The sequence below is a fragment of the Enterobacter sp. ENT02 genome (genome assembly GCF_019219165.1).
In the GTDB taxonomy this organism is placed as follows: Bacteria; Pseudomonadota; Gammaproteobacteria; order Enterobacterales; family Enterobacteriaceae; genus Enterobacter; species Enterobacter mori.
This window is the reverse complement of sequence record NZ_JAHUWD010000010.1, coordinates 1-56832: the sequence shown is the minus strand read 5'-3', so window position 1 is coordinate 56832 and position 56832 is coordinate 1. Positions and strand designations below refer to the sequence as shown.

Sequence of the window (56832 nt, the reverse complement as noted above, 5' to 3'; positions counted from 1 at the left end):
TTTGGGGTTATCGCTCTCAAAAGCATGGCGCACTTTGGCGACAACCGCTTCAGGACCTAACGTAAAGCGTGCGGCAATGCCGGGGTTTTCGACCGGTTTGTCCGACTGGGTCTGGTTGACGTTTTCGGTGAAGCGGGTGCGGATCGGGCCGGGTTCAATCAGGCTGACCTTGATGCCGCTGTGGCGCAGCTCCATGCGCAGGGCATCGGACCAGGCCTCCAGCGCATATTTGCTGGCAGCGTAGGCACCGCGGCCCGGGGTGGAAATCAGCCCCATAACCGAGGAGGTCATGACAATGCGTCCTTCACCGTGCGGGAGCATGGCGGGAAGCAGGCGCATGGTGAGCTGATGTACGCCGAAAAAGTTCGCGGAAAACTGTTGTTCAAGCTGTTCGCGCGTGATGGTCTCCAGCGGGCCGTACACGCCGAATCCAGCATTATTGAACAGGCCGAACAGACGGTTATCGGTCAGGGCGATGACCTCATCCGCTGCGCGTTCAACGCTTTCCGGTGAATCCAGATCCAGCAACACGCCGGTGAAGCCCATGCCGTTCATGCGTTCAACATCTTCAGGTTTGCGGCAGGCCGCCAGCACCCGAAATCCCTGACGCTTCAACTCGAGCGCGCTTTCAAAGCCAATTCCGCTGGAACATCCTGTTATTAAGACCGATTTTTGCATAACTTTACCTGTCAGGAACTCCGCTGAATTACGAGTCATGTTTAACTAAAGGAGCCAGCCGGGTTGCCATCCAGTCGGCAATAAACGGCTGTGCATCGCGATTGGGATGAATACCGTCATCTTGCATCCATTGGGGTTTCAGATAGACCTCTTCCATGAAAAATGGCAGCAGGGGAATATCAAACTCTTTGGCAAGCTTAGGGTAGATCGCGCTAAAGGCTTCATTATACCGACGGCCGTAGTTAGCCGGCAGGCGAATTTGCATCAGCAGCGGCTGGGCGTTCGCCGTTTTGATCTCCTGCAAAATGGTACGCAGGGTTTGCTCGGTTTGCTGAGGCTGGAAGCCGCGCAGGCCATCATTACCCCCCAGTTCGACCAGCACCCAGCGCGGCTGATGCTGTTTGAGCAGTGCGGGAAGGCGCGAAAGCCCCTGCTGCGAGGTATCGCCGCTGATGCTGCCGTTGACGACGGACGTTTGGGTCTGCCATTTGTCATTGAGTAATGCAGGCCAGGCCGCGCTGGCCGCCATGCGATAGCCTGCGCTCAGGCTGTCGCCCAGAATCAGTAACGTGTCCGCAGCCGCCGCGCGGAAGGTCATCAGAATCAAAAAAAGGAAGGGCAAATGCCAGCGGAAAACAGTGTTGAAGTTCATCGTCTTAAGAAGTCCGTCGGTCAGGGAGAACACGAGCTGTCCATCCTCACCGGAGTTGAACTCGTTGTCAAACGCGCCGAAACCATCGCGCTGATCGGTGAATCCGGCTCCGGGAAATCCACGCTGCTGGCGATTCTGGCCGGGCTGGACGACGGCAGCAGTGGGGAGGTCCACCTGGTCGGGCAGCCGCTGCACCAGCTGGATGAAGAGGCGCGTGCCGCGCTGCGCGCTCGCCATATCGGCTTTGTCTTCCAGTCCTTCATGCTGATCCCGACGCTGAACGCGCTGGAAAACGTGGAACTGCCGGGGCTGCTGCGCGGTGAAAATACCCGTGAAAGTCGCGAACACGCCAAAGCCCTGCTGGAACAGCTGGGGCTGGGCAAACGCCTTGACCACCTTCCGGCGCAGCTTTCGGGCGGCGAGCAGCAGCGCGTGGCGCTGGCGCGCGCGTTTAACGGTCGCCCGGAAGTGCTGTTTGCCGATGAACCAACCGGTAACCTTGACCGTAAAACCGGAGACAAGATTGCCGATCTGCTGTTTTCGCTCAACCGCGAGCACGGCACCACGCTGATTCTGGTGACGCACGATCCGCAGTTGGCCGCCCGCTGCGACCGCCGCCTGCGCCTGGTGAACGGTATTCTTCAGGAGGAAGCATGATTGCCCGCTGGTTCTGGCGCGAGTGGCGCTCGCCCTCGCTGCTGATTGTCTGGCTGGCGTTAAGCCTGGCGGTGGCCTGCGTGCTGGCGCTCGGCAGCGTCAGTGACCGGATGGAAAAAGGGCTCAGCCAGCAAAGTCGGGAATTTATGGCGGGGGACAGAGCGCTGCAAAGTTCGCGCGCCGTTCCGCCTGGCTGGATTGAGGAAGCACGCAAGACCGGGCTGAAGGTGGGCGAGCAGATAAGCTTCCAGACCATGACCTTCGCAGGCGACACGCCGCAGCTGGCCAGCGTTAAAGCCGTCGATGATATCTACCCGATGTACGGTGAACTGGAGACCCGTCCGGCGGGATTAAAACCCGCGCCTGGCACGGTCCTGCTGGCACCGCGTCTGATGGCGCTGCTGAACCTGAAAACGGGTGACAGCATCGACGTCGGCGACGCGACGTTCAGGATTGCGGGAGAAGTGGTGCAGGAGCCGGACTCCGGCTTTAACCCGTTCCAGCTTGCGCCACGTTTGATGATGAATAGCGCTGACGTGGCGAAAACCAACGCCGTGCAGCCGGGCAGCCGCGTCACCTGGCGCTACAAGTTTGGTGGCACGCCTGTGCAGCTTGATGCGTATGAAAAATGGCTCCTGCCGCAGCTCAAGCCGGAGCATCGCTGGTACGGGCTGGAGCAGGACGAAGGGGCGCTCGGCAAATCTCTTGAACGTTCTCAACAGTTCCTGTTGCTCTCGGCGCTGTTAACCCTGCTGCTGGCCATTGCGGCGGTTGCCGTGGCGATGGGGCACTACTGCCGCAGCCGCTACGACCTGGTGGCGATCCTCAAAACCCTCGGCGCAGGTCGGGCGCAGCTGCGCAAGCTGATCGTCGGCCAGTGGCTGATGGTGCTGGCGCTGTCGGCCATTACCGGCGGGGCCATCGGGCTGCTGTTTGAGAAGCTGCTGATGGTGCTGCTAAAGCCGGTACTCCCTGCCGCGCTGCCGCCCGCCAGCCTCTGGCCGTGGCTATGGGCAATCGGCGCGATGACGGTGATTTCGCTGCTGGTAGGGCTACGCCCGTACCGGCTGCTGCTCGCGACGCAGCCGCTGCGGGTGCTGCGTCAGGACGTGGTTGCCAGCGTCTGGCCGCTGAAGTTTTATCTGCCGATCATTTTTGCCGTGGCGGTTGGGCTGCTGGCCTGGCTGATGGGGGGCAGCACGCTGTTGTGGGCCGTACTGGCGGGGGCCGTGGTGCTGGCGCTGCTGTGCGGCGTGCTCGGCTGGCTGTTGCTCAACGTGCTGAGAAAGCTGACGGTGAAATCGCTGCCCGTGCGGCTGGCGGTCAACCGTCTGCTGCATCAGCCGTGGTCCACGCTCAGCCAGCTGTCGGCGTTTTCGCTGTCGTTTATGCTGCTTGCGCTGCTTTTAGTGCTGCGTGGCGATCTGCTTGATCGCTGGCAGCAGCAGCTTCCGCCAGAAAGCCCGAACTATTTCCTGATCAACATTGCCCCGGAACAGGTGACGCCACTGAAGGGCTTCCTGTCGGAGCACCACATTATTCCTGAGTCGTTCTATCCCATCGTTCGCGCGCGCCTGACGCAGATCAACGGCCAGCCGACGGAAGGAAATAAAGATGAGTCCCTTAACCGCGAGCTGAACCTGACCTGGCAGGATAAACGCCCTGACCATAACCCGATTACCGCCGGAACCTGGCCGCCAAAAGCGGGGGAGGTGTCGATGGAAGAGGGGCTGGCGACGCGCCTGAACGTGAAGCTCGGGGACCGCGTGACGTTTACCGGCGATACGCAGGACTTCAGCGCCAAAGTCACCAGCCTGCGCAAGGTGGACTGGGAGAGCCTGCGACCGAACTTCTTCTTCATCTTCCCGGCAGAGGCGCTGGACGGCCAGCCGCAGAGCTGGCTCACCAGCTTCCGCTGGGAGAACGGCAACGGCATGCTGACCCAGCTTAACCGGGAGTTCCCGACGGTCAGCCTGCTGGACATCGGCGCGATCCTGAAGCAGGTGGGGCAGGTGCTGGAGCAGGTGAGCCGCGCGCTGGAAGTCATGGTGGTGCTGGTGACGATCTGCGGCGTGCTGCTGTTGCTGGCGCAGGTGCAGGTGGGCATGCGTCAGCGTCATCAGGAGCTGGTGGTTTACCGCACGCTGGGGGCAAGCAAGCGGCTGCTGCGCGCCACGCTCTGGAGTGAATTTGCTCTGCTGGGGCTGGTGGCCGGTCTGGTGGCGGCGATAGGCGCGGAGACCGCGCTGGCGGTGCTCCAGACAAAGGTGTTCGACTTCCCGTGGGAGCCTGACTGGCGGCTGTGGTTGACGCTGCCCCTCTGCGGCGCAGTGCTGCTTTCACTCTGTGGCGGCTGGCTTGGCACGCGGTTATTAAAAGGCAAGGCGCTGTTCCGCCAGTTTGCCAGTTAGTTCACTTCCGTGATGATTGCGCACCGGTGTATATGCTGGTGCGTAATCACTTAATAGCACAAAGCGATAATAACCACCTGTTTAGTAGCACAAAACATTAAAAACCCGCCGACACAGCCCGTTTATTTCCAGTTAATATTCACCCGCTAAATATTTAGCAGCGTGTCTATTAAGGAAAAATAATGACTATAAAAAAATCAGCGCTGGCGGCAACGATCGGCGCGGCAGTGGCATTGACTACCTTCGCTTCTCAGGCGGAAATCACCGTTCTTAAGCAAGACCCACAGGCAGGTAACCCGCTGAGCCGTCTGAACTTCACCGTTGGTGGCAGTATTCGTCCTCAGTTCCAGAACATGACCGGCGACGACGGTAAAAACAGCTACAAGCGTAACGGTTTTGACGGCGGCACCCGTTTCCGTTTCGCAGCAGATTACTATCTGTTTGATGACATCAGCTGGATCAGCTACTACGAGCTGGGGGTGAACATTCCAGCGCAGTTCAACTGGGATAATCACTACGCCGAGGGTGCGCACGACACGTCCCGTCGTATGCTCTATACCGGTCTGAAGAGCGACACCTGGGGTACGCTGACCTTCGGTCAACAGAACAGCGTTTACTATGATGTGGTTGGTGCGAAAACCGATATCTGGGACTACGACATGATCGGCCAGGCACCGGGTAACGGTATCAACGGCGATTACGACGGTTCTTATCGTTCACGCCAGATGCTGAAATATAAGAAAACCGTGGGCGATGCCGACATCTATGCTTCTTACCTGTTTGAAGACAGCGAATACCTGCCGGGTAATGGCCTGCGCTACAAGCGTAAAGGCGGCGGTTCACTGGGTCTGGATTACCACCTGACCACCGATCTGACCTGGGGCGCCGCGTGGAACTACACCCGTGCGGACATGCGTAACCCGGACAACGGCGACAGCAAAACTTATGACCAGAACATCCTCGGTACCGCGCTGAGCTGGACGCCGGACAACTGGACCTTCTCCGCAGGCGGCGGCTGGTACCAGAACTTCCTGACCACCAAAAAAGTGTCGGTTAACGACTACTTCGCCGGTGATGCATGGGGTATTGAATACTTTGCGGGCTACAAGTTCCCAATCGGTCAGTATGCGGTTAAATCCATCCAGCCTTACTTCATGGGCGACCGCATTGAGTACGTGAACGGTCGTAACTACCAGCGCATCGATAACGGCGTGGGTATCAGCTTCCAGCTGGACTACGGTTTCCGCGTGGATTACGAACACGTGTTCACCTCCAGCACCGACAACCTGGGCGACATGAACCTGGTGCGTCTGCGCTACGACTTCTAAGTCGTCTGCTCCCCGGTGGCGCTGCGCTTACCGGGGCTACAAAAGCACACGTAGGCCGGGTAAGGCGTAGCCGCCACCCGGCTTTGTTTTTCAGCGATCAAGCCACTCGGCAACGTTTTCAAACGTCCCGCGATACACAATCTTCTCCGCTTTCTTCTCCAGCTGATAGCCGTACATCGGGTCGTAATAGTCCTTCAGCAGCGGCGCAAGCCAGCTGAAGTGCGCGTTCGTGCTGCCAGAGCGTTGCTGTTCCAACAGCGCGGAATCTAACAGCGCGGTGAATTCTGCATACCGCTGCAGCCCCAGACGGCGGCGAATGGCGAACAGGCCGTGATGCAGATACTCGCTGTACTCCTTCCAGCCCGCTTCTTCACCGTAGGCAGCAGAAAAATCCGCCCACATATGGTCGAAATACTCTTCGCGCAGACGTTCAAGACGAATTTCAAACGGGTCTTCGACGACAACGATAGGGGCTTCAACCATGCGGTCGCGCAGGCACTCCGGCAGGTGGTTGGAGCCAATCATCCGGCCCTCGTCTTCCAGCACCCAGCGAGAGGCGTCTTTTTTCAACAGCTCAACCGCAAGGTGGTTTTCAAAGCTGGCCTGGGAAAGCTGCGGCGTGAGCGTGCGGCCAAACGACGAACCGCGGTGGTGCGCCAGCCCTTCCAGATCGATACCCTGTGCGTGCTGCTTCACCAGCAGGGTTTTACCGTTTCCGGTGCAGCCGCCGATAAGCACCATCGGCTTTTGTGACTGCTCGATGGTCACCTGAATCGCCGTCTGACGCAGGGCCTTATAGCCGCCGCGGATCAGCGGGTAGTCGACTCCCGCCTCTTTCAGCCAGGCCTGTGAGATATGCGAGCGCTGGCCGCCGCGCGCGCAGCAGAGATAGCCCTCAGGATGGGCAAAGCTGGCCTCGCGCCAGGCGTTGATACGCGCGTCACGCGTCTCGCCGTTCACCAGACTATGGCCGAGCGCCAGTGCGGCGTCCGGTCCCTGACGTTTATAGCAGGTGCCGACGGCGGCGCGCTCGTCATCGTTCATTAAAGGCAGGTTAAACGCCGCAGGCATCGCGCCCTGGGCGAATTCGATCGGCGCGCGAACGTCGATTAAAGGGGTATCAGACGCGAGGATCGCGCGATAGTCCGTTCCATCGTTCATGGTTATTCCAGAAGAAAACTCAGCAGCAATGGGCGGGGATTGTACGCCGGGGAAGGGGAAGGTCAACTCCCCGGCGTAGATGTCTTACTTGAGCTTTGACTGTGCCCAGACAATTCCGCTCGCGTATTCCGGCGGCAGGAGAGGGACCATCGCTTCCAGCGTGGCGCTCAGGCGATCGGTATCACTGTCGTTCAGGTTCAGGTGACCGACCTTACGGCCTGCGCGAACCTCTTTGTCATACCAGTGCAGATGCACCAGCGGCAGCTTCAGCCAGTCGTAGTTCAGATCGGTGCCGATCAGGTTGATCATCACCGACGGGCTGTTCACCACCGGCTGCGGCAGTGGCAGGTCGGTGATCGCGCGCAGGTGCAACTCGAACTGGCTGATGGACGCGCCGTTTTGCGTCCAGTGGCCGCTGTTGTGCACGCGCGGTGCCAGCTCGTTAATCAGCAGGCCGGACGGGGTGATAAAGCACTCCATCGCCATCACGCCGACATAGCCCAGTTCGTGCATGATGGCTGAGAGCATCTCTTCCGCCTGCGCCTGCTGGTCAGCATTGGCGTGTGGGAAGGCGACGCTGGTGCGCAGAATGCCGTCCTGATGCAGGTTATGCGTTAGCGGGTAAAAAACGGTGTGCCCGTCATGCCCGCGCGCGCCCACCAGGGACACTTCACCGCTGAAGTTAATGCCCTGCTCGACGATGCACTCGCCGTAGCAGTCGTCCGGCAGCTCGGCGGTGTCATCTTCGCGTAAACGCCACTGGCCGCGGCCGTCGTAACCGCCCACGCGGCGCTTCACGATCGCCAGCTCGCCCAGCATCGCGAAGACGTCATTCCACTCGCTTTTATCGGACAGGAGCTGCCACGGTGCGGTTGCCAGGCCGAGCTTGTCGAACAGCTGCTTTTGCGTCAGACGGTCGGCGATGACAGGGAACACGTCGCGGTTAACGAAGGCGTTATGACGCGCCAGCTCGCGGGTCAACGCGGTTTCCGGCCAGCGTTCGATCTCGGCGGTGATCACGCTCTGGTGGAACGGTACGGCTTCAGGCTCAGCATCCAGCCCGACGGGCCAGACAGCAATACCCAGCGGTTCACCGGCCTGACGCAGCATGCGGCCTAACTGGCCGTTACCGAGAACGCAAACTTGCTTCATGCCGCACCCCGCGGGTCCGGGTTATCCAGCACCTCGTCGGTCTGGGCTTTACGCCATTCGGCCAGACGCTGGTGCAGGTCTTTATCGTGAGTCGCCAGGATTTGGGCTGCAAGCAGGGCTGCGTTTGCCGCACCCGCTTTGCCAATTGCCAGCGTGCCGACCGGAATACCGCGCGGCATTTGAACGATGGAGTAGAGGCTATCCACGCCGCTTAACGCGGCGCTTTGTACCGGGACGCCCAGCACAGGTACCAGGGTTTTGGCGGCAATCATGCCCGGCAGATGTGCTGCGCCGCCCGCACCGGCAATAATCACCTCGTAGCCGTTCTCTTCGGCGCTTTCGGCGAAGCTGAACAGTTTGTCCGGGGTACGGTGCGCGGAGACCACTTCGACGTGGTGCGGAACATTCAGGATGTCAAAGATTTCGGCGGCGAACTGCATGGTAGCCCAGTCGCTTTTGGACCCCATCACGATGGCGACACGCGCCGGATTATTGCGGGAAGACATGCGTCTTGAAACTCCTGTGGTGCGAAACACACTGCTTTCGAGGGCACAGAGAATAGCATGTTATACGGGCAAGGAAAACGGTTGCGTGGTTAAATCTTGAGCCGTTGTTGCCATCAATTCATAACAAAACAGACCGCGTTCTGGCGGTCTGTTTTCGTCAATCGGCAACGATTATTTAGTCAGTTGTGCGGTCATGTAAACGCGGTTGTCGACCTTCGCGCTCGTAATTTTATAAGAGGCACCCTGTTCGGCGGCCTGCGCGGCAATTTTCGCTTCTGCGCGGTCAAGGGTAGAAGCGGTTGCGCTCACGCTCTGCGCGAAAGAACCGAAAGAAACCAGGGAGAGGGCAGCAACTGCAACGAAAGTTTTGATAGATTTCATGGTCGTGTTCCTTAAGTATTTTGTCTGGGATAGGGCGTTTTGCCCTGATGTGATAAATAATAGGCCGACCACGGGCTGATTAAAATCGAAACAATTTGCCAATATTGTTCAAAAAAATAGAATTAATTGTGAGAAGGGATTAAAACGGAAACGCGATCAGCTCTACGCCCTCAGGCGTGACTTTGACCATGGAGCCTTCGGCGTGCCAGGCACCTAATACCACGCGATGGGCAGGTTCGCCGTTGGCGATCAGCGTGTGGACATCAGGGCGATGGGTATGGCCGTGTATAAGCCACTGGACGTGATGCTTCTCCATCACGTTCACGACCGCCTGCGGGTTCACGTCCATGATGGTCATGGATTTGCTGCTGTTGGCGGCCTTGCTGCCCGCGCGCATTCTTGCGGCGATGCGGTTGCGGATAAACAGCGGCAGGGCGAGGAATAGCGTCTGGATCCACGGTGTATGGACCTTAGCGCGAAACGCCAGGTAGCCGGTATCGTCAGTGCAGAGCGTGTCGCCGTGCATGATCAGGACGTTGCGGCCATACAAGTCGAGCACCTGCTCTTCCGGCAGCAGCGTCATGCCGCTTTCGCGGGCGTAGCGCTGGCCTATCAGGAAATCACGGTTGCCGTGAATGAAGTAGCAGGGGACGCCGGAATCCACCAGCGTTTTAATGGCCGAGGCCATTTCACGGTGCAGCGGGTTAGGATCGTCGTCGCCAATCCAGGCTTCAAACAGATCGCCCAGGATGTACAGTGCGTCGGCGCTTTTCGCTTCACCGCGTAAAAAACGCAGAAAACCGGCGGTGATCGCCGGTTCTTCCGTTTGCAGATGCAGATCCGCAATAAAGAGTGTCGCCACGAATTACTCGCTGACGGTCACGCTTGTAATCACAACGTCTTCTTTAGGAACGTCCTGGTGCATACCGCTGCGGCCGGTAGAGACGGCTTTGATCTTGTCAACCACGTCCATACCTTCAACCACTTCTGCGAAGACGCAGTAGCCCCAACCCTGCAGGCTTTCGCCGGAGAAGTTCAGGAAGTCGTTGTCAGCCACGTTGATGAAGAACTGCGCGGTTGCAGAGTGTGGTGCCTGAGTACGGGCCATCGCCAGCGTACCGCGGGTGTTTTTCAGACCGTTGTTCGCTTCGTTTTTGATCGCTTCTTTGGTCTCTTTCTGGTTCATGCCAGGTTCAAAACCGCCGCCCTGGATCATAAAGCCGTTGATCACGCGGTGGAAAATGGTGTTGTTGTAGAAACCTTCGCGGCAGTAGTCCAGGAAGTTTTTAACTGTTTCAGGCGCTTTGTCATCAAAGGTCTTGATTACGATATCGCCATGATTAGTGTGGAAAGTAACCATTTTTGCATCCTGTTCCGTTATTGTGGTACGTCGACCCGCGTTCGGGTCATCTATAGGGGCTTGTTATAGCATAACCACAGGATGCGATCACCTTGCATTGTGTGCTGCTTCGGGTTTGAATTACGGGTAGAATACCCGGTTTTCGTCCACACACGTGTTTACATGGAATCTTCGATGTTAAAAATCTTTAATACAATGACGCGCCAAAAAGAGGAATTTAAACCTATCCATGCCGGGGAAGTCGGCATGTACGTGTGTGGTATTACGGTTTACGATCTCTGTCACATCGGCCATGGCCGTACCTTCGTCTCTTTCGACGTGGTGTCCCGCTACCTGCGCTTCCTGGGCTATACGCTGAAGTACGTGCGTAACATCACCGATATCGACGACAAAATCATCAAGCGCGCTAATGAAAACGGCGAAAGCTTTGTGGCGCTGGTGGACCGTATGATCGTTGAAATGCACAAAGATTTCGACGCCTTAAACATTCTGCGTCCGGACAGCGAGCCGCGTGCGACCCACCATATTCATGAAATTATCGACATCACCGAGAAGCTGATCGCGCGCGGTCACGCCTATGTGGCAGAAAACGGCGACGTGATGTTCTCCGTGCCGACGGACCCAACCTACGGCGCGCTTTCCCGTCAGGATCTGGACCAGCTCCAGGCCGGCGCGCGCGTTGACGTGGTTGACGTGAAGCGTAACCCGATGGACTTCGTACTGTGGAAAATGTCCAAAGAGGGTGAACCAAGCTGGCCATCCCCGTGGGGCGAAGGCCGTCCGGGCTGGCACATTGAATGTTCGGCAATGAACTGCAAACAGCTGGGCAAACATTTCGACATTCACGGCGGCGGTTCAGACCTGATGTTCCCGCACCACGAAAACGAAATCGCGCAGTCCACCTGCGCCCATGGCGGCGAGTACGTTAACTACTGGATGCACTCCGGGATGGTAATGGTTGACCGCGAGAAGATGTCGAAATCGCTGGGCAACTTCTTCACCGTGCGCGACGTGCTGAAGTACTACGACGCGGAAACCGTGCGCTACTTCCTGATGTCCGGCCACTATCGCAGCCAGCTGAACTACAGCGAAGAGAACCTGAAACAGGCGCGCTCGGCGCTGGAGCGTCTGTACACCGCGCTGCGCGGTACCGACAGGTCTGTTCCTGCGGCAGGCGGTGAGGCGTTCGAAGCGCGCTTCGTTGAGGTTATGAACGACGACTTCAACACCCCGGAAGCCTACTCCGTGCTGTTCGACATGGCGCGCGAAGTGAACCGCCTGAAGTCAGAAGATATGGCCGCGGCGAATGCGCTGGCGTCCCATCTGCGTAAGCTCTCTTCCGTGCTCGGCCTGCTGGAGCAGGAGCCGGACGCGTTCCTGCAGAGCGGCGCGCAGGCGGACGACGGTGAAGTGGCGGAGATTGAAGCGTTGATCAAAGCGCGTCTGGAAGCGCGTCAGGCGAAAGACTGGGCGGCGGCGGATGCGGCGCGTAACCGTCTGACCGAGATGGGCATCATTCTGGAAGACGGCCCGCAAGGGACGACCTGGCGTCGTAAGTAATTTCCCCCTCACCCTAACCCTCTCCCTCGGGGAGAGGGAATTGTTAGGTTTTCTCCCTCTCCCCGAGGGAGAGGGCTGGGGTGAGGGCATCAGCGCGCACGCTTTCTCCACCACAGCAACCCCATCAGCACTGCCCCCGGCAGCCACACCCAAAGCAGTTCCGAGATAATGACCTGATGCCCGTACGGCGTGGTGTAGCGCGACAGCGCAAACGGCGCGACCTTGATCACCTGCCACGGCGCAAAGAAACGTTCATCCGACCACGGCCACAGCCAGCCGACGCCTTTCCCACCGGTGGTGATCGAATCCAGCAGGCTGTGCGACAGCAATGACACCGTTAAAAACAGCCAGCAGCGCGTCAGGCTGGCCCGGAACCATCGTCGGCCAATCAGCACGCAAAGTATTGGCACCACAAAGGCGAACAGCAGGGAGTGGGTAAAGCCGCGATGGCCAAAAATATTCCCGTAGGCGACGCCGAATTTAAACGCCAGCACGTCAGCGTCGGGCAGCATGGCGAGCACGATACCGGCAAACAGCAGGCGGGGAGGGATGACTTTAGTTCCCAGACCTAAGCCCAGGCAAAGCGGAACAGCTGCGTGCGTAATAACGGTAGGCATTGCGATTATCCATGGCAAATCATGGAAATATAGCAGCGAATTCGCGTTTGCAAACCTGTGCTACATTCTGATTTTACGCCGATTCGCGCGCGATAAGCTGCCCGGAGAGGGTAATGCGCTGGGTTTGCAAGTCCGGCTCTTTCAGCTTGCGGATTATCAGCCCCGCGGCCTGACGCCCGGTTTCGTCACTGGCCGAGGAGACGTAGGTGAATGACGGTGATGTGAGGTTAACGTGAAGCATATCTTCAAAACCGATCAGCGCCACCTGCTGAGTTAAGAACACATCTTTCCCCACGGTGCGACCCACCTGATGAATGCCGGAGATAGAGCCGATCATGGCATCCGGCGAATGGCAGAGCAGGGCGGTGATGGCGTTATTTTTTTCCAGCAGCTGGCGAGTCGCCATCGCGGCGGCCTGCGTGTCGTCGCTGCAGGCCGGTGAATAGTCATCGCGCCAGACCAGTCCGCTTTGCGTCATCGCGCTGCGAAAACCGAGCAGGCGCTGCTCGCGGATAAGGCAGCCCTCGCGTCCGCCAATATAGGCGATCGTGCGGTGTCCGCGCTCGATAAGATAGCGCGCAGCCAGGTTCGCGGCCTGGCGGTTGTCGCGCATCACCAGATTGCATTTTTCATCGAGCAGGGACTGCGAGACCACTACCAGCGGCAGCGGACACTGGCGGATCTGCTCCGGCAGAGCAGAGGTGCGGGTGTCAGACGCAAGATAAATGACGCCTGCGACACCCTGCTGCTTAAACGACAGCAGGGTCCGTTCCAGATGTTCCCGGTCGTTCAGCGGCTGGCCGAGAAAAACCATGTATCCCTGCTTCTCCAGTTCCTGAACAATGCTTGCCATCACCTTGATGGAAAAGCTGTCGCTGAAGTCGCGCAGGATCAGGCCGATAAGATTGGAGGTGTTGGCGCGAAGGTTGGCAGCGGCGACGTTATGAACATAGCCGAGCGTCGTGATGGCGGCATTGACCTTCCCGATCGTCGCCTCTGAGATTTTCCCTTTCTGGCGTAGCACCAGCGAGACGGTAGAGACCGACACGCCCGCGTGCTTTGCGACATCAATGATGCTGACTTTCTTCAAAACCGCTCCCTGAAATTTACCGATAATCAGCCAGATAAGACACGTCTCCCAGCGTACAGGAGACGTGTCTTCCAGGCATCTTATTATTTGCCGATCATGGTGGACATGGTCTGGGCGATAAACTGTGCTCTGGCACCGAAAATCACCTGTATACCGTTGTCGCCGACGAAGACCACGCCGCGCGCACCGAGACCGTTAAGACCGTCTTTATCTACCACGTCGCTTTTTGCCACTTCCAGACGCAGGCGGGTGATACAGGAGCCAACCGAATCGATATTCTGCGCGCCGCCCAGCAGGCTGATGATTTCGGTGGCAAGTTCGGAATCGGACTTGTCATTCGCACTGGCGGTCACTTCGGTGCGGCCCGGCGTTTTCACGTCGAAACGGCGGATCACAAAGCGGAAGGTAAAGTAGTAAATCAGCCCCATTGGGATACCGATGATAACGGCGCTCAGGAAGTTGGTCTGGTAGCCGTTAAACGACGGCAGGATCCCAAAAGACAGGTAGTCGATAAAGCCTGCCGAGAACGACTTGGCGATGTGCGCATGCAGCAGGTACATGGTCATGTACGCCAGGCCCGCCATGATGGCGTTGAAGACGTACAGGATCGGCGCCACGAAGATAAAAGTGAACTCAACCGGTTCCGTAATACCCGTCAGGAAGCAGGTCAGCGCCGCAGAGAACAGAATACCGGCCGCGATTTTCTTATTCTTCGTGTGCGCTTCGTGGTACATCGCCAGGCACGCCGCGGGCAGCGCAAACAGCATCAGCGGGAACTCGCCCTGCATGAACTTGCCTGCGTTCTGGTAGGTGTCGCTGCTGAAGGATTTCACCCCTTCTTCCAGCATCTTGAACCAGATGGTCTGGTCGCCGTGGATCACCTGGCCCGCCTGGGTGGTGTAATCCCCGAACGAATACCAGAAGGACGGATACCAGATGTGGTGCAGGCCGAGCGGGATCAGCGCGCGCTCTACCAGACCGAAGATAAAGGTCGAGGCCGCCTGGTTGTCGCCGTTCACCACCACGGAGAGGGCGTCGATACCGGCCTGGATATGCTGCCACACGTACGGCAGCAGCAGACCGAGCAGGAACGACAGTAACGCCGTCGCAATCGCCACAAAACGTTTACCGGAGAAGAAGCCGAGGAACTCCGGCAGCTGCATGGTGTGGAAGCGGTTATAGCACCAGGCCGCGAGAATACCGCAGATCAGGCCGCCGAAGACGCCCATCTGCAGCGTCGGGATGCCGACCACCATGGCGTATTTCCCGCCCTGAGAGGCCATTTCCGGCGTGATGCTTAGCACGGTGCTGATGGTGATATTGGTGACAAACACCGACACTGCCGCAGAGAGCGCCGCGATGCCGGACTCCGACGCCAGACCCACGGCAGAGCCGATGGCAAACAGCATCGGCAGGTTATCAAAGATAACCCCGCCCGCGTTCATCATCAGCGGCAGGTGGAACTTATCGCCGAAGGCCAGCAGCAGGCCCGCAGCGGGAAGCAGTGAAATTGGCAGCATTAAGGCGCGACCAATCATCGATAACTTAGACAGCGATTTAACAAACCCTGATATCAGACTCATGCTGATTTCCCCCGAGTAGCGCTTTTTTGGCGCTGTTATTGTAAGTAGAACGTTTTAGTAGAACGTTCTACTTATCGTGGGGAAAGAGTGAAAAACGCGCAACTGAAATCTCACCTTTCAACAGATGAAATAGTGATTATTTGAAGTTGATCGATAAATAACCGTGATAGGTGTGAGGGGATTTTTTATCCCCTCTCCCACAGGGAGAGGGTTAGGGTGAGGGCATCAAACGGCTTACGCCGTTACGGTTACACTCTGTCCTTCAAAGCTCACGGTCTGCCCCGCGACAATCTTGCAGCGCTTGCGGGTTTCCACCGCACCGTCGACTTTCACTCGCCCGTCGGCGATAACGATTTTGGCCTGCGCACCGCTTTCGCTCCAGCCTTCCAGCTTGAGCAGATCGCACAGCTCTACGTGCGGGTGTTTGCCTAATGAAAATGTGGCCATCTTATGCTTCCTCTACGTCGTGGTACTCTTCGCATGCCTGCAAAGTATTCTGAATCAGTGTTGCAACGGTCATCGGGCCCACGCCGCCCGGGACCGGCGTAATGTATGACGCACGCGCCGCGGCATCTTCGTACACCACGTCGCCGACCACTTTGCCGCTTTCCAGACGGTTGATGCCCACGTCCACAACAATTGCGCCCTCTTTAATCCACTCGCCCGGAATAAAGCCCGGCTTGCCGACCGCGACGATCAGCAGATCGGCATTTTCGACGTGGTGACGCAGGTTTTTGGTGAAGCGGTGGGTCACGGTGGTGGTGCAGCCCGCCAGCAGCAGCTCCATGCTCATCGGACGGCCCACGATGTTAGAGGCGCCAATCACCACGGCGTTCAGGCCGTAGGTGTCGATGTTATAGCGCTCCAGCAGCGTCACAATGCCGCGTGGCGTGCACGGGCGCAGACGCGGCGCGCGCTGGCACAGGCGGCCCACGTTGTACGGATGGAAACCGTCCACGTCTTTGTCCGGTGCGATACGTTCCAGCACCTTCACGTTGTCGATGCCCGCAGGCAGCGGCAGCTGTACCAGAATGCCGTCGATCTCGTTATCGGCATTCAGGGTGTCAATAAGTTCCAGCAGTTCCGCTTCGCTGGTGGTTTCAGGCAAATCGTAAGAGCGGGAGACGAACCCCACCTCTTCACACGCTTTGCGTTTGCTGCCGACATAAATCTGCGATGCCGGGTTGCTGCCAACCAGCACAACGGCCAGCCCGGGGGCGCGTTTTCCGGCGGCTTTACGCGCCTTCACTTTTTCAGCGACCTCAGAGCGCACCTGCTGCGCAATCGTTTTACCGTCAATAATCTTTGCTGCCATCAGAGAGAAGATTCCGTCTGTAACGTTTGAAAGGGGGGATTGCCTATATTTTGTCAGAAGCGAGCGCCGCTGTCAGTCACCCTTTGCGAGATTTCATCACGGGGCCGCAAAACCTTGTGGAAGGTATGGTCAATTTCCTAGGCGGGAATAGGATGTGACCTGGTAAAATGGCAGTGTTTTGACATATTTTAAAATAGTTTCCTGGGCTACTTTGTCTCCTCCGAAATAAGCTTTCAATTAATCAATTGAACGTATTTCTTATTCCCGATTATCCGCGGGAAGGGTTATTTACATTTTAAAGGAATAGACATGAAACTCAGCAACATTGCTTCTACTGTTATTGCAACTTTGGCCCTGGTCGCGGGTGCCGCTCATGCAGAAGATACCACAACGCCTGTTTCCGTTAATGGCGGTACCGTGCATTTCAAAGGTGAATTAGTGAATGCTGCGTGTTCAGTAAATACTGATTCTTCCGAGCAGACGGTTAATCTCGGTCAGTACCGTACCGCGAAATTCACCAAAGTGGGTGACACCACCTCCAATATTCCGTTCACCATCGAACTGAACGATTGCGATCCGCTGGTTGCGAAAACCGCTGCGGTGGCATTCACCGGTCAGATCGACGCGACGGATAAAACCCTGCTGGCGGTCACCTCTGGCAACAACGACAACACCGCGAAAGGCGTGGGTATCGAGATCCTCGACAGTAAATCCAGCGTCCTGACCCCAGACGGTGCCACCTTCTCTGCCGCGCAGAACCTGATTGAAGGCACGAACACCCTGAACTTCACCGCGCGCTATAAAGCCACTGCTGCGACCACCGAGCCAGGCCAGGCGAATGCTGACGCAACCTTCGTGATGAAATACGAGTAATGCCTGAGTACAGGGATGTGGTCGACCTCAGGGAGGAGGTCTTTTAATCGCTAATGCCGGGAACGAAGGATGACAAGGACTGGGATACTGTTTTTTGCCCTTGCGATTGCCTCAGCGGTAAACGCACATACCGTGGTAATCGACGGCGGTAAGGTTCACCTGAGAGGGGAACTGGTCAACGGCGGCTGCGCCGTGGCGCCTGATAGCCAGAATATGCGCGTGGATATGGGGCAGTACCGCACCAACTCATTTTCCGGCGTCGGCAGTTTTTCCACGGTAAACGTGCCTTTCACCGTACGGCTGCTCGACTGCAGCGTGGACGTTTCTCGTACCGTGGGGATCCAGTTTCAGGGCGCAACCCCTGCAGAAGATCCGCAGGTTTTCCTGGCGACATCGCGGCCAGGTGAAGCTCCTGTCAGCAGCGGCGTTGGTCTGGCGCTTTTCGACGAACAACAACGTCAGATTATCCCGAACGCCACGGCGGTCAGCTGGTTGCCCATTGATACCCGCGAGCTGGCGTTTCATTTCAGCGCTCGCTACCGGGCGATTTCCGAACACCTCGTGCCAGGCAATATTCAGTCGGATGTCTGGTTTACGTTGATTTATCCCTGACGCCTGCGAACACATTATTAAAGGTACGGTTGTGATGAACACCCTGATTAAACCCGGACTGTTTTTATCTTTTATTTTGATGATGGTTTCTGCCTGTGCAAATGCATCCGGCGGAATTGCGCTGGGCGCGACGCGCGTGATTTATCCGGCAGATGCAAAACAGACATCGCTGGCGATCACCAACAGTAACAAGCAGGAGCGTTATTTAATTAACGCGTGGATTGAAAACGCCAGCGGGCAAAAAGAAAAAACCTTTGCCGTCACGCCGCCGCTGTTTGTGAGCGAGCCGGACAGCGAAAACACACTGCGCATTATTTATGCCGGGCCGAGCCTGCCCGCCGATCGCGAATCGCTTTTTTACATGAACGTGAAGGCAATTCCGTCAGTGAGTAAGGCGAAAACAGAGAACAATAACGTGCTGCAGCTGGCCATTCTGTCACGCATCAAGCTGTTTGTGCGCCCGGCTAACCTGTCGATGCCGCCGGAAGAGGCGCTCTCCCAGCTGCGCTTTGAGCGCGTCGGGAATCACCTGAAGGTGAGCAATGCTTCGCCCTACTACGTCACGCTGGTCAACCTGAAGCTTGGCGGTCAGGCGCTGGAAAACCTGATGGTCGCGCCGAAAAACTCCGCACAGCAGGTGCTGCCAACCGCAGCCAGCGGCACGCTCTCCTGGCAGAGCGTCAATGATTACGGCGCTATTACTCCGGCGCGTAGCGTCAATCTGTGAGCAGAGTCAGGGCGATGAACACTCAATGGCGTTACTGCCCGGTTGCACTGGCATTGATGACAACGCTCTGGCCGCACACCGGCTGGAGCGAAAGCTACTTCAACCCGGCTTTTTTATCCGACGACGCCGCCAGCGTGGCGGATTTGTCGCGTTTTGAACAAGGACACCAGCAGGCGCCGGGCGTCTATCGCGTGGACATCTGGCGCAACGATGAGTTTATCGGCACGCAGGACGTGCGTTTTGAACAAGCCGAAAACACGCCACCCGTCGCGGGCGGGTTAGCGCCGTGCATTACGCGCGCGATGCTCGACCGTTTCGGCGTCAACATCGCGGCGTTCCCGGAACTGGCAAACGTGCAGGGGGAGACCTGTGTTCCGCTGACGACGGCTATTCCCGGCAGCGAAACGGCCTTTAACTTTGCGTCACTGCGCCTGAACGTGAGCCTGCCGCAGGTGGCCATGCAAAACAGCGCCCGGGGCTACATTCCGCCTGAACAGTGGGATGAAGGCATTCCCGCCGCCCTGTTGAATTACAGCTTTACCGGCAACCGCGGCAGCGATGACGACAGCTATTACCTGAACCTGCAGAGCGGGCTGAACTATGGAGCCTGGCGATTACGCAATAACGGCGCGTGGCGTTACACCCAAAGTAACGGTCAGCGTCACAGCAACTGGCAGAATATTGGCACCTGGGCTCAGCGCACCGTCATTCCGCTGAAAAGCGAGCTGGTGCTGGGCGACAGCAATACCGGTAACGATGTTTTCGACAGCGTCGGCTTTCGGGGCGGGCGGCTCTTCTCCTCCGACAGCATGTACCCGGACAGCATGCAGGGCTACGCGCCAACCGTACGCGGTATTGCCCGCACGCCAGCCAAGGTAGCGATCCGCCAGAACGGTTATGTCATTTACCAGAGCTATGTCCAGCCTGGGGCGTTTGCCATTACCGACCTTAACCCAACCTCATCAAGCGGCGATCTTGAGGTAACGGTAGAAGAGAAGGACGGTAGCCAGCAGCGTTACACCGTGCCTTACTCCACCGTGCCGTTGCTGCAGCGTGAAGGACGCTGGAAATATGACCTGGTGGCAGGGGATTACCGCAGCGGCAACAGCGAGCAGGACACGCCGTTCTTCGCTCAGGGGACGCTCATTACCGGCCTGGCCGACGGCTATACGCTGTACGGCGGCACGCAGCTGGCGTCACGCTATACCGCGATTGCCCTGGGGGCCGGGAAAAACCTCGGGGACTGGGGGGCGGTCTCGCTCGATCTCACCCATGCCCGCAGCCAGCTCGCGGATGACAGCCGCCATGAAGGGCAGTCCCTGCGCTTCCTCTACGCAAAATCCCTTAACGGCTTCGGCACCAACTTCCAGCTGCTGGGCTATCGCTACTCGACCAAAGGGTTCTACACACTGGACGATGTGGCGTGGCGCTTAATGGAAGGCTACCAGTATGGCGAAGGTCAGGACGATGACGGCGTGCCGGACGTGCAGAGTTATCACAACCTGACGTGGAACAAAAAGGGGCGCTTCCAGCTCAACATTTCCCAGTCGCTGGGGGACTACGGCTCGGTTTACCTCTCCGGTAGCCAGCAGAGCTATTGGGGCACCAGCGAATCTAACGTCTGGTATCAGCTGGGCTATGCGGGCGGCGTGAAGGGGATCAACTACTCCGTGTCCTGGTCGTGGAACAAGGCCGTTGGGATCGACGGTACGGACCGAATTGCGTCGTTTAACGTCTCCGTGCCGTTCAGCCTGTTTACCCGTCACGGCTATCGCCGCGATAGCGCCATCGACAGAGCCTACGCTACCGCTTCTGCCAGCCGTAACAGCGACGGCGATACCAGCTGGCAGACCGGCGTGAGCGGAACACTGCTCGAAGACCGCAACCTGAACTACAGCGTCACGCAGGGGCACGCCAGCAATAACGGTGCAAGCGGCAGCGCCAGCGCCAACTGGCAGGCGACCTACGGCACGCTGGGCGTGGGCTACAACTACGCCCGCGACCAGCACGATCTCAACTGGCAGCTTTCCGGCGGTGTGGTGGGGCATTCAGACGGGGTGACCTTCAGCCAGCCGCTGGGCGACACCAACGTGCTGATCAAAGCGCCGGGCGCCTCCGGGGTGAGCGTGGAAAACCAGACCGGGGTGAAAACCGACTGGCGAGGCTACGCGGTGATGCCGTATGCCACCGTCTACCGTTACAACCGCGTGGCGTTGGACACCAATACCATGAGCAACAACACCGACATCGAAAATAACGTGAGCAGCGTGGTGCCGACCAAAGGGGCGCTGGTGCGCGCCAGCTTCGATACCCGTATTGGCGTGCGCGCTCTGCTGACCGTCACGCTCGGCGACCAGCCCGTGCCGTTTGGCGCGGTGGTACGTGAAACGCAAAGCGGCGTCACCAGCATGGTGGGGGATGACGGGCAGATTTACCTCAGCGGGCTGCCGCTGGAAGGTGAGCTGCTTATCCAGTGGGGCGACGGAAAACAGTCCCAGTGCCGTGCAAGCTATCACTTACCACCGGAAAGCCTGAACCAGGCCATTACGCTGGCGGGGGCACGCTGTGAACGCTAACAGGAACCCAATCATGACCATTATCCGTAGCATATTTGGCGCGGCAGTGTTGTGCAGCGCACTGCCCACATGGGCCACGGTGTGCCAGAACTCCACCGGCGTGGCGAAGGATATTTCCTACGATCTCTCCAACGTGTTTAACAGCTCTAACAACAGGCCGGGGGAGATTGTCACCCTGGCGCAAAAATCTGGACTGGTGGGGGTGAATGCCATTTGTCCCCGCGGGACAACCGGTAAATCCACCATGCGCAGCTATGTCACCGACTTGCCCATTACCACGGTGATCGACAGCTATAAATATGTGAAGCTGAATGAGTACCTCGACGGCGCCATGCAGATCCACGATGACTTTGCGGGTACGTTCTACCCTCCCGCGAATTATATCCAGATGGGGCAGCACCCCAACGTACCGAATAACAAGGCTTTTCCGGTAACCGATTCCAAGCTGGTTTTCCGTCTGAGGGTAACGCGGCGCTTTATCAATATGGTGGTGATCCCGCAGCAGACCATGTTCAGGGTCTATGTCACGACGACAACCGCCGATCCGCTTAATACGCCGGTCTATACCATCAGCTACAGCGGAACGATTCAGGTACCGCAAAGCTGTGCGATTAACGCAGGCCAGGTCGTGGAGTTTGATTTTGGCGATATTGGTGCGTCGTTGTTTAGCCAGGCCGGTGCCGGAAATCGACCGCAGAAGGTTACGCCTCAAAGCAAAACCATTGCCATTAAATGCACAAACGTTGAAGCCAATGCGTATCTGACGATGCGTATCGAAGCGGAGAAAGTGTCCGGTAATGCGCTGGTTTCTAATAATCCCGATCTGGGGTTTGTGGTCGCTAACGAAAGCGGCACGCCGCTGACGCCTAACACGCTCACCAGCAAAATTCCGTTCCGCCTGGATGACAGCGCTCAGGCACAGGTCGGCATTCGGGTCTGGCCTGTGAGCGTGACGGGCAACAAGCCTGCCGAGGGCCGTTTCACCTCGCGCGGCTATCTTCGCGTGGATTACGATTAAGGAGGAGCAATGGGACACTGGAGCAGGTACATTGCTGCGGGAGTACTGATGATGCTTCACGCTGGCGCTCAGGCGGCCACGGCGCTGGGGGAAATCAATATTGAGATGTCCGGCAACATCGTCGATTTCACCTGCGTGGCCGAAGGCAATGACAGCGATAAGGTCGTCACGCTCGGCACCTGGCCGACCAAACAGCTAAGAACCACGGGGAGCCGCACGCAGCCCATGCCGTTTACGCTGAAGCTGACCGGCTGTCCTCCTGGCGCAGCCTCCATTACGTTTTCGGGGAAAGCAGACGGCAGCGACAGCGGTTTGCTGGCGCTCAATGATGGCAGTACGGCGGGTCAGGTTGCCGTGGAGATCCGCGATGCGGATAAAACACGGCTGGATCTTCAGCAGGCCAGCCAGCCGGTGACGGTTGATGCAGAAGGTAATGCGGTATTGTCGTTTTATGCCAATTATATTGCCACAGCGGATAACCCTCAGCCGGGACGGGCTGATGCAGATGCCACGTTTATGATCAATTATAATTAGCGCTGACCGCACTCCCTGCAACTCACTTAAGTTGCGGGGAGTGAATTCAGTTTATAGCAGTTCGTGTGCTTTCGCGTAATCTATTAATTCCACAATGCTCTGTACGCCGAGCTTGGAATAAATATTGGATTTGTGCGCGCTAATGGTTTTGTTGCTTAATAGCAACTGCTCCGCAATCTCCTTATTGGATAATCCATTCGCCAGATAGCGTAACACCGTGACTTCGCGATTCGATAATGGCATATCTGGCGTGATACCTTTCCCGGAGCCCAGATGATTTATAAAGTTCAGCGTTTCTGACGGGAAAAAAGAATAGCCCATCAGTATCATTTCCACCGCGTTGTAGATCTCACCCAAATCTTTTCGCTTGCTGACAAAGCCATTGGCCCCTGCGCGAATGGCGCGTCCCGCGTAAAACGACTCTGATTTTGACGAGAGGAACAGAACCTTGATGTCTTTGTTTAGGTTTCTGATTCTCTTAAGTAATGAAAACCCATCGGTTCCCGTCAGTTCGATGTCCAGGATAACCAGATCGATGGGGTGGTTGCGAATACAATCAAGCACTTCATGGCTATCGCCAGACTTGAGTTTGACTATGATATTTTTATTTTTCTGTAGCAGGACTTCTATCGACATTCTGACAATAGGGTGTTCGTCCATAATGATAACGGATGCCGGTTTCATTTTTAATGCCTCAGATTGTTAAAAGCGTTATGCGGAGTTTTGTTCAAACTCTCGAAATGCCGGAAGGATATAGATGGTGATCCTTATACGGTAGTAATTCCCTGGAAAGAGCGAAAGCATCCTTGTTAACGTAGCGAGTAAATTAATGCCTCAGCGCGGTTATCTCATTTGGCTGGTGTGGCAAAAAGGTTTTTCTTATTCATATTTGCAACGCATCTTATTATACCGTGTAAGTTTTCTCCGAAAACCCTGTAAATTAATCCTGGTCCATTGCTTTGTATTATCTTCTGGATCTGAATCGCTATTATTTTAAATTTAGCGCAAATGTCCTGCTATTCCATTTACCACATTTTTTCATCTTTATGTAATAACAAAAAATGACATATATCACTTTATGTTAATTGATTGTTAACAAAACGGGGTGGGGAAAGTGGTGCGGTGCTTTCACAGCAAGCGCAAAAAAACGGCGCAACAGGGGGTAAAACCTTCATCTGAAAGCGCGTGGCGACCGGCGGAAAAAAACGAAACTGAACAGCAGGATATGCTGCAGTATGCTGCTCTCGCGCCTGACCGGTACAGATAAACTGATTGTTTTTACATCATTATCATATTTTTAACGGACTCCTGGAGAGCTTAACGGATGGAGGAAAGTGCTGCTATTACCGTTTTCTGTAATATTTCACGTGGTTTAAGTGGATGAATTAGGAATAGTTGTAATCTTGAATGAAATGTTAAATTGAAACGAAAATTTAACACAAATAGTAGGTTGTTTCTTAAAGGTCTTTAGGAATGAACGGGTTAATGCCTAAGTCAAAACGTGCAGTCTGAGAGATTATTAAGAAGGTGCAGTAATTCCTGGCGGTGGTTTAACCCCAGCTTGGTCAAAATGCAGCCGAGACGATAGATAATGCGGCTATAGGGGAGGTTTTGAATCAGGGCAATCTGACGCAGCGTTTTGCCGCGAGAAAGTTCCTGCAGTATGGGCCATTCGCTGCGCGTGAACCATTCTTTCACCGAGCCTTGCGGCGGCTTTGTTTCCAGCAGGTACTGCTGCAGTGCCGCAGCGGGCAACTGACGTTCAAGTACATGAAAGGGCCCCGCCGCTTTGCAGAACAGACGAGTATCGTAATCATCTGCTCTGATAAGGAGGTGGGGGATCAAAAAGGGCGGGTAGAGACAATAGCGTCTCAACCTGTCCAGCTTTTCGATGAGCGGCGTCGCGCGGCTGTCGATATCTACCACCAGACGGGCGGAGGGCCACTGATTGACGGCGGCTAAGGCGTCTTCCAGCAACGTATAGTCGGCGCAGCAGTTCAGCGGAAAACTCCCTTTCATCAATCCGGTGCGCAGGTAATGATCTTCCGTGACCAGAATGATAAACGGGGCGTCAGTTTTATGGGTCAGGCTGGTGGACTGGCTCAAAAATTCGAGTCGGTCAAAGAAGGGGGGAGCAAAAGGCGAGCGTGTAAATCCCAGTGCGTCACTTCCTGTACGACGCCGACGGTAACGGCGCACTGTCATTCCCATGGCCTCCCTCCTGGAGATGGCTGTTTAATCCTCCGGCCATGTCCAGGATGGCCAGTAATACCCCTGGCCGAGTTGTGCCCCTGCCTGGCGTGCGCAGGAACGATCCCGTTCAGTCTCAATACCTTCGATAAGCACCTTCCCGGCAAGCCGAAAACAGCGGGAAACCAGTTCCCCCAGCGCAGGGGTGGCGCGCATACGCCAGAAGGTTTCTTTGTCGATTTTTATGCCGCTGAGTGGCAGTGGCCAGGATAAGAAGGGCTGGACAACGCTGTCATCAACGTCATCCAGCCAGATGCGGTGACCCTTTATGGTCAGCTGCTTCAGGCGCTGGGCCAAGACTTGCCGCTGTGTATCGGAGAGTGTGAAAATGTCGACAGGGTCGACAATCTCAATATTCAGCGGCGGGCTTCGCAGTTGCAGCAGACGCTGAAAAAGTTCTGGCACCATGAGTACGGTTATCGGCAGATTGATGAAAATATTGTTACAGGCGACCGCGTTTTTTAGCACACGAAGCTGCACCTCCAGCAGCATAAGCGACTGTTCTGCCGATTGTTCGCGGAAAAAATCTTCACTTTGCAGCGTGGGTGACAGAACGCTGAGCACCTCAACGCCGATCCTGTGCGAAGAGGCGAGGGCAACGATGGGCTCAAGTTTGATACCGGTGATATCATGAGAAATGTGCTTTAGCCGGGGAGGCGTATAGGTCAGGTTTTGCGCTGTCACTCCATTGTCCTGTTGTCTGTCAGCCTCCAGGCGGCCGGGATACCTTGCACCAGTGTGACGAGGTGGCCTACAGGAAAACAGCAGGCGTTACTTAAAAGCAGCTAAGCCTTTTCGCAGCGGTAAATTCTACGTGGGATGTAGTGAAAATGTTGAAAAAACAGCCGTATTTACAATCAGCTAGCCGTTATCGATACAGATCGGGGAAAAGGCATTGACTCACCTGCCATTGACCGTATAATTCCACGCGTTTCTCCACCGCGAAGTTCACGCTTCTCCGTGCGCCCTTAGCTCAGTTGGATAGAGCAACGGCCTTCTAAGCCGTAGGTCGTAGGTTCGAATCCTACAGGGCGTGCCATTTAGAAACAGGCACTTACGCCAGTTTCAAACCAGCCTGATTTTCTCCTTGTGTCGTATTTGTGTCATGGTTGCCAAAAATGGCATCAATTTTTCGTGCGTGTTCGCTTAAATGGTTTGGTGCAAGGTGAGCGTAGCGACGTGCCATTTCAATAGACTCCCACCCTCCCATTTCCTGAAGAACTGACAGCGGAACTCCAGACTGAATTAACCAGCTTGCCCAGGTATGCCGGAGGTGGTGAAAACGGAAATCCTCGATACCCGCCTTTGCCCGACCAATTCGCAGGCACTGTTATCGTCGACTCGCATTTTACGGACAGCCGGCGTGACGGTTTTATCCGGTCGAGTCGATGGCCTAGTGTGAACGAAAACCCATCTCGAACTTTTCCCAATCTGATCCCTTAACACCCTGCATGCGGTATCATTCAGAGCAACACCGATAGCCTTGCCCGCCTTCGCGTTCTCCGGATTTACCTGCAGGGCAATTAACAATACTTACTCAGCCTAACAGCATGGTCATGACCGCTGGCAGGTTCTATGCCTGGACGGTAGCGCCGAGATGGATATCTGGTGATGCCACAATTCCGATAGCTAACGTAGGCGGTGCTAGCCTGTCACAACCACTAACGAAAGGAACAGAGTTTGGCTGGAGAACATTTGCTGGTATAGCAAAATACGTTGCAGCAGGCGATAACAGGGTCGCCCTCAGAGTCAATGGAGATGGTACAGTCACCACCAATATACAGGTAGATCACTTCCAGATAGTATCATTTGACCCCTAACGGAGGCATTGAACTGGTTTAACTCTGGAGTTTGCCTGAGTAAATAAAAAAGCCCCATGGAAGGGGCGTTTTTACTCAAATATGAGACATCACATACCCAACAATCCCGCCTACTAAACAGCCCACCACAATTTCTGGAATGCTGTGTCCGACGCGCTCCCTTAGTCCTGAGTTGCTTATCTTGTTGATGGCCTTAGCTTGGCGTTCAACCTGCTTTCTTAGGCTTTTAGCATCAAGCAATACGATGTACGCTAATGTCACAGCGACGCCAAATGCCGGGTTATCTATCCCATTCCTGAACCCAATCAGCGAAACCATACTGAGTACGATCGCCGAATGATTGCTTGGCATTCCACCATAACCTATCAGCGAAAAAGCCAATTTCCTTTCCCGGATACTGTTCACCAAAAATTTAGTAACACCAGTAACAAACCATGCAACGAAAGGCGTTGCCAGATACACGAAGCTCATCATTTTCCCTTAAGGCATAAGCACATAAACACAGGTGCCAACCCATGCAATAATTGTAAATATTAACGGGTAATCTGAAAGTAAAGAGTCTGTTGGAGACTCTCCACCATCAAGTGAATCAACGTTATACCAGTAGCGGAAGAGGCCAAAAAGCACCAAAGGTATTGTGATTGTCATATCCGGCTTCTCGGAGATCACATACAGGCTATAGAAAACCAAAGCACCAGTTGCGGACATTTCAGAGTAACGAGATACGAGTTGAACGGAGTATTTCCCAAGGACATTCCTGGACTCCTTGCCACTCTTTAAAAGCTCCTGACGACGCTTAATGGATGCGAGATAAAGAGCAAGACAAAGGGTAGTGATGAACATCCACTGAGATAGGCTGACACCTAAAGCCATTGCCCCGGCCATAGTTCTTAGTACAAATCCAATAGCAATGCAGAATATATCGACTACAGGTATGTGCTTCAGCTTATACGAGTAGGCAATGTTAAGGGCGATATAGCCAATGACAACAACTGCTATATCTCTATATGCGTTAAGTGATAAAGCCAGAAAGATGTAAAGTACAGCAAGGAAGCACCACGCCTGAGTCGTAGATACCGCTCCCGATGCAATCGGCCGCTTCATTCTTTTTTTAGGATGAGCCCTGTCTTTCTCTACATCATTTATGTCGTTTAAAACGTAAACAGCTGAGGATGCAGCACAAAATATCAACATTGCAATGACAGAATGAAGAATCGAATCGACATTCATAAACTGGCCTGAAAAAAGCAACGGGGCCATGACAAACAAGTTTTTTACCCACTGCTTCGGTCTGAGCAGTTTAATCAGCCCGACAGGCAGGGAGTTCCTTTCAGATACTGTATATTCAGTCATGTGTTTTTAAGCAAATGGTAATGAAGTTGGTCGGATGATAGCATGTCTGCAAAATCATGTCTGTATTGGTGGGGTAATGGGAATAATATACATAATAATCAGCGGTCTATGTAGTGCACTTGCGGGGGCTATGTTGAAGCTTGGTGCGCATAGAAAGCCTTATCTAAGTCTGCTTGATTTTTGGCCTCATGCGTCGGCAGTTGGCTTCTATTTTGTCGGTTTTGTGTTCTACTTTCTGGCGCTGTCGCGCATGAGCCTTACCGTCGCTTACCCAATAATGGTTTCAAGCGCCATTTTGTTTGTAATGTTCATGGGATCAATATGGTTCTCGGAGCCAATTACAACAACCAAAATTGTTGGTGCTGCAATAATTATTCTTGGTGTTTTTATTGTTAATGTGGCGTGAGGTGTTTTGTGCAAAAGGAACTTCAAAACAAGTGGGCATTAAGTAGCTTTTATATGCTCCTGTTCTTCATAACTGTAAGCATAGCGTCAATAGCTAAGCAACTATTAATGCACTATTATGGAAGTGGAGGCGGTACCTCTATTTTCATTATATCAATGGTCATTACTGCAGCTATCATCTTCTTCTCTTCCAGGAAGGCAAGTGTATGGATGATAATGCCGATTCTGCTAATTTGCGCCTCATTGCTTCAGGCCTCCATTTATCCAGATCAGAGTTGGGATGGGTTGGCATATCATCAGAAGGCAGCATGGTATCTCATGCATGGTGGTAATCTTCTTTTTGATGGTGACGCTGGAAACTTCTGGATTGCTCTATATCCAAAATCAACATGGTACTTTGCAGGTGAGGCAGGGCTGCAGTTTGGTAGCCTTGCTTACGGAAGTGGCTATCAGCTGATGATCGGATTCGCTGCATATGCATACATAATCTATTTCTTCGGAAAGAACGGGTATTCATTAATTGCTGGACATATATTCGCGGCATTGAGCTTGCTTAGCCCTATATTCATAGCGCAGTCTTTTAGTTACTACGTTGATGCAACGATGGGTTTTTTGGCGCTACTGATGATGATTTCATCACTAGAATATGGAAACACTAGGCGGTTGTTTGATGCTTCCATTCTGGTAATGGCATCTGTCATAATTGTTAACATTAAGTTTTCTGGATTCCTTTATGTTGGCGTTTGCTTCCTGGTTCTTGGATTAAGAAGTCTTCCGAGAGTTAAAGAAACTATAACTATTTGTTTGATTTTCATAGTCTTTCTCATGGCTGGCGTTGGTGTAATCGGTGCTAACCCATACGTTAAAAACATCGTTACAGGTAAGCACATATTTTACCCTCTCTTTGGCGAAGAAAAGAAAGACATCATTACCTTTGCTCAGCCACCGTCATTCCACGAAATGAATCGTTTTGAAAAACTGGCTGTTGCTACGTTCTCGCAAAGCGAAAATATCAACGAAGCTTCCAAAAAGAATCCTCAGCTCAAAGTACCTGGCACCATAAACGCGCAGGAAATAAATCAGTTATCATTTGAGGATTTGCGTATTGCAGGATTCGGACCTCTGTATTCCCTGGCTCTTATTCTGGCGATCGGATTCATCATCTTCCGACGGGGGATTGACAAAAACTGTCTTGTTCTGTTGGGCATGATTGCTCTAAGCACAATCCTCAATCCCGAGGCGTGGTGGGCAAGATACGCGCCTCACTTGTACACAATACTTCTTCTCCCGCTTATGAGCATTAAAAAAGATGGAGTGGGTTCTGGGAAAGTGTTCATAGGGGTAATTGTTGGCATCATCGCTGTAAACGCAATGATGATGGCAAAGTCTAGATATGAAACATCAAGTTCATTCGATGCCGGTCTTAACTGGATTTCAGGAAGCTGTAAAGATAATACACTGCACCTATCACCATTCAACACATTCCTCATAGAGCCAATGGCACAAAGAGGCGGAGAGAGCTATGTTATAGACGACAAGCCATCTGCCGAAGCAAGAGAGTACAGACGGAAGTTTTACTTCTGGTGTGAATGAGTTAACAACCCGCTTCGGCGGGTTTTTATTTTATATCTTGATAGAATACACCGATACAGTAATGCTGTATGCATATGCAGTAATTATGGGAGGTGATTTATGGGATTCCCGAGTCCGACTGCTGATTACGTTGAGAACCGCTTGTCGCTTGATGGGCGCTTCATCCATAAACCGTCTGCCACGCACTACATGAAAGCGTCAGAGACTATCTACCGCTGCGGAATTATGAAAGATGCGCTGCTTGTCATCGACTCGTCACTAAATCCATGTGATGGCTCCCTGCTGGTCTGTGAGATTGGAGGTGAGTTTAAGGTGAAGATTTACCTGACATATCCTCAGCCACACCTTGAGAACGCGCTGAATGGACGAAAGGAAAAGTTACCTGGCAACTTCGATGGGATAGAGAGTCCAGTGTTTGGTGTCATCACATACATCATCAACGATGCGCGGACAGGTGAGTTTGATGATTGTCCGGTGATGTAGGAGGGAAATTACACAGCTATACCATGAGGCATGGCTGTGTACTCTCTGTGTCACAGTTGTGTCATGCATGGATGAATCAGAAGGAAACGAGACTGCAAGTAATGACACGTAATGACACAAACGCGGGGTGAGCGCGGGAAAACTAATGATATTACAGTGCGTTAAATAGTACTCTACGTTCTTCTAAGCCGTAGGTCGTAGGTTCGAATCCTACAGGGCGTGCCATTTAGTATCAGGCGTTTACGCCAGCCAATTCTTTCCCTGACCTATCCACCACTGCCAATCCTTCACTCTGCGCCTGATTTTACCCGTTGAATTTGCATGGTTAATTCGAGGTGTGTATCATTTTGCTCCCGGCCCTATAGCCTGTCGGTGAGAACGTTTGTTCCGCCATCGACCGGTCATTGGTATCGTTCCAGCAAGGGCCACCACACCGCCACTAGCTCATCGGGAAGAGCGACAACCAGGATGTTGTAGTACGGGGTTCGAGGCTCCGGTGGCGGACCAACGCCGACTTAGCTCAGTAGGTAGAGCAACTGACTTGTAATCAGTAGGTCACCAGTTCGATTCCGGTAGTCGGCACCATATTTATGGCTTCCCCGCGGGACGCCTGCGGCACGACATTCCTTTTCACTGTTGTACATGCCTGTCATGAAGGACAAATATGTGGTATCTACTCGCAACATCGCTTGCCGCGCTTTCCCTTAATAAAAGTCTGGCTTACCTGATGCTGGGGTTAACGGCATTTTTCGGCTGGAAAGAGAGCATTCTTGATGCCCCGGCGCTGCTGGTGATTGCATCAATCGTTATTGGTTGGTCTGTTGTTGAATGGCTACGTAATAACAATAATAAATATACTTATCTGCTCGAAGGCCTGTGCATGGTCATCGCCGTTGCCCTGTTTTTGCATGCGATCCCGGGCTTCCATAACCCCAAAGTGCTGGATGCAGTCGTCGTTGGCCCGCAAAGCATACCGTTCACTATGTACTTTAATATGGACAAGGCGGTGGTGCCGTTCATTCTAATGACGTGCATGCCAACGTTATTCGTAGCAAAACCACTCTATAACGCTGGCAAGGCTGGCTGGGGAATAGTCGTTCTTGCGATACCCGTGCTGTTACTTCTTGCTGTTGCATTGGGCGGGCTGAGAATTGAGCCACATGCGCCAGAATGGTTCGCTCAATTTGCCCTTGCGAATATTTTCTTCGTCTCTTTGGCTGAGGAAGCCTTGTTCAGAGGCTACCTGCAGCAACGCTTGTCCAGGATTCTTCATCCTGTTGTCGCGCTGTTGATTGCTTCAGTCATCTTTGGGCTGATGCATTATCGCGGCGGTTTACTCCTGATTATTTTTGCCAGCCTCGCCGGTATTATTTACGGCCTGGCGTGGATGTGGAGCGGTAGGCTCTGGGTTGCAACGTTATTTCATTTTGGGCTGAACTGCGTGCATTTATTGTTCTTCACCTATCCGATGTATGCCCCTCACGCGGCGATGTGATGCTTTTTAAAACGGCCAGTTCTTATTTGGATTTAAGTCAAATTTTTATATTGACTGGGCTGATAGGCTTACCCCTCTTCATTAGAGGGATAAATATATGTTTTTGACAACACACACATTAAATAATGAGATAGCCTTAACCTTACGTCAGCCGGACAGGGATGAAAAAGCTCCGGTTGTCGTGCTTTGCCACGGGTTTTGCGGGATACAGGACATTTTACTGCCGCGCTATGCTGAAGCATTTACTCACGCTGGCTTTGCGACTATCACATTTGATTACCGTGGTTTCGGCGAAAGCGGTGGGGAGCGAGGAAGGCTGGTTCCATCAATGCAAATTGACGATATCTGTACCGTTATTGACTGGGCGGAGAAGCATCCCGGGCTGGAAGGGCAGCGTATCGCGCTATGGGGGACGTCGCTAGGTGCCTGCCATGTGTTTGCCGCTGCCGTCGAGCGCCCGCAGGTGAAATGCATCATAAGCCAGATGGGGTTTGCGGACGGTGAAGTGATTGTCACTGGCAATATGGATGATAACGACAAGCAGGGGTTCGTCGCCACGCTTGAAAAGATGGTCGAAAAACGCGAGCGCCAGGGTAAGGAGATGTTCGTCGCCATCACGAAGGTATTGGGAGACGAAGAGTCGAAAGCCTTCTTTGAGGAAAATAAAGCGCACTATCCTGCGATGGATATCAAAATACCTTTCCTTACCGTTTATGAAACGCTTCGCTACAAACCTTACCAGTACGCTGAGAAGGTCAGCTGCCCGACGCTCGTGGTGGTGGCTGGAGACGATACGGTTAATGATCCTCAGCAGGGTATTGCGCTATACGAATCCGTCAGCGCCCAGGACAAGCGGCTCTATACCGAGCTGGGCGCAAAACATTATGATTTATATGATGGTAAGCATTTCGATAACGTCATTACCCAGCAGCTGGAATGGTTAACAAAGCGCTTATAAGCGCTGACTGTTTCCATTTCCACTTCACCCCCGCACTGGCGGGGTTTTTTATACGCGCGGCACGCGCAGAGAAAAATGTTCACCGGTGCGCCAGAATAAATAGAAGGCTAATTAATTTTATTATTTACGGGCTTAAGGTTTTCTTAATCTTTAATTAATTCTCCTTTTTAAACTGGATTTTTATCACATGTCATTCCCCTATAAAAAAATTTTCCACTTTTACGTCTAAACTGGATTGATACTAATTATCATTAGCGTTGTAGTATGATTTAATCCTGTCCCACAAAGCTATGAGTGATTACTCCCGTTGGTCTATTAAGGATATGTTCATGAATTCTCGCCTGCTGTCATGCTTCTCGCTTGCCTTGTTGTCTTCATCACTTTTCCTTTCTACACAATCAGTTGCTGCTGATAATAATCAGGGTATCGTTGTGTATAACGCACAGCATGAAAACCTGGTGCAGTCATGGGTTGATGGCTTTACGAAAGAAACGGGAATTAAAGTTACTCTGCGAAACGGCGGTGACAGCGAGCTGGGCAACCAACTGGTTCAGGAAGGCAGCGCATCGCCTGCGGACGTATTTCTGACGGAAAACTCGCCGTCCATGGTATTGGTTGATAACGCTAAATTATTTGCGCCTTTAGATGCCGATACGTTAAAGCAGGTACCCACGGAATTTCGTCCAGCGCACGGTCGCTGGATAGGCATCGCCGCGCGTAGCACCGTGTTTGTCTATAACCCGCAAAAATTAAATGAGACACAGCTGCCAGCATCGCTGATGGATCTGGCGAAACCTGAGTGGAAAGGGCGCTGGGCCGCGTCTCCGTCAGGCGCGGATTTCCAGGCGATCGTTAGCGCAATGCTGGCGCTGAAGGGCGAGCAGGCCACGCTGGACTGGCTCAAGGCGATGAAAACCAATTTCGTTGCTTACAAAGGTAACAGCACCGTGATGAAAGCGGTCAACGCGGGCCAGATTGATGGCGGCGTGATCTATCACTACTACCGTTTTGTCGATCAGTCCAAAACGGGTGAAAACAGCAAAAATACCGAGCTCTACTATTTCAAACACCAGGATCCGGGCGCATTTGTCAGCCTCTCTGGCGGTGGCGTGCTGGCATCCAGCAAGCATAAAGCGCAGGCGCAGGCCTTCATCAAATACATCACCGGCAAAGAAGGTCAGGAAAGCCTGCGTACCAACAACGCCTTTGAATATGCCGTCGGCGTGAATGCCGCGTCCAACCCGAAACTGGTTCCGCTGAAGGATCTGGATGCGCCAAAAGTGGAACCTTCCACGCTCAACAGTAAGAAAGTTATCGAGCTGATGACGCAAGCTGGCCTGCTGTGATCCTGAACGCAAAGTGAATGTCTTATGTCTGGTTTGAGTCTCGACATCGGTAAAAACCGCGTGCGGAAGCCTGTTCGCAGGCGTCCCGCGCTGCCGATGGTTGCGTTAGCTGTCTTGTTTTCATTACTGGCGCTTCTGCCTTTGGGCTTTATCATTGCCATCGGCATTGAGACCGGCTGGGAAACGATTAAGACGCTGGTGTTCCGCCCGCGGGTGGCTGAGCTGCTCAGCAACACGCTGTGGCTGATGGCGTTAGCGGTTCCGCTGTGCATTGTGTTGGGCGTGGCGATAGCCTGGCTGACGGAGCGCACAATGCTTGCGGGACGAGGCGTATGGTCGGCGCTGGCGGTGGCCCCGCTGGCGATCCCCGCGTTTGTGCAAAGCTATGCCTGGGTAAGCGTGGTACCGGGCATGCACGGCCTCTCTGCGGGGGTGTTCCTCTCTGTACTGGCCTACTATCCGTTTATCTACATGCCGGTTGCGGCGGTGCTGCGCCGTCTCGATCCCACGCTTGAAGATGTCGCCGCTTCGCTCGGATCGCCTCCCTGGCGGGTCTTTTTCCGCGTGGTGCTGCCTCAGCTTAAACTGGCAATCTGCGGCGGCGCGCTGCTGGTGGCGCTGCACCTGCTGGCGGAGTATGGCCTGTACGTCATGATCCGCTTCGACACCTTCACCACGGCCATTTATGACCAATTCCAGTCTACGTTCAGCGGCCCGGCCGCGAATATGCTGGCGGGCGTGCTGGCCTTATGCTGTCTGGCTATCCTGATGCTTGAAGGCGTCACGCGCGGAAAAACACGCTATGCGCGGATTGGCGCAGGCGCCGCGCGCGAGCAGAAGCGCTGGCCGCTTGAGCCTGCTATGGCGTGGCTGGGACAGCTGCTTTTTCTGACGCTGGTGCTGCTGGCGCTGGGCGTACCCTTAATCGTGTTGTGTCGCTGGATCTGGCTGGGTGGCGTGGAAAACTGGATGAGCGCCGATCTCTGGCACTCGCTGCGCCAGACGCTGATGCTCGGCGTGGGCGGAGCGCTGCTGACGACGGGGTGCGTGATCCCCATCGCGTGGCTCGGGATCCGTTATCCACACCGTATTTTCCGTATGCTGGAAGGGTGCATTTATATCACCAGCTCGCTGCCGGGTATTGTGACCGCGCTGGCACTGGTCACGGTGACTATCCACTATGCCCGTCCGATTTATCAGACGGAAGTGACGCTGTTCCTCGCCTATCTGCTGCTGTTTATGCCCCGCGCGCTCGTTAACCTCCGGGCTGGCATTGCGCAGGCGCCGGTTGAGCTGGAAAACGTGGCGCGCAGCCTTGGCAGCACGCCCGCTGAAGCATTATGGCGCGTCACCCTGCGGCTGGCCGCACCGGGCGCCGCGGCGGGCGCGGCGCTGGTTTTCCTCGGCGTCAGCAATGAACTGACCGCAACGCTGCTGCTGTCGCCATTGGGAACGCGTACGCTCTCCACCGGCTTCTGGGCTCTCACCAGCGAGATCGATTATGTGGCTGCAGCCCCTTACGCCATGCTGATGATCCTTATCTCACTGCCGCTAACCGCCATTCTATATATGCAGTCTAAAAAAATTGCAGGGCTATGACATGCTTGAATTAACGTCCATTTCGAAATCGTTTTCCGATGCGCGGGTGCTTGATAATGTGAATCTGAGCGTTTCACCGGGGAGCCGAACGGCGATTGTCGGGCCGTCAGGGTCGGGAAAAACCACGCTGCTGCGTATTCTTGCCGGATTCGAAACGCCGGACAGCGGGCGCATTGTCATGCAGGGACGCACGCTGTTTGATGAACACAATTTTGTGCCCGCCCATCTGCGTGGGATCGGTTTTGTCCCGCAGGAAGGGGCGCTGTTCCCACACCTTAATGTGGCTGACAACATCGCCTGGGGGCTGGACGGCACGCGGGATGAAAAACGTCAGCGGGTGGACGCGCTGATGGAGAAAGTCTCTCTGGACAGGCAGCTGGCAACGCACTGGCCGCATGAGATTTCCGGTGGACAGCAGCAGCGCGTTGCGCTGGCCCGCGCGCTGGCTCAGCGTCCGTCAGTCATGCTGCTCGACGAACCCTTTTCGGCGCTGGATACCGGGCTGCGCGCCATGACGCGCAAAGCGACCGCCGACCTGCTGGCGGAAGCTGGCGTGGCCTCGATTCTGGTGACGCACGACCAAAACGAAGCCTTGTCCTTTGCCACCCAGGTAGCAGTGATGCGCGGCGGGCGCTTCAGTCAGGTGGGTACGCCTTACGAGGTCTACTCCCGGCCCGTTGATGAAGAGACCGCGCTGTTTCTTGGCGATGCGGTGATCCTGCCTGCTCAGCTCTCCAGCGGGTACGCGATGTGCGCGCTGGGTGAAGTGCCCACGGACAATGCCCGTGCGACAGGAGAGGGCAGAGTGATGATGCGCCCGGAACAGCTGCGCGTAACGGCATGCGCCCCGCATGAAAGCCCGATCTCGATTATTGAGGTCGATTTCACGGGCCATTTGTCCACGCTCACCCTTGCCTTAGCCGGGCGACAGGAGCCTGTTGTTCTGAAAACGGTCAGTCAGGCTGGGTGGAACCCTGGCACGGCGGTGCGCATTGATATCGCGGGCGTCGCACGCGTTTTTGAATATTCTTAATATTCGTTAGTTATTTCATGCAATGGGTTGTTATAGAAGAATTTTCCTGAACGTGTGGAATTTCCTGAGATTCTCTACCATGCTCAATACACCTCATCATCGTGTGTGAGGCTTTTCGTAGTTGCTGATTAATCTCAAGGAAAAAAGGTTATGAAAAAAACGACTGCTATTTTGTTGGGAACCGCGTTTCTGTTTACCACTAATGCCTTTGCTGCAGAACTGCTGACGAAAAATGAATTTGAGAAAGTAGAATCACAGTATGAAAAAATCGGTACTGTTAATACTTCAAATGAAGTATCGATTGATGATGCGAAGAAAGAGCTGATTGAGAAAGCAGACAAACAAGGTGCTGATGTGCTGGTACTGACGTCCGGTAATACCAACAACAAAATTCACGGCACCGCCGATATCTACAAGAAAAAATAATGTTATTGCAGCCACCCCCAATGCGGGGTGGCTGTTCTCGTCCTGCGCCTCGTCATCATCCCTCCATTCTGATTAACCTCTTTTCGCGACCAGAAATGCGCGGTTACACTTGATAACGCATAGATAATGCGTATAGTTCTCATTTGCATTGCATTTACACCATTCTAAGGCCCGACCACGGGTCATTTTTGCGCGCACATTTAAACGAGTTAATTATGAACAACACCACAATGCATAAAACGCTGCTGGCGCTTGCCATTGGCGCAGTGACCCATTCCGCTCTGGCGGCGGATGAGAAAAAAGAGGACACCCTCGTCGTCCAGGCTGCGGCGGAGAGTGATTTCACCCCCGGCGGTGACCAGCTGGTGCCCGCCTTCCTCGACGGGCAGGTGGCAAATGGCGGACGCATGGGGATGCTCGGTCAGCAGAACGCCATGGACGTGCCGTTCAACATCATCAGCTACACCTCGAAGCTGGTGGAAGATCAGCAGGCGAAAACCATTGCCGATGTCGTCGCCAACGACGCGGGCGTGCAGTATGTTCAGGGTTACGGCAACAGCGCTGAAACCTTCCGTATTCGTGGCCTGAAGTTCGACGGCGATGACATGACCTTTGGCGGCCTGTCCGGCGTGCTGCCGCGTCAGGTGGTGGATGCCCAGATGGTCGACCGCATTGAGATCTTCAAAGGGGCCAACTCGCTGATGAACGGTGCGGCAAGCTCCGGCGTGGGCGGGATGATCAACCTTGAGCCGAAACATGCGAGCGAGACGCCGCAGGCAAAAGTGGGCGTCGACTACACCTCGGATTCCCAGATTGGCACTACGCTGGACGCGGGCCGTCGCTTCGGTGATAACGACCAGTTTGGCGCGCGCGTGAACCTCGTCCATCGGGAAGGGGAAACCGGCGTACCGAATGACCGCCGCCGCACCACGCTGCTTTCCACCGGCCTGGACTACAAAGGCGACCGCTTCCGCACCTCGCTTGACATGGGCTATCAGAAGAAAACCTTCCACGGCAGCCCTACCAGCGTCAATATTTCAGCGGTGGATTTCGTCCCTGAGCCGCCGAAAAATGACCGCAATTTCTCGCAGAAGTGGGCCTACAGCAATATCGAAAACGAATTCGGGATGTGGCGCAGCGAGTACGACATCACCGATGGCTGGACCGCCTATACCGGTCTGGGTGCGCAGCACGCGCACGAGGAAGGGATCTACAGCGCGCCGAAGCTGGTGGACAAGAGCGGCAAGGCCACGGTCAGCCGCCTCGACACCAACCGCATCAGCGACTCCGTCAGCGGGATGGCGGGCATTCGCGGTAACTTTGACACTGGTTTTGTCTCGCACAAGGTCAACGTCGGGTATTCAGCGATGACCAAAAACGAAAAAATCGCGTGGAAAATGTCGGCGGCGGCAGATAACCCGACCACCAACATCTATCACAACACCGGCGTTGATATGCCGGACAGCACTAACTTCAACGGCTTAGGCGGGAAATACAGCGATCCGCTGACCAGCGGGCGTACCCGAACCCAGGGCTGGCTGCTGAGCGATACGCTGGGCGTACTGGACGACAAGCTGCTGTTCACTGCCGGGGCGCGCCATCAGAAGGTGGTCATCCGCGGCTACAACAAAATCACCGGTGCGGAAAACGCGGCGGATGGTTTCGACGGCAGCCGCTGGATGCCCACCTACGGCGTGGTCTACAAGCCGTGGGAGGAAATTTCCCTCTACGCCAACCACACCGAAGCCCTCCAGCCGGGCAAAACTGCACCTAACACCGCCACCAACTACGGCCAGAGCACCGGTATCGTGCACTCTAAGCAGAACGAAGTGGGCGTGAAGGCGGACTTCGGCCGCGTGGGCGGATCGCTTGCGCTGTTCGAAATCAAAATGCCATCGGCAATCCTCGACGACAGCGGCCACTACGGCCTGGACGCCGAGCAGCGTAACCGTGGCGTTGAGCTGAATGTCTTCGGCGAGCCGATGCTGGGTATGCGTCTGAACGCCAGCGCCACCTGGCTGCAGGCCGAGTTGACCAAAACCAAAAACGGCGTCAATCAGGGTAACGATGCGATCGGTATTCCGAATTTCTACGCCGTGCTGGGCGCGGAGTACGACATCAAGCCCGTTGATGGTTTGACGGCGACCGCCCGCGTGAACCACTCCGGCACGCAGTACGCTGACCTGGCAAACACCAAAAAGCTGGACAGCTACACCACGCTGGATCTGGGCATGCGCTATCGCTTCGCGGTGAACCACAATGCAAACCAGATGACCGTGCGCGCGGGCATCGACAACGTGACCAACGAGAACTACTGGGCCAGCGTAGACGATTCCGGCACCTACATCACTCAGGGCGAACCGCGGACCTTTAAGGTCTCGGTTGGCTACGAGTTCTAAGCGTTCCACCTCGTTATCCGGGGCATGGATGCCCCATCCTTCCGTTATCGTGTTATAAAATTGTAACAAAAGCTTCTTACACTGGTCGCCACATTCTTACCTCTTGGCCAATGACAGGAAGCCGCTATGGGCAGACCCCTCAAATCCGTTTTCAAAAAAGAACATCGCGACGAGATCGCTAACCGCAGCGCAAACCCGGTTTTCTCCGAGGTTGCCGAGGTATTCCTTTCCCGCCGCCGTTTTTTGCAGATGGGCGCCGTTGCGGGGGCTGCCGTTTCATTCCCCTTTCTGATCAAACCCGAAAGCGCCATTGCCGCGGTATCGAAGCCTTCCACGCTGGCGAAAGCGGTGTCGCTTGGGTTTAGCAGCATCCCCGTTTCCACGGAAGATACGGTAAGGGTGCCGGAAGGCTATATTGCTCGCCCGTTTTATCGCTGGGGTGACCCGACGGGAATTAAAAACAACATGCCAGCCTTTAAGCCGGACGCCAGCAACACCACGGACGAGCAGGCGGTGCAGGCGGGCATGCACCACGACGGGATGGCGTGGTTTAGCCTGCCGCAGGGAGCGCAAAACCCGGAGCATGGGCTGCTGGCGCTGAACCATGAATACATCGACAACGGAATGCTGTTTACGGACGGCGCCGCGAACTGGAGCCTCGACAAAGTCCGCAAGGGCCAGAACGCGATGGGCGTGTCGGTGGTGGAAGTGAAAAAAACGGGCAGTGAGTGGCAGGTGGTTCGCCCGTCCTCTCTCGCCCGCCGTATAACCGTCAATACGCCGATGGAGCTTACCGGCCCGGCGCGGCATCAGCCTTTAGTGAAAACCGCCGCCGACCCGCAGGGGGAGCGCGTGCTGGGCACCATGCAAAACTGCGCTAACGGCCATACGCCGTGGGGCACCTATCTCACCTGCGAGGAGAACTGGTCGGATATTTTTGTCAAAAAAGCCGATCTTAACCCGCTGGAAAAACGCTACGGCATCAGCGACAGCGACGAGTCCTACCGCTGGAACGAAGTGGATGACCGGTTCAGCGTCGATAAAACCCCTAACGAACCTAACCGCTTTGGCTGGGTCGTGGAGATTGATCCCTACGACCCGACCTCCACGCCACGCAAACACACCGCTCTTGGCCGCTTCAAGCATGAGGGGGCGGCCGTCACGCTCGCCGCTGATAAGCGCGTGGTGGTGTATATGGGTGACGATCAGAAGTTTGAGTACATCTACAAATTTGTCTCGGACAACAAATACGATCCTGCGAACCGTGAAGCGAATATGCAGCTGCTGACGTCCGGCACGCTGTACGTCGCCAGGTTCAACGAGGAGGGGAGCGGCGACTGGCTGCCGCTGATTTTCGGGCAAAACGGCCTGGATAAAAGCAACGGATTTGAAAGCCAGGGCGACCTGCTGATTAAAACCCGCCTGGCGGCTGATGTGGTGGGGGCGACGAAAATGGATCGCCCCGAGTGGATAGCCGTCGATCCGCACGCCAGCGGCAGCGTCTACTGTACGCTTACCAACAACAGCGATCGCGGCAAGGAGGGCAAGGCGCCGGTCGATGCCGCCAACCCGCGCGCCAACAACGTATTTGGTCATATTATGCACTGGCACGAAGACGGGGCCGATCCTGCCGCCGCACGCTTTAAATGGGATATTCTGGTCATGGCCGGGCGTACCGACGGCGACGATCCTAAGGCCAAAGGTTCCATGCAGGGCACGGAATTCGGCAGCCCGGATGGCCTGTCGTTCGATCATCAGGGCGTCCTGTGGATCCAAACCGACGTCTCTTCCAGCACCATCAATAAGAAAGCGTACGAGGGGATGGGCAATAACCAGATGGTCGCCACCATTCCGGGCACCAATGAATACCGCCGTTTCCTGACCGGACCGCGCGGGTGTGAAATCACCGGCATTGCGTTTACGCCGGACAACCGAACACTGTTTATCAATATCCAGCATCCGGGTGAGGGCGGGGATGATATTACCGATCCGGCCAATCCGCGCGCCGTCTCCAACTGGCCAGACGCCAGCCCGAACGGGCGTCCGCGATCGTCAACGGTGGTGATCGTCAAAGCGGACGGTGGGATCATCGGGTCGTGACCGTTATCTGCCGGGTGCATACAGTGGCCCGGCGTTAAACTTGCTACCTCCAGCATGAAGTGTTAAAACGTGCCCCTTCTAAAAAAGAGACAGGGGTAGGGCGTGAAAGACGCGTCATCCGCTTCAGGCCATGGTAGCGCTGAAGCTTCGTCGGATCAGAATCCGACGCTGCAACGTGGTTTGCAAAATCGACATATTCAGTTAATTGCCCTTGGTGGCGCGATCGGTACCGGGCTGTTTCTCGGCATCGGCCCCGCCATTCAGATGGCGGGCCCTGCGGTTCTGCTGGGTTACGCTATCGCCGGGATTATCGCCTTCCTGATCATGCGCCAGCTTGGCGAGATGGTCGTTGAAGAGCCGGTTTCAGGCTCCTTCGCGCACTTTGCTTATAAATACTGGGGCCCGTTTGCAGGCTTCCTGTCCGGCTGGAACTACTGGGTCATGTTCGTGCTGGTCGGGATGGCAGAGCTGACCGCCGCGGGCATCTACATGCAGTACTGGCTGCCGGACGTGCCAACGTGGATCTGGGCAGCAGCCTTCTTCATCATTATCAACGCCGTTAACCTCGTCAACGTGCGCCTGTATGGCGAAACCGAGTTCTGGTTTGCGCTGATCAAGGTGCTGGCGATTATCGGCATGATCGGCTTTGGCCTGTGGCTGCTGTTCTCCGGTCACGGCGGCGAGCGGGCCACAATCGACAACCTGTGGCAGCACGGCGGCTTCCTGGCAACCGGCTGGAAAGGGCTGATCCTCTCGCTGGCGGTGATCATGTTCTCCTTCGGCGGGCTGGAGCTGATTGGCATTACCGCGGCTGAAGCGCGCGACCCGCAAAAAAGCATTCCGAAAGCGGTCAACCAGGTGGTGTACCGTATTCTCCTGTTCTATATCGGTTCGCTGGTGGTGTTGCTGGCGCTCTATCCGTGGGTGGAGGTGAAATCCGATAGCAGTCCGTTCGTGATGATTTTCCACGATCTGAACAGCAACGTGGTGGCCTCGGCGCTGAACTTCGTCATTCTCGTGGCGTCGCTGTCGGTCTATAACAGCGGGGTTTACTCCAACAGCCGCATGCTGTTTGGCCTCTCGGTGCAGGGCAACGCGCCGAAGTTCCTCACCCGCGTCAGCCGTCGCGGCGTGCCGGTCAACTCGCTGTTCCTTTCCGGCGCGATTACCTCTCTGGTGGTGCTGATCAACTACCTGTTGCCGAAACAGGCCTTTGGCCTGCTGATGGCGCTGGTGGTCGCGACGCTGCTGCTGAACTGGATCATGATCTGCCTGGCGCACCTGCGCTTCCGCGCGTCGATGCGCCGCAAGGGACGCGAGACGCAGTTTAAAGCGCTGCTCTACCCGGCGGGGAACTACATCTGCATCGCGTTCCTGGGGCTGATTCTGGTGCTGATGTGCACCATGGATGAGATGCGCCTGTCCGCGATGCTGCTGCCGGTGTGGGTGGTGTTCCTGTTTATTGCATTTAAGCTCTCGCGCAAAAAGTAGCGCGGTTTTCTCCCTCTCCCTGTGGGAGAGGGCCGGGGTGAGGGCACCAGACCGCACCAAACCAGACCGCACCTGCCTTCACGCCCGGTCAGGCGAAGCCGCCACCCGGCTTTGAACATGCAATATTAAATCTCAAACGCTATCCGTTTCCCATTCGGTAACGTCACATCAATGCTCATTTCACCGCCGAGCGCACTAACGTAGCGTTTGAGCGTTGAAAGCCGGGGATCGTTTCCCGGCTGTTCGATTTTCGCTACAGTGGGTTGTTTTACCCCCATTGCCTCGGCCAGTTCTGTCTGAGAAACCTTGAGCTCTTCCCGCAGTTGGTTCAGGGCCACAATTCTGCGCATCACGTCAACTTTAGCCGCAATACGCTCCTGACTTTCCGCGCTCTGTTGCGCCATGAGTTCTTTTAGCGTTGCCATATGGCCTCCTTATCCGCCAGATGTCTGCTGTACTCAACGTCAGCCAGCGTAATCATTTCTTTATAAAACCGTTTTTGATTGCAACCGGTTTTGTCCCCAGCACAGAGCACAGTAGCTTCCTCGCTGTTTTAATTTATAGCCTATTGGCTATAATGACAATCAAAACATCTCGTTTTGTCATCCAGCGATCTTTATCGTGACCCCCCTCCCAATTCCGTTTCGATCCACAGGATCTTTATTTTGTAATCGATTACTTTTTATTTGAACTGTTTTGTAATCGATTACTTTTTCTGGGTGAGGCTCATCATGGTGTCAACAACTGAAAGTAGTGGAAAGGCGATAGCGCAGCACCGGCTGCTGGTGCCTCGGCTGTCGCTGATGATGTTTCTGCAGTTTTTTATCTGGGGTAGCTGGTCGGTCACGCTCGGCCTGGTGATGACCCAGCACAACATGTCGCTGCTGATTGGCGATGCCTTCTCCGCCGGGCCAATTGCGTCTATTCTCTCGCCGTTCGTGCTCGGGATGCTGGTGGACCGCTTCTTCGCCTCGCAGAAGGTGATGGCGGTGATGCATCTGGCGGGCGCAGCGATCCTCTGGTTCGTGCCGGGCGCGCTGATTGCCGAGAACGGCGCACTGCTGATCGGCCTGCTATTTGGCTACACGCTCTGCTACATGCCGACGCTGGCGTTGACCAACAACATCGCGTTTCACAGCCTGGCGAACGTGGATAAAACCTTCCCGGTGGTGCGCGTGTTCGGCACCATCGGCTGGATCGTCGCGGGCATTTTCATCGGCGTGACCGGCGTGGCGTCCAGCGTGACCATCTTCCAGGTGGCGGCGGCCAGTTCCGTGCTGCTGGCGCTTTACAGCCTGACGCTGCCGCACACGCCAGCCCCGGCGAAAGGCCTGCCGGTTAAGGTGCGCGATCTCTTCTGTGCGGATGCCTTTGCGCTGCTCAAAACCCGTCACTTCTTCGTCTTCTCCGTCTGCGCGATGCTGATCTCCGTCCCGTTGGGCACCTACTACGCCTATACCGCCTCATACCTGGCGGATGCCGGGATTGCCGACGTCAGCACCGCCATGTCCTTCGGGCAGATGTCGGAAATCTTCTTCATGCTGGTGATCCCGCTGTTGTTCCGCCGCCTGGGCGTGAAAGTCATGCTGCTGATCGGCATGCTGGCGTGGTTCGTGCGTTACGCCATGTTCGCGCTGGGGGTGAGCGAGGAGGGGCGCTTCCTGCTCTATATCGGCATCCTGCTGCACGGCGTGTGCTATGACTTCTTCTTTGTGGTGGGCTTTATCTATACCGACCGCGTGGCGGGCGAGAAGGTAAAAGGCCAGGCGCAGAGCATGATCGTGATGTTCACCTACGGCATCGGCATGCTGCTCGGCTCGCAGATTTCCGGCGCGCTCTATAACCGTCTGGTGGCGGGGCAAACCGTGCCGCAGGCGTGGGTAACATTCTGGTGGATCCCGGCGGTGGCAGCCGCGGCGATCGCGCTGATTTTCCTTCTCACGTTCAAGTATGACGATGACAAGGCGTAACGTTCAGGAGGTGGTATGAGGACGATGAAAGGACCCGGCATTTTTCTGTCGCAGTTTATTGGCGGGGAAGCGCCGTTCAACTCGCTCGACGGGCTGGCCGGGTGGGCAGCCGGGAAGGGCTATAAAGCGGTGCAGATCCCCTGCAATCATCCGCACATTTTTGATGTCGAAAAAGCGGTCGAGAGCCAGATCTACTGCGATGACATTACCGGCAAGCTGGCAGCACACGGGCTGGTCATCAGCGAGCTGTCGACCCATCTGGAGGGGCAGCTTGTGGCGGTAAACCCGGTCTACAGCGACGCGTTTGACCACTTCGCGCCCGCCGCCGTGCGCGGCAACGATGCGGCGCGACGGGCGTGGGCGACGGAGAAGCTGAAGCAGGCGGCGGTTGCCTCGGCCAGGTTAGGCCTGAAAGCGCACGCGACCTTCTCAGGCTCTCTGGCATGGCCGTTTTTCTACCCGTGGCCGCCGCATAACGAGCAGCGTTTTCAGGATGCATTCGGGGAGCTGGCAGCCCGCTGGCGGCCAATTCTGGATGCGTTCGACGAGCAGGGCGTGGACGTTTGCTTTGAGCTGCATCCGGGGGAAGATCTGCACGACGGCGTGACCTTCGAGCGTTTTCTGGCGCGGGTAGATAACCATCCTCGCTGTAACATCCTTTTTGACCCAAGCCACATGCTGCTGCAGCAGATGGATTACCTGACCTTTATCGACATCTACCACTCGCGCATCAAGGCGTTTCACGTGAAGGATGCCGAGTTCCGCCTCAGCGGACGCAGCGGTGTCTACGGCGGCTACCAGCCGTGGATCAACCGCGCCGGACGCTTCCGCTCGCTCGGTGACGGGCAGATCGACTTTAAGGGCATTTTCAGCAAGCTGACCCAGTACGACTATGACGGCTGGGCGGTGCTGGAATGGGAATGCTGCCTGAAGGACGGCGAAACCGGCGCGAGGGAAGGTAGCGAGTTTATCCGCCGCCATATCATCCCGGTCTCCGGGCGCGCGTTTGACGACTTCGCGGCAGGAGGCAAGCATGATTAACGTCGGGATTATCGGCAGCGGGTTTATCGGCCCGGCGCATATCGAGGCGCTTAGACGCCTCGGTTTTGTGCAGGTGGTTGCCCTGTGCGACGGCACGCCTGCGCAGGCGCAGGAAAAGGCGCGAGCCTTGAATGTGCCGCATGCCTACGGTAGCGTTGAGGAACTGCTCGCGCACCCCGATCTGCACGTGGTGCACAACTGCACGCCGAACCACCTGCACGCGGAGATTAACCGCCAGATCCTGCGGGCAGGCAAGCACGTGTTTTCCGAAAAGCCGCTGTGCATGACCCCGGACGAGGCGCGCGAGCTGGTGGCGCTGGCGGAGCAGGCGGGCGTGGTGCACGGCGTGAGCTTTGTCTATCGCCAGTTTGCGATGGTGCGCCAGGCGGCGAGCATGATGCGCGCGGGCGATATCGGACGGCTGTTCGCCTCGCACGGCAGCTATCTGCAGGACTGGATGCTGCTGGAAACCGACTACAACTGGCGGGTGGATGCCGCGCTCGGCGGCGCATCGCGCGCGGTGGCGGACATCGGCTCCCACTGGTGCGATACGGTGCAGTTTGTCACCGGCCGCCGCATCATCGAGGTGATGGCCGATCTCACCATCGTCTGGCCGACGCGCAAAGCCAGTGTGTCGGGCAATCAGACCTTTACCCACGATGCGCACGCGCAGTATGAAGACAAACCGGTCACCACCGAAGACTTCGGCTCGGTGCTGTTCCGCTTCGACGACGGCAGCAAGGGCAGCTTCAGCGTCTCGCAGGTGAGCGCGGGGCGCAAAAATCGCCTGACGTTTGAGATCAACGGCAGCGAGCGGTCGGTGGCGTGGGATCAGGAGATCCCGCAGCGGCTGTGGGTCGGCCATCGCGCGCAGGCTAACCAGACGCTCACCGACGATCCAGGCCTGATGAACCCTGACGTGGCCGACAGCGCCCATTTCCCCGGCGGGCATATCGAAGGCTGGCCGGACGCCTTCAAAAACATGATGGCGCAGTTCTACCGCGCCGTGCAGGCGGGCGCGATGCCGGAAAACCCGCCGTTTGCAACTTTCTACGACGGCGCAAACGTGATGTATATCATTGATGCGATAGTGAAAAGCCATCAGCAGCAGCGCTGGGTGCGCGTGGCGTATTGACGCGTTGCCCGGTTCGCCGGGCAACCGTTTTATGGTAGCCTGCACAAAACGCTAACCGCAGGATGTGTCGTCGCTATGTCAATTCAGAAAATCGCTCAGCTCGCCGGGGTCTCCGTGGCGACGGTCTCCCGCGTGCTCAACAACAGCGACACCGTGAAGGCGAAAAACCGCGAGCGCGTTCTGCAGGCGATCCAGGAGAGCAACTACCAGCCGAACCTGCTGGCGCGCCAGCTGCGCACCGCCCGCAGCTATATGATCCTGGTGATGGTCTCCAACATCGCCAACCCGTTCTGCGCCGAGGTGGTGAAGGGTATTGAAGAAGAGGCGGAGAAAAACGGCTACCGCATTCTGCTGTGCAACTCCGGCTCGGATATCGAACGATCCCGCTCGGGTTTAAGCCTGCTCTCCGGCAAAATTGTCGACGGCATTATCACCATGGACGCCTTCTCGAAGCTACCGGAACTGGCCGCGCTGATTGGTGCCGCGCCGTGGGTGCAGTGCGCAGAATACGCCGATGCGGGCGCGGTCTCCTGCGTGGGGATTAACGACGTCGATGCCTCCCAGCATGCCGTCAGCCAGCTGGCCGAGAGCGGCCGTACGCGTATCGCGATGATCAACCACGACCTAAGCTATAAATATGCCCGCCTGCGCGAGCGCGGCTACAAGAGCGTGATCCACCTGACGGATCTGGACTATCAGGCGGTGGAATACGCCAACGATCTCAGCTCGCGCGCCGGGATGGCGGCGATGGAAAATCTGCTGAAAGAGAACCCGCCGGACGCGGTGTTTGCGGTATCGGACACCCTGGCCGCAGGCGCGCTGCGCGCCATTCAGCAGGCGGGGCTGCGGGTGCCGGAGGATATTGCGGTCGTGGGGTTTGACGGCACGGAGCTGGCGGACATGATTTCGCTCACCACCATCGAGCAGCCGTCGCGGGATATCGGGCGCAAGGCGGTCGATCTGTTACTGAACAAAATCGACAACCCGGATGCGCCCACGGAAAGGGTGATGATGGACTGGCGCTTTATTTCCCGCGCCAGTACCTGATTATTTTGCGATAACGCCCGCCAGGGAGCGAATATCGTTCCCGGTTGGCGACTGGTGAATACGCAGACCAAATTCATCCACCACCGCAAAAATATGGTCGAAGATGTCGGCCTGAATTTCCTCATATTCTGCCCAGATCACCGTGTTGGTGAAGGCGTATATTTCAATCGGCAGGCCGTTGGCATCCGGCGCGAGCTGGCGCACCATTAGCGTCATATCTTTGCGAATGCGCGGGTGGTTGTGCAGATATTCATTCAGGTAGGCGCGGAAGGTGCCGATATTGGTCATCTTGCGCAGGTTTAATATCGATTCCCCTTCACCGTTCTGCTGATTCCAAAGGTTAATCTCCTCATGACGCGCGGCCAGATAAGGCTTCAGCAGCTTTGCCTGAATCAGCTTCTGCTGCTCCTGCTCGTCGAGAAAATGAATGCTGGTGGTATCGATATTCAGGCTGCGCTTAATGCGTCGACCGCCGGACGCCGACATGCCGCTCCAGTTGATAAAGGCGTCGGAGACCAGCGCCCACGTCGGAATGGTGGTGATGGTGTTATCAAAATTGCGCACTTTTACGGTGGTCAGGCCGATGTCCGTCACCGTGCCGTTGGCACCGTATTTCGGCATTTCCAGCCAGTCGCCGAGCTTCAGCATGTCGTTGGCGGAGAGCTGAATGCCCGCCACCAGCCCGAGTATCGGGTCTTTAAACACCAGCATCAGAACGGCGGCCATGGCACCCAGACCGCTGATCAGAATCGCCGGGGACTGGCCGATCAGCAGGGAGATAATCAAAATCCCCACCAGGATGGCGCTCACCAGCTTGATGCCCTGGAAAATCCCTTTCAGCGGCAGCTGCGACGCGGTGGCCATTTTCTGGGACAGATTGAAAATCACGTCCAGCAGCGAGAAGAAGGAGAGCAGGGCATACACCATCACCCACAGCTTCGCGCAGGTGGTGAGCATTTCCGCCGCTTCGCTGCCTTTTTGCAGCCACAGTACCGCCTGAACGTTGACGATTATCCCCTGTAGGGTAAAGGCCAGACGGTGAAATAACTTATTCTGGGTAATGATCTGCAGCCACAAATGGCTGCTGGCCTGCGCGCGTTTTTCGAAAGCGCGGAGCACCAGCTTGTGCAGAATAAAATGAACCACGATGGCGGTAAGAAAAATAATACCAAAGATAATCACTAACGAGGTGGTGTGATTAATTTCAATCCCTAACTCTTCAACCTGAGCAATTAATTCCTGCATAACGTCTCCTGTATTGATGCAGCCCCATAATGGCGGCTGCGGATCTATTATGCAAATTCACAGGCTTATTTGGCGGCCTGACAGACCTTCACCACGGGTAAACAGAGGCGATGACGCATGCGCAGCGTCGCCAGCGCCAGCACCACCATCATCACCGTTTCCACCGTCAGGAAGACGTTAACTGCCTGAGTGTAGTCCCCGTGATGGTTTTGCAGCGCATGCAGCAAGATTGCGCCAAAAATGGCCGGACCCAGCCCCAGCGCGGCCTGCTGCAGCGTACTGAGAATGGCGCTCGCGGCACCTGCGTCATCGGGCTGAATATCGCGCATCCCGATGCGATAGAAGCTGTTCACGATCAGCGCCTGCCCGTAGCCGACCAGCCCGGTCGCAGGTGCCAGCGTCAGGGCGGTGTTATCCATTCCCCACACCCGGAACGTAACAATCAGCGCCAGCAGACCAGTAATCTGGATCGCCAGACCTGTCAGCAGAATGGTGCTGGTGCTGTAGCGGGCGATCAGCCGAGGGGCAAACCACGCCGAGATAAAGTAGGTCACGCCCAGCGCGATAAAACTGTTCCCGGACTGCCACGGCGCCATGCCAAGGCCGGTCTGCATGGTCAGTGCCATGCAGAACATAAACCCGGACCAGACGCTGAAAAAGAGCATCGCGATCAGCACGCCAAAACGGATGCTGCTGAGCTGCATCAGACGCGGCGGGATCAGCGGGTGCGCATCCTCACGCTCTTTTTTACGCGCGTTCAGCACCATTAAATATGCCAGTGGAATAATGGCCAGCAGCGCAGCCTTCAGCGGCCACGACCAGTGCCACTGCGGGCCGAGCGCCATCGGGAACAGGAGGCAGCAGAGGATCATCGCCAGCAGCACGGTGCCGGTCCAGTCAATGCGTGACGGGGTATCGCGACGGGTTTCCGGCACGTAGCGGCGGCTCAGTGCCAGCACCACCAGACAAATCGGCACGTTGATGAAGAAAGCGTTCCGCCAGCCCAGCCCGGCGATATCCGCCGATACCAGCCAGCCGCCGCCCATCTGGCCGACGATAAACGCAATTCCGCCGATGCCGCCGAACAGGCTAATCGCTTTCGCGTGGGCGGTGCCTTTTAGCGTGACGTGCAAGGTGGCAAGAATTTGCGGCATGATCAGCGCCGCGCCCGCGCCCTGAACAATGCGCGCGGCCAGCAGCTGTTCGATGTTTCCCGCCATGCCGCACAGCAGCGAGGCCAGGCCAAAGCTCGCCACGCCCCACATAAACAGGCGGCGGCGGCCAACGTTATCCCCCAGCTTGCTGCCGAGTGCCAGGCAGACGGCGAAGGCCACGCCGTAGAGCGCGACGATCAACTCCAGTTCTGTAGCGGTGGCGTGCAGTGAGTGGGTGATGGAGTCCAGCGCGACGTTGGTGATTGAGGTATCAATCAGCGGCAGCATCTGGCCGGTTAACAGCAATATCAGGCCTGCGCGGCCCGGTGAAACAACTGACGTATTCATGGGATCTCCATTGCGTCATTCATCAGATGGTCGTAGCATCAACCATCTGATAAACGGGTACCAGTTCTTGCTTATACTGGTACTGGCACTACCATGCAGGGGGATTTATGGCCTTGATGTCTGAACCCGTCGTCTCACTTCAGGATGACACCCGAAAACAGCTGGGTGCTTTTTTACGCGCACGACGCGAAAGCCTCGATCCGCAGCGTCTCGGCTTGCCGCGCAGCGGTCGCCGCCGCACGCCGGGTCTGCGCCGTGAAGAGGTGGCGATGCTGGCAGACGTGGGCGTGACCTGGTACACCTGGCTTGAGCAGGGCAGGGACGTCAACCCGTCGAGCGCGGTGATGGCGGCCGTGGCGAAAGCCTTGCAATGTACCCCAACCGAGGCCCGACACCTGTTTGTTTTAGCCGGTTTGCCGCCGGGTGAAGCCCCGCAGGCGGTCTGCTGCGAGGGCATCAGCGAAGGCACGCGCCGCCTGCTTGATACCCTGCTGCCAAAACCTGCCAGCATACAGAAACCCAATTTCGATATCGTGGCGTGGAACGACAGTTTTGGTCATCTGATGGGCGTCGATTTTAATGAAATCCCGCCGGAAGACCGCAACTGTATTTACCTGTTCCTCACCCACCCGGCGTGGCGCGCGCGGCTCGGCAGACGCGATGACGTGCTGCCGATATTTGTCTCCTATTTCCGCGCGGCGATGGCCGAACACCGGGGCGACCCGCTGTGGGAGGCGAAGCTGGCACGCTTCTTTGCGGTGTCTGAAGAGTTCAAAACCCTGTGGCACCAGCGCAACGACGTGCGCGGCGTGGAGAACCAGCTCAAGCTGTTTACCCATCCCGAGCTGGGAGATTTCACGCTGCAGCAGATGTACTGGTACTCCGCGCCGCGAAACGGCTCGCGGCTGCTGGTCTATTTACCGGTGGATGAGGCGGGGGAGCGGGCGATGGCGTGGCTGGCGGAGCAGGGGAAATAAGTTTTTTGCGAGGTGCTTTCAGGGAGTTAATGCTGATCCGGTGATGTTTGCTAAAAGCAGGTAAGGTAAACATGAAAGGCAAAATTAGCCTTTAATGCAAATTGCCTTATATGCTAATATCATCAGGGGTGAATAACCGTGTTCAGACTCATCGTTCATGAGGCAGTCAGAGAAGAGATCCTCTTACTGCCCGCTGGGGTGAAGGCGAAGCTGATTCGCCAGCTTGATAAATTACGCGCTAACCCGACAGCACTGCGGGAACCTGACAGCAAACCCTTACCGCATGGTTTGTTCGAAATCAGAACCGTCGGGCTAATCCATACTCGGGGAATTTACGTTTATCAGCGGGAAAAGACAATTTTTCTGCTGCGAGTGTTTATCAAGAAAACGCAAAAAACGCCCTCTGCTGAACTTCGTCTGGCACTGAAGCGACAACAGGAGATGTTGGATGAGCAAGAAGATTATTGACTGGGATGAACTCCGATCTGAGCTGTTAAGCAATTCAGAGGTACAGGCCTCTTTTGATGCTGAAGAACGAAAAGAGCGCTTGCGCGAAATGTTGGCGCAATGGCGAAATCAGGCCGGTCTGACGCGCGCGCAGGTGGCGGAGCGAATGGGCGTCAGCGCACCCACCGTTTCAAGAATGGAAGCGAATATAACCCGGGCGAGTCTTGATACCTTAACGCGTTATGCACTGGTGTGTGGGGTTAAACACCCGCAGATTACGCTCTATTGAAAACAGGCACGCCGGTAACGGGCGCGCCTGTAGCGATCAGCACTCGGTCACAATCGTGCTCAGCGGCAGGCGGGACTTCGGCAGCGTGGCGTTGAAATCTTCCACGCTGTGATGCCCAACCGGCACCACCACCAGGCTGGTGAAGCCTTTTTCTTTCAGACCAAACTCTTCGTCGAGGATCGCCGCGTCAAAGCCTTCAATCGGCACCGCGTCCAGACCCAACGCGCCCACGCCCAGCAGGAAGTTGCCGACGTTCAGGTAAACCTGTTTCGCCATCCACTGGTCGTCATCTTTCAGATCCACGCGGTGCATGTCGGCGAAGTAGTGGCGGCCTTTATTGTTGGCGGCTTTGGCTTCCGGCGTGTTGAAACGGCCATCGGCCTCTTCCTGATCGACAACGCGCTCAAGCCAGGCATCGTCCATCGCGGTTTTCGCGCAGAACACCACCACGTGAGAAGCGTCCAGCATTTTGCGTTCGTTGAACACATAGGTGCCCGCAGCGGATTTCGCCACGCGCGCTTTACCTTCCTCGGTGCTGGCAACAATAAAGTGCCACGGCTGGGAGTTGGTGCTGGATGGGCTGTACTGCAGCAGGGTTTTGATTTTTTCCGCTTCTTCAGCGGTCAGTTTTTTGCCTGGGTCGAACGCCTTGGTAGAGTGGCGTTTCAGGGCGACAGAAATGATATCCATAACAACTCCTGGTGATGAAATTCGCCCGCTCGCGGGCGCGAAAGGAAAGCAGAGTACCGCGCGAAGCGGGAAAAGATAAGGGCGATTCGAGCGCTTAATCTGTTCGGCTCAGCCGAACAATCAGGCCGGGCGTATCCATTTCTGATCTTTTTTCGGCAGCTTATCGACCACCAGATTCCACGAGTCGTTGATGAAATCAGCGACCACCTCAGGCGTGATGTCATCGGTGCCGTAGAGTGAGATCCAGTGCTTTTTATTCAGGTGATAGCCAGGTTCAACGCCGCGATAAATCTGCTGATTCAACAGCGATTTTTCCGGATCGGATTTCAGGCTGACGTGAGGGCGTCCGCGTACAACCGCCATCAGCATAAAAATCTTTCCACCTACTTTAAACACGTCGTACTCGGGGCCGAACGGCCAGCAGTGTTCGGTGAAAGGCATCTCCAGCGCCACGCGTTTCGCGTGCTCCTGCAAGGACTTACCGTCCATCGCTATCCTCCTGAGCCAGCCCGCGCCACATGGCCTCAAAACCGAGCGCTTTAAAATCGACGGCGCGGGACGGATCGCGGGTGGCAAATTCCATTGTGGTTTCGGCCAGCGATAAGAAAATCGCATCGCCAAAGGTTTTAAATTCGTCGGACATAAACACCTGGCGCACCGAGCGGCGGCACAGCTCGTGCAGCTCCGGGAACATATCTTTCACGGCCTGCTCCGTCTCGGCGTTGATCTTCTCACTGACGCCAAGCTGTCGAATGGCAGCGTGTGCGAGAGGGTTTTTGATCCCCCAGTCGACATAGCTGTTCCAGATGTTACGCGTGTGCTCTTTTGGGCTGGTGAGTGAGCGATCCAGATTAGAGAGCATCGCCTGGCAGAGATCCTGCTTCAGGTGGAGGTAAAGGGCATTCAGCAGATCGTCTTTGGTAGCAAAGTAGCGAAACAGGGTGCCTTCGGCGACGCCCGCGTTACGGGCAATGAGCGCCGTTGAGGCGGCAATTCCCGACTGCGCAAACGCAGCGGTTGCTGCTTCCAGTAAGGCCTGTTTTTTATCTTCACTCTTCGGACGTGCCACTCAATTCTCCCCTTTGTCAAATGTAAAAAAACGTATTGAAGCATGCGGTTCATACCGCTGCAACGCGGAATGTCAAAGATCGAAAACGTCTTGACGATATATTCATCATATCTAATAATGAGTGCTTACTCACTCATAATCAAGCTTAACCCGCGTAAACCATCGGATGGGGCGCGTATTCGGGTCAGGAAATGAAAAAGCCTCTATTCATCTGCGTGGTGTTTGTCATGATTGTTGCTTCAGCTGCGAGTTTACCTTTTGTTCTGAACGCCGGATTCGGCCAGCCACCGCAGGGTGAGCAGCTCTCCGAAGTGGAAGCCTCCCCGCAGTATCGCGAGGGGAAATTCCACAATACGCTGCCGACGCCGGGTTATAACGGCGACAAAAACATGCTGGTCGCGACGTGGGAATTTCTGACCAAAAAAACCGAAAACGCACGACCGGCGCAGCCGCTGCCGCTGGTGAAAACCGATCTTGCGAGCCTGCCGCTGGAGCAGGACACCCTGGTGTGGCTCGGTCACTCCTCGTGGTATCTGCAGCTCGCGGGTAAACGCATTCTGATTGACCCGGTGCTCAGCAACTACGCCGCGCCATTCTCGTTCCTCAATAAGGCCTTTGCCGGTGAGTATCCGTGGCGCGCTGAAAGCATGCCGGAGATCGACCTGCTGATTATCTCGCACGATCACTACGATCATCTGGATTACGCCACCATCAGGGCGCTACTGCCAAAGGTGAAGCGTGTGGTGACGCCGCTGGGCGTGGGCTCCCACCTGCGCTACTGGGGAATGAAGCCTGAGATTATTGACGAGCGCGACTGGAACCAGTCGGTGCGCATCAGCGATGAATTGACGGTGCATGTTCTTCCGGCGCGTCACTTCTCCGGGCGCGGCATCAAGCGCGACCAGACCTTGTGGGGCAGCTTTATGTTCGTCACGCCAGAGCAGAAGGTTTATTACAGCGGGGATTCCGGCTACGGCCCGCACTTTAAGGCCATCGGCGAGCAGTTTGGCGAGGTGGATTTAGCCATTATGGAAAACGGCCAGTACGACCAGGACTGGAAGTACATCCACATGCTGCCGGACGAAACGGCGCAGGCCTCGGCGGATCTCAACGCCAAAGCGGTGGTGCCGGGGCACAACGGGCGCTTCGTGCTGGCGAAACACACGTGGAACGATCCGCTGATCCAGCTGGCGCGCGCCAGCAAGGACAAAAATTATCGGCTGCTGACGCCGGAACTGGGTGAGCCCGTGCGGGTGAGTGATACCACTCAGGCATTTCGCGAGTGGTGGGAATAATGTTTAAGCGAGAAGCAGAGGGGGACAGCTGTATGACCATTTCCGCTCAAGTCATCGACACTATCGTCGAATGGATCGACGACAATCTGCACCAGCCGTTACGTATCGAAGAGATCGCCCGCCACGCGGGATATTCGAAGTGGCACCTGCAGCGGCTGTTTATGCAGTACAAAGGGGAGAGCCTCGGGCGCTATATTCGCGAGCGCAAGCTGCTGCTGGCGGCGCGCGACCTGCGTGAATCCGACGCTCGCGTGTACGATATCTGCCTGCGCTACGGGTTTGACTCGCAGCAGACGTTTACCCGCATATTTACCCGCACCTTCAACCAGCCGCCGGGTGCGTACCGTAAAGAGAACCATAGCCAGACACATTAACTTGTCGCATGTAGGCCGGGTAAGGCGTAGCCGCCACCCGGCTTTTTTGTGGGCCCGGTGCCCGTAATTGCCCGGTGGCGCTACTGTATGACCGGATACATAGGTGACAGATCAGACCGGGAACATAGGTAACACTTTTCAGTCTATCCGGAGCACACTCTCGGTTTTTCGGTCGTAGTACGCAAGCGTTATCCCATTAAAGATGATGG

At 55.7% G+C, this 56832-nt stretch carries 55 protein-coding genes, 2 tRNA genes and 2 pseudogenes (1 of these 59 only partly in view); 33 read left to right on the top strand and 26 right to left on the bottom strand.

Translation table 11 applies throughout. The annotated features are described in order from the left end of the window. Positions 1 to 717: the 5' portion of an SDR family oxidoreductase gene (locus KW829_RS21060; RefSeq protein WP_085928900.1), read on the bottom strand. 93 nt of this gene lie to the left of the window's left edge; the window shows 717 of its 810 coding nt (coding positions 1-717); its start codon is at positions 715 to 717; its stop codon lies beyond the left edge, outside the window. Beyond that, positions 707 to 1330, bottom strand: a complete 624-nt coding sequence (gene tesA, locus KW829_RS21055) for a multifunctional acyl-CoA thioesterase I/protease I/lysophospholipase L1 (RefSeq protein WP_010428232.1) — start codon at positions 1328 to 1330, stop codon at positions 707 to 709. The genes KW829_RS21060 and tesA overlap by 11 nt, the downstream gene beginning before the upstream one ends. On the opposite strand from tesA, the gene ybbA reads away from it, so the two are divergent. The 3 genes from ybbA to KW829_RS21040 all read left to right on the top strand — a co-directional run bounded on the left by ybbA (position 1301) and on the right by KW829_RS21040 (position 5726). Continuing rightward, positions 1301 to 1987, top strand: a complete 687-nt coding sequence (gene ybbA, locus KW829_RS21050; RefSeq protein WP_010428235.1) for a putative ABC transporter ATP-binding protein YbbA — start codon at positions 1301 to 1303, stop codon at positions 1985 to 1987. The two genes, tesA and ybbA, sit on opposite strands and share 30 nt — an antisense overlap. Next, positions 1984 to 4398 (top strand): putative ABC transporter permease subunit YbbP, encoded by a 2415-nt coding sequence (gene ybbP / locus KW829_RS21045; RefSeq protein WP_218309014.1) that lies wholly within the window; start codon positions 1984 to 1986, stop codon positions 4396 to 4398. The genes ybbA and ybbP overlap by 4 nt, the downstream gene beginning before the upstream one ends. 182 nt (positions 4399 to 4580) lie before the next feature. Then, a complete protein-coding gene (locus KW829_RS21040) occupies positions 4581 to 5726 on the top strand; it encodes a porin (protein ID WP_042715704.1) in 1146 nt (381 codons plus the stop codon). A 90-nt stretch (positions 5727 to 5816) separates the two neighbouring features. On the opposite strand, the gene mnmH is transcribed toward KW829_RS21040, so the two are convergent. The 6 genes from mnmH to ppiB form a co-directional block, all read right to left on the bottom strand. Beyond that, on the bottom strand, positions 5817 to 6887 hold the full coding sequence (mnmH, locus tag KW829_RS21035; protein WP_218309013.1) for a tRNA 2-selenouridine(34) synthase MnmH: 1071 nt from the start codon (positions 6885 to 6887) through the stop codon (positions 5817 to 5819). A gap of 84 nt (positions 6888 to 6971) precedes the next feature. Continuing rightward, positions 6972 to 8039, bottom strand: a complete 1068-nt coding sequence (gene purK / locus KW829_RS21030; RefSeq protein ID WP_218309012.1) for a 5-(carboxyamino)imidazole ribonucleotide synthase — start codon at positions 8037 to 8039, stop codon at positions 6972 to 6974. Further along, positions 8036 to 8545, bottom strand: a complete 510-nt coding sequence (gene purE / locus KW829_RS21025) for a 5-(carboxyamino)imidazole ribonucleotide mutase (RefSeq protein WP_010428244.1) — start codon at positions 8543 to 8545, stop codon at positions 8036 to 8038. The genes purK and purE overlap by 4 nt, the downstream gene beginning before the upstream one ends. A gap of 171 nt (positions 8546 to 8716) precedes the next feature. After that, positions 8717 to 8926: a YdgH/BhsA/McbA-like domain containing protein gene (locus tag KW829_RS21020; protein ID WP_010428245.1), complete on the bottom strand. Its 210-nt coding sequence runs from the start codon at positions 8924 to 8926 to the stop codon at positions 8717 to 8719. A gap of 139 nt (positions 8927 to 9065) precedes the next feature. Beyond that, complete coding sequence (gene lpxH / locus KW829_RS21015; RefSeq protein ID WP_218309011.1) at positions 9066 to 9788, bottom strand: UDP-2,3-diacylglucosamine diphosphatase; 723 nt, start codon at positions 9786 to 9788, stop codon at positions 9066 to 9068. A gap of 3 nt (positions 9789 to 9791) precedes the next feature. Beyond that, the gene (gene ppiB, locus KW829_RS21010) at positions 9792 to 10286 is read right to left on the bottom strand and encodes a peptidylprolyl isomerase B (protein ID WP_010428247.1); all 495 of its coding nucleotides are present in this window, start codon (positions 10284 to 10286) and stop codon (positions 9792 to 9794) included. 174 nt (positions 10287 to 10460) lie between these two features. Here ppiB and cysS point away from each other — a divergent pair, with 174 nt between their 5' ends. Next, a complete protein-coding gene (gene cysS / locus KW829_RS21005) occupies positions 10461 to 11846 on the top strand; it encodes a cysteine--tRNA ligase (RefSeq protein WP_010428248.1) in 1386 nt (461 codons plus the stop codon). An 89-nt stretch (positions 11847 to 11935) separates the two neighbouring features. Here cysS and KW829_RS21000 read toward each other — a convergent pair whose 3' ends face one another. From KW829_RS21000 to folD, 5 genes are all read right to left on the bottom strand, one after another. Further along, complete coding sequence (locus tag KW829_RS21000; protein ID WP_172701390.1) at positions 11936 to 12463, bottom strand: metal-dependent hydrolase; 528 nt, start codon at positions 12461 to 12463, stop codon at positions 11936 to 11938. Positions 12464 to 12536: 73 nt separating this feature from the next. Then, positions 12537 to 13553, bottom strand: a complete 1017-nt coding sequence (gene malI / locus KW829_RS20995) for a Mal regulon transcriptional regulator MalI (protein ID WP_010428250.1) — start codon at positions 13551 to 13553, stop codon at positions 12537 to 12539. A gap of 83 nt (positions 13554 to 13636) precedes the next feature. Next, a complete protein-coding gene (locus KW829_RS20990) occupies positions 13637 to 15136 on the bottom strand; it encodes a PTS transporter subunit EIIC (RefSeq protein WP_172701391.1) in 1500 nt (499 codons plus the stop codon). 234 nt (positions 15137 to 15370) lie between these two features. After that, on the bottom strand, positions 15371 to 15583 hold the full coding sequence (gene ybcJ / locus KW829_RS20985; protein WP_010428256.1) for a ribosome-associated protein YbcJ: 213 nt from the start codon (positions 15581 to 15583) through the stop codon (positions 15371 to 15373). Between the two features lies 1 nt (position 15584). Further along, positions 15585 to 16451, bottom strand: a complete 867-nt coding sequence (gene folD, locus KW829_RS20980) for a bifunctional methylenetetrahydrofolate dehydrogenase/methenyltetrahydrofolate cyclohydrolase FolD (protein WP_010428257.1) — start codon at positions 16449 to 16451, stop codon at positions 15585 to 15587. A gap of 309 nt (positions 16452 to 16760) precedes the next feature. Between folD and fimA the strand changes: the two genes are divergently transcribed. The 6 genes from fimA (at position 16761) to sfmF (ending at position 22791) form a co-directional block, all read left to right on the top strand. Then, positions 16761 to 17324, top strand: coding sequence for a type 1 fimbrial major subunit FimA (gene fimA / locus KW829_RS20975; RefSeq protein ID WP_089599404.1), 564 nt, complete (start codon positions 16761 to 16763; stop codon positions 17322 to 17324). A 69-nt stretch (positions 17325 to 17393) separates the two neighbouring features. Further along, positions 17394 to 17936 (top strand): type 1 fimbrial protein subunit FimI, encoded by a 543-nt coding sequence (gene fimI, locus KW829_RS20970; protein ID WP_010428261.1) that lies wholly within the window; start codon positions 17394 to 17396, stop codon positions 17934 to 17936. A gap of 34 nt (positions 17937 to 17970) precedes the next feature. Further along, entirely contained in the window at positions 17971 to 18663 is a 693-nt protein-coding gene (gene fimC, locus KW829_RS20965) for a type 1 fimbria chaperone FimC (protein WP_218309010.1), read from the top strand. 14 nt (positions 18664 to 18677) lie between these two features. Further along, positions 18678 to 21239 carry a fimbrial biogenesis usher protein gene (locus KW829_RS20960; protein ID WP_218309009.1) on the top strand — a complete coding sequence of 854 codons (2562 nt, stop codon included), beginning with the start codon at positions 18678 to 18680 and terminating at the stop codon, positions 21237 to 21239. A gap of 13 nt (positions 21240 to 21252) precedes the next feature. Beyond that, the gene (gene fimH, locus KW829_RS20955) at positions 21253 to 22257 is read left to right on the top strand and encodes a type 1 fimbria D-mannose specific adhesin FimH (protein WP_010428267.1); all 1005 of its coding nucleotides are present in this window, start codon (positions 21253 to 21255) and stop codon (positions 22255 to 22257) included. A 9-nt stretch (positions 22258 to 22266) separates the two neighbouring features. After that, entirely contained in the window at positions 22267 to 22791 is a 525-nt protein-coding gene (gene sfmF, locus KW829_RS20950) for a fimbria assembly protein (protein ID WP_010428269.1), read from the top strand. 51 nt (positions 22792 to 22842) lie between these two features. On the opposite strand, the gene fimZ is transcribed toward sfmF, so the two are convergent. The 3 genes from fimZ to KW829_RS20935 all read right to left on the bottom strand — a co-directional run bounded on the left by fimZ (position 22843) and on the right by KW829_RS20935 (position 25725). Beyond that, the gene (gene fimZ / locus KW829_RS20945; RefSeq protein ID WP_010428271.1) at positions 22843 to 23475 is read right to left on the bottom strand and encodes a fimbria biosynthesis transcriptional regulator FimZ; all 633 of its coding nucleotides are present in this window, start codon (positions 23473 to 23475) and stop codon (positions 22843 to 22845) included. Between the two features lie 810 nt (positions 23476 to 24285). After that, positions 24286 to 25002, bottom strand: coding sequence for a LuxR C-terminal-related transcriptional regulator (locus KW829_RS20940; protein ID WP_218309008.1), 717 nt, complete (start codon positions 25000 to 25002; stop codon positions 24286 to 24288). Positions 25003 to 25026: 24 nt separating this feature from the next. Next, positions 25027 to 25725 (bottom strand): EAL domain-containing protein, encoded by a 699-nt coding sequence (locus tag KW829_RS20935; protein WP_218309007.1) that lies wholly within the window; start codon positions 25723 to 25725, stop codon positions 25027 to 25029. Between the two features lie 278 nt (positions 25726 to 26003). Here KW829_RS20935 and KW829_RS20930 point away from each other — a divergent pair. Next, positions 26004 to 26080, top strand: a tRNA-Arg gene (locus KW829_RS20930). A gap of 15 nt (positions 26081 to 26095) precedes the next feature. Here the strand turns inward: KW829_RS20930 and KW829_RS20925 are convergent. From KW829_RS20925 to KW829_RS20915, 3 genes and pseudogenes are all read right to left on the bottom strand, one after another. Continuing rightward, positions 26096 to 26553 (bottom strand): annotated as a pseudogene (locus tag KW829_RS20925) (tyrosine-type recombinase/integrase); the annotation flags it as partial. Between the two features lie 383 nt (positions 26554 to 26936). Beyond that, entirely contained in the window at positions 26937 to 27335 is a 399-nt protein-coding gene (locus KW829_RS20920) for a divergent PAP2 family protein (RefSeq protein WP_218309006.1), read from the bottom strand. A 6-nt stretch (positions 27336 to 27341) separates the two neighbouring features. Further along, the gene (locus tag KW829_RS20915; protein ID WP_218309005.1) at positions 27342 to 28214 is read right to left on the bottom strand and encodes a decaprenyl-phosphate phosphoribosyltransferase; all 873 of its coding nucleotides are present in this window, start codon (positions 28212 to 28214) and stop codon (positions 27342 to 27344) included. Positions 28215 to 28344: 130 nt separating this feature from the next. Between KW829_RS20915 and KW829_RS20910 the strand changes: the two genes are divergently transcribed. The 13 genes from KW829_RS20910 to pheP all read left to right on the top strand — a co-directional run bounded on the left by KW829_RS20910 (position 28345) and on the right by pheP (position 43542). After that, entirely contained in the window at positions 28345 to 28620 is a 276-nt protein-coding gene (locus tag KW829_RS20910) for an EamA family transporter (protein WP_256350695.1), read from the top strand. Positions 28621 to 28628: 8 nt separating this feature from the next. Continuing rightward, positions 28629 to 30212 (top strand): hypothetical protein, encoded by a 1584-nt coding sequence (locus KW829_RS20905; RefSeq protein ID WP_218309003.1) that lies wholly within the window; start codon positions 28629 to 28631, stop codon positions 30210 to 30212. A 99-nt stretch (positions 30213 to 30311) separates the two neighbouring features. Next, complete coding sequence (locus KW829_RS20900) at positions 30312 to 30695, top strand: LexA family transcriptional regulator (RefSeq protein WP_218309001.1); 384 nt, start codon at positions 30312 to 30314, stop codon at positions 30693 to 30695. Between the two features lie 509 nt (positions 30696 to 31204). After that, a tRNA-Thr gene (locus tag KW829_RS20895) sits at positions 31205 to 31280 on the top strand. Positions 31281 to 31359: 79 nt separating this feature from the next. Beyond that, on the top strand, positions 31360 to 32190 hold the full coding sequence (locus KW829_RS20890) for a CPBP family intramembrane glutamic endopeptidase (RefSeq protein WP_010428277.1): 831 nt from the start codon (positions 31360 to 31362) through the stop codon (positions 32188 to 32190). 97 nt (positions 32191 to 32287) lie between these two features. Then, a complete protein-coding gene (locus KW829_RS20885; RefSeq protein ID WP_010428278.1) occupies positions 32288 to 33148 on the top strand; it encodes an alpha/beta hydrolase in 861 nt (286 codons plus the stop codon). Positions 33149 to 33477: 329 nt separating this feature from the next. Continuing rightward, entirely contained in the window at positions 33478 to 34494 is a 1017-nt protein-coding gene (locus KW829_RS20880) for an iron ABC transporter substrate-binding protein (protein ID WP_010428279.1), read from the top strand. A gap of 24 nt (positions 34495 to 34518) precedes the next feature. After that, positions 34519 to 36093, top strand: a complete 1575-nt coding sequence (locus tag KW829_RS20875; protein ID WP_218309000.1) for an iron ABC transporter permease — start codon at positions 34519 to 34521, stop codon at positions 36091 to 36093. 1 nt (position 36094) lies between these two features. Then, positions 36095 to 37126, top strand: a complete 1032-nt coding sequence (locus tag KW829_RS20870; protein ID WP_218308999.1) for an ABC transporter ATP-binding protein — start codon at positions 36095 to 36097, stop codon at positions 37124 to 37126. Between the two features lie 150 nt (positions 37127 to 37276). Continuing rightward, a complete protein-coding gene (gene yahO, locus KW829_RS20865; protein ID WP_010428286.1) occupies positions 37277 to 37552 on the top strand; it encodes a DUF1471 family periplasmic protein YahO in 276 nt (91 codons plus the stop codon). Positions 37553 to 37767: 215 nt separating this feature from the next. Further along, entirely contained in the window at positions 37768 to 39951 is a 2184-nt protein-coding gene (locus tag KW829_RS20860) for a TonB-dependent siderophore receptor (protein ID WP_218308998.1), read from the top strand. Positions 39952 to 40077: 126 nt separating this feature from the next. Continuing rightward, positions 40078 to 42051 carry a PhoX family phosphatase gene (locus KW829_RS20855; RefSeq protein ID WP_010428290.1) on the top strand — a complete coding sequence of 658 codons (1974 nt, stop codon included), beginning with the start codon at positions 40078 to 40080 and terminating at the stop codon, positions 42049 to 42051. A gap of 102 nt (positions 42052 to 42153) precedes the next feature. Then, the gene (gene pheP, locus KW829_RS20850; RefSeq protein WP_010428292.1) at positions 42154 to 43542 is read left to right on the top strand and encodes a phenylalanine transporter; all 1389 of its coding nucleotides are present in this window, start codon (positions 42154 to 42156) and stop codon (positions 43540 to 43542) included. Between the two features lie 125 nt (positions 43543 to 43667). On the opposite strand, the gene KW829_RS20845 is transcribed toward pheP, so the two are convergent. Further along, positions 43668 to 43967, bottom strand: coding sequence for a helix-turn-helix domain-containing protein (locus tag KW829_RS20845; RefSeq protein ID WP_010428293.1), 300 nt, complete (start codon positions 43965 to 43967; stop codon positions 43668 to 43670). Then, positions 43955 to 44086: pseudogene (locus KW829_RS22975) on the bottom strand (type II toxin-antitoxin system RelE/ParE family toxin); the annotation flags it as partial. The gene KW829_RS20845 and the pseudogene KW829_RS22975, both read right to left, overlap by 13 nt. Positions 44087 to 44273: 187 nt before the next feature. Between KW829_RS22975 and KW829_RS20840 the strand changes: the two are divergent. The 4 genes from KW829_RS20840 to KW829_RS20825 all read left to right on the top strand — a co-directional run bounded on the left by KW829_RS20840 (position 44274) and on the right by KW829_RS20825 (position 48735). Beyond that, entirely contained in the window at positions 44274 to 45512 is a 1239-nt protein-coding gene (locus tag KW829_RS20840; RefSeq protein WP_120159066.1) for an MFS transporter, read from the top strand. A 15-nt stretch (positions 45513 to 45527) separates the two neighbouring features. Next, entirely contained in the window at positions 45528 to 46553 is a 1026-nt protein-coding gene (locus tag KW829_RS20835; protein WP_218308997.1) for a sugar phosphate isomerase/epimerase, read from the top strand. Next, positions 46546 to 47688 carry a Gfo/Idh/MocA family protein gene (locus KW829_RS20830; RefSeq protein ID WP_218308996.1) on the top strand — a complete coding sequence of 381 codons (1143 nt, stop codon included), beginning with the start codon at positions 46546 to 46548 and terminating at the stop codon, positions 47686 to 47688. The genes KW829_RS20835 and KW829_RS20830 overlap by 8 nt, the downstream gene beginning before the upstream one ends. A gap of 75 nt (positions 47689 to 47763) precedes the next feature. Continuing rightward, a complete protein-coding gene (locus KW829_RS20825; protein ID WP_218308994.1) occupies positions 47764 to 48735 on the top strand; it encodes a LacI family DNA-binding transcriptional regulator in 972 nt (323 codons plus the stop codon). Here KW829_RS20825 and KW829_RS20820 read toward each other — a convergent pair whose 3' ends face one another. Together KW829_RS20820 and KW829_RS20815 are read right to left on the bottom strand one after the other, a co-directional pair. Continuing rightward, complete coding sequence (locus KW829_RS20820; RefSeq protein WP_218308992.1) at positions 48736 to 49980, bottom strand: mechanosensitive ion channel family protein; 1245 nt, start codon at positions 49978 to 49980, stop codon at positions 48736 to 48738. Between the two features lie 65 nt (positions 49981 to 50045). Beyond that, positions 50046 to 51482 (bottom strand): MFS transporter, encoded by a 1437-nt coding sequence (locus KW829_RS20815; RefSeq protein WP_218308990.1) that lies wholly within the window; start codon positions 51480 to 51482, stop codon positions 50046 to 50048. Positions 51483 to 51589: 107 nt separating this feature from the next. On the opposite strand from KW829_RS20815, the gene KW829_RS20810 reads away from it, so the two are divergent. The 3 genes from KW829_RS20810 to KW829_RS20800 all read left to right on the top strand — a co-directional run bounded on the left by KW829_RS20810 (position 51590) and on the right by KW829_RS20800 (position 53195). Continuing rightward, positions 51590 to 52459: a helix-turn-helix transcriptional regulator gene (locus tag KW829_RS20810; RefSeq protein WP_148400345.1), complete on the top strand. Its 870-nt coding sequence runs from the start codon at positions 51590 to 51592 to the stop codon at positions 52457 to 52459. A gap of 138 nt (positions 52460 to 52597) precedes the next feature. Then, positions 52598 to 52927, top strand: coding sequence for a type II toxin-antitoxin system RelE/ParE family toxin (locus tag KW829_RS20805; RefSeq protein ID WP_089599387.1), 330 nt, complete (start codon positions 52598 to 52600; stop codon positions 52925 to 52927). Further along, positions 52908 to 53195, top strand: a complete 288-nt coding sequence (locus tag KW829_RS20800; RefSeq protein WP_089599386.1) for a helix-turn-helix transcriptional regulator — start codon at positions 52908 to 52910, stop codon at positions 53193 to 53195. The genes KW829_RS20805 and KW829_RS20800 overlap by 20 nt, the downstream gene beginning before the upstream one ends. Positions 53196 to 53231: 36 nt before the next feature. Here KW829_RS20800 and nfsB read toward each other — a convergent pair whose 3' ends face one another. From nfsB to KW829_RS20785, 3 genes are all read right to left on the bottom strand, one after another. Next, positions 53232 to 53885 (bottom strand): oxygen-insensitive NAD(P)H nitroreductase, encoded by a 654-nt coding sequence (gene nfsB, locus KW829_RS20795; protein ID WP_089599385.1) that lies wholly within the window; start codon positions 53883 to 53885, stop codon positions 53232 to 53234. A 120-nt stretch (positions 53886 to 54005) separates the two neighbouring features. Further along, positions 54006 to 54374, bottom strand: coding sequence for an MmcQ/YjbR family DNA-binding protein (locus KW829_RS20790; protein WP_010428314.1), 369 nt, complete (start codon positions 54372 to 54374; stop codon positions 54006 to 54008). After that, entirely contained in the window at positions 54364 to 54954 is a 591-nt protein-coding gene (locus tag KW829_RS20785; RefSeq protein ID WP_010428315.1) for a TetR/AcrR family transcriptional regulator, read from the bottom strand. Before KW829_RS20785 ends, KW829_RS20790 begins: the two co-directional genes overlap by 11 nt. 191 nt (positions 54955 to 55145) lie before the next feature. Here KW829_RS20785 and KW829_RS20780 point away from each other — a divergent pair, with 191 nt between their 5' ends. Continuing rightward, positions 55146 to 56249, top strand: a complete 1104-nt coding sequence (locus KW829_RS20780; RefSeq protein ID WP_010428316.1) for a RomA family MBL fold metallo-hydrolase — start codon at positions 55146 to 55148, stop codon at positions 56247 to 56249. Positions 56250 to 56281: 32 nt separating this feature from the next. After that, positions 56282 to 56623, top strand: a complete 342-nt coding sequence (locus tag KW829_RS20775) for a RamA family antibiotic efflux transcriptional regulator (protein WP_010428317.1) — start codon at positions 56282 to 56284, stop codon at positions 56621 to 56623. Positions 56624 to 56832: the final 209 nt, after the last annotated feature.

Excerpts from the sequence above, each read along its gene's own strand:
- ybbA (WP_010428235.1), top strand. The coding sequence starts at position 1,301 with ATGCCAGCGGAAAACAGTGTTGAAGTTCATCGTCTTAAGAAGTCCGTC.
- tesA (WP_010428232.1), bottom strand. The coding sequence starts at position 1,330 with ATGAACTTCAACACTGTTTTCCGCTGGCATTTGCCCTTCCTTTTTTTG.
- ybbP (WP_218309014.1), top strand. The coding sequence starts at position 1,984 with ATGATTGCCCGCTGGTTCTGGCGCGAGTGGCGCTCGCCCTCGCTGCTG.
- KW829_RS21040 (WP_042715704.1), top strand. The coding sequence starts at position 4,581 with ATGACTATAAAAAAATCAGCGCTGGCGGCAACGATCGGCGCGGCAGTG.
- mnmH (WP_218309013.1), bottom strand. The coding sequence starts at position 6,887 with ATGAACGATGGAACGGACTATCGCGCGATCCTCGCGTCTGATACCCCT.
- purK (WP_218309012.1), bottom strand. The coding sequence starts at position 8,039 with ATGAAGCAAGTTTGCGTTCTCGGTAACGGCCAGTTAGGCCGCATGCTG.
- purE (WP_010428244.1), bottom strand. The coding sequence starts at position 8,545 with ATGTCTTCCCGCAATAATCCGGCGCGTGTCGCCATCGTGATGGGGTCC.
- KW829_RS21020 (WP_010428245.1), bottom strand. The coding sequence starts at position 8,926 with ATGAAATCTATCAAAACTTTCGTTGCAGTTGCTGCCCTCTCCCTGGTT.
- ppiB (WP_010428247.1), bottom strand. The coding sequence starts at position 10,286 with ATGGTTACTTTCCACACTAATCATGGCGATATCGTAATCAAGACCTTT.
- cysS (WP_010428248.1), top strand. The coding sequence starts at position 10,461 with ATGTTAAAAATCTTTAATACAATGACGCGCCAAAAAGAGGAATTTAAA.
- KW829_RS21000 (WP_172701390.1), bottom strand. The coding sequence starts at position 12,463 with ATGCCTACCGTTATTACGCACGCAGCTGTTCCGCTTTGCCTGGGCTTA.
- KW829_RS20990 (WP_172701391.1), bottom strand. The coding sequence starts at position 15,136 with ATGAGTCTGATATCAGGGTTTGTTAAATCGCTGTCTAAGTTATCGATG.
- ybcJ (WP_010428256.1), bottom strand. The coding sequence starts at position 15,583 with ATGGCCACATTTTCATTAGGCAAACACCCGCACGTAGAGCTGTGCGAT.
- folD (WP_010428257.1), bottom strand. The coding sequence starts at position 16,451 with ATGGCAGCAAAGATTATTGACGGTAAAACGATTGCGCAGCAGGTGCGC.
- fimA (WP_089599404.1), top strand. The coding sequence starts at position 16,761 with ATGAAACTCAGCAACATTGCTTCTACTGTTATTGCAACTTTGGCCCTG.
- fimI (WP_010428261.1), top strand. The coding sequence starts at position 17,394 with ATGACAAGGACTGGGATACTGTTTTTTGCCCTTGCGATTGCCTCAGCG.
- fimC (WP_218309010.1), top strand. The coding sequence starts at position 17,971 with ATGAACACCCTGATTAAACCCGGACTGTTTTTATCTTTTATTTTGATG.
- KW829_RS20960 (WP_218309009.1), top strand. The coding sequence starts at position 18,678 with ATGAACACTCAATGGCGTTACTGCCCGGTTGCACTGGCATTGATGACA.
- fimH (WP_010428267.1), top strand. The coding sequence starts at position 21,253 with ATGACCATTATCCGTAGCATATTTGGCGCGGCAGTGTTGTGCAGCGCA.
- sfmF (WP_010428269.1), top strand. The coding sequence starts at position 22,267 with ATGGGACACTGGAGCAGGTACATTGCTGCGGGAGTACTGATGATGCTT.
- fimZ (WP_010428271.1), bottom strand. The coding sequence starts at position 23,475 with ATGAAACCGGCATCCGTTATCATTATGGACGAACACCCTATTGTCAGA.
- KW829_RS20940 (WP_218309008.1), bottom strand. The coding sequence starts at position 25,002 with ATGGGAATGACAGTGCGCCGTTACCGTCGGCGTCGTACAGGAAGTGAC.
- KW829_RS20920 (WP_218309006.1), bottom strand. The coding sequence starts at position 27,335 with ATGATGAGCTTCGTGTATCTGGCAACGCCTTTCGTTGCATGGTTTGTT.
- KW829_RS20915 (WP_218309005.1), bottom strand. The coding sequence starts at position 28,214 with ATGACTGAATATACAGTATCTGAAAGGAACTCCCTGCCTGTCGGGCTG.
- KW829_RS20910 (WP_256350695.1), top strand. The coding sequence starts at position 28,345 with ATGTTGAAGCTTGGTGCGCATAGAAAGCCTTATCTAAGTCTGCTTGAT.
- KW829_RS20900 (WP_218309001.1), top strand. The coding sequence starts at position 30,312 with ATGGGATTCCCGAGTCCGACTGCTGATTACGTTGAGAACCGCTTGTCG.
- KW829_RS20890 (WP_010428277.1), top strand. The coding sequence starts at position 31,360 with ATGTGGTATCTACTCGCAACATCGCTTGCCGCGCTTTCCCTTAATAAA.
- KW829_RS20885 (WP_010428278.1), top strand. The coding sequence starts at position 32,288 with ATGTTTTTGACAACACACACATTAAATAATGAGATAGCCTTAACCTTA.
- KW829_RS20880 (WP_010428279.1), top strand. The coding sequence starts at position 33,478 with ATGAATTCTCGCCTGCTGTCATGCTTCTCGCTTGCCTTGTTGTCTTCA.
- KW829_RS20875 (WP_218309000.1), top strand. The coding sequence starts at position 34,519 with ATGTCTGGTTTGAGTCTCGACATCGGTAAAAACCGCGTGCGGAAGCCT.
- KW829_RS20870 (WP_218308999.1), top strand. The coding sequence starts at position 36,095 with ATGCTTGAATTAACGTCCATTTCGAAATCGTTTTCCGATGCGCGGGTG.
- yahO (WP_010428286.1), top strand. The coding sequence starts at position 37,277 with ATGAAAAAAACGACTGCTATTTTGTTGGGAACCGCGTTTCTGTTTACC.
- KW829_RS20860 (WP_218308998.1), top strand. The coding sequence starts at position 37,768 with ATGAACAACACCACAATGCATAAAACGCTGCTGGCGCTTGCCATTGGC.
- KW829_RS20855 (WP_010428290.1), top strand. The coding sequence starts at position 40,078 with ATGGGCAGACCCCTCAAATCCGTTTTCAAAAAAGAACATCGCGACGAG.
- KW829_RS20845 (WP_010428293.1), bottom strand. The coding sequence starts at position 43,967 with ATGGCAACGCTAAAAGAACTCATGGCGCAACAGAGCGCGGAAAGTCAG.
- KW829_RS20840 (WP_120159066.1), top strand. The coding sequence starts at position 44,274 with ATGGTGTCAACAACTGAAAGTAGTGGAAAGGCGATAGCGCAGCACCGG.
- KW829_RS20835 (WP_218308997.1), top strand. The coding sequence starts at position 45,528 with ATGAGGACGATGAAAGGACCCGGCATTTTTCTGTCGCAGTTTATTGGC.
- KW829_RS20830 (WP_218308996.1), top strand. The coding sequence starts at position 46,546 with ATGATTAACGTCGGGATTATCGGCAGCGGGTTTATCGGCCCGGCGCAT.
- KW829_RS20825 (WP_218308994.1), top strand. The coding sequence starts at position 47,764 with ATGTCAATTCAGAAAATCGCTCAGCTCGCCGGGGTCTCCGTGGCGACG.
- KW829_RS20820 (WP_218308992.1), bottom strand. The coding sequence starts at position 49,980 with ATGCAGGAATTAATTGCTCAGGTTGAAGAGTTAGGGATTGAAATTAAT.
- KW829_RS20815 (WP_218308990.1), bottom strand. The coding sequence starts at position 51,482 with ATGAATACGTCAGTTGTTTCACCGGGCCGCGCAGGCCTGATATTGCTG.
- KW829_RS20810 (WP_148400345.1), top strand. The coding sequence starts at position 51,590 with ATGGCCTTGATGTCTGAACCCGTCGTCTCACTTCAGGATGACACCCGA.
- KW829_RS20800 (WP_089599386.1), top strand. The coding sequence starts at position 52,908 with ATGAGCAAGAAGATTATTGACTGGGATGAACTCCGATCTGAGCTGTTA.
- nfsB (WP_089599385.1), bottom strand. The coding sequence starts at position 53,885 with ATGGATATCATTTCTGTCGCCCTGAAACGCCACTCTACCAAGGCGTTC.
- KW829_RS20790 (WP_010428314.1), bottom strand. The coding sequence starts at position 54,374 with ATGGACGGTAAGTCCTTGCAGGAGCACGCGAAACGCGTGGCGCTGGAG.
- KW829_RS20780 (WP_010428316.1), top strand. The coding sequence starts at position 55,146 with ATGAAAAAGCCTCTATTCATCTGCGTGGTGTTTGTCATGATTGTTGCT.
- KW829_RS20775 (WP_010428317.1), top strand. The coding sequence starts at position 56,282 with ATGACCATTTCCGCTCAAGTCATCGACACTATCGTCGAATGGATCGAC.